The sequence below is a fragment of the Labrenzia sp. C1B70 genome (assembly GCF_000475395.1).
Classification (GTDB): Bacteria; Pseudomonadota; Alphaproteobacteria; order Rhizobiales; family Stappiaceae; genus Roseibium; species Roseibium algicola.
On record NZ_AXCE01000056.1, the window covers coordinates 1 to 57,671 of the forward strand.

A 57,671-nucleotide genomic window follows, 5' to 3' on the forward strand; every position below is an offset into this window, starting at 1 on the left:
CAAACAAATAACCCCGGCAGAAAAAACTGACCGGGGTTCTTTTGTGCCTAACGCAACTCGACCGGAACCGTTCCAGGGACACCCGAACGGCAAAGCCCAAAAGAAGCGCCGGAAACAAACCTAAACCGCTCCAAAAATCCAAAAGCCCCGCCAACATTACTGGTAGGGGCTCCGGGTATCTCTGATCCAAAAACCAAACCTAAGCCGTCGACAACAAAACACCGCCCAACGTCGACGCCATCTCCTCAATCATACCGTCCTCAACAATCAAAGGCGGGGAAAGCGCGATGATGTCCCCTGTAACGCGGATCGGCAAGCCTGCTGAAAAGGCAAAGAAGCCTTCATGTGTAATAGCGTGCCGCATCCAATTGAAAGAACGCGACACGCCTTTGAGTTACAGCATCCAGGTCGCGATGCCAGGGAAGAACAGCAAGATTGCGAGAACAAAGAGCTGCAGCACGATAAACGGAAGCAGAGCTCCGTAGATGTTGCCGAGCGTAATGTCCGGTGGTGCCACACTTTTCAAGTAGAAGGCCGCCGGTCCAAACGGTGGGGTCAGGTAGGAGACCTGCATGTTGACTGCAAACAGGATGCCGAACCAGATCGGATCATATCCCAGCTGAACGACAATCGGAACGAAGATGGGCAAGGTCAAAAGGGCGATCCCGATCCAGTCCAGGAACATGCCCAACACTAGCAGGATCAGCATCATGATTAGAATGACGGCCACGGGCGATGCGTCGAGACCAAGCATGACCGCGGAGACGAAGCGGTTGCCCCCCATGAGGTTGTAGACACCGACGAGCACGGCTGCGGCGATCCCGATCCAGATGATCATGCCGCAGGTTTCCAGCGTGTGGACCAGACTGTCCTGAAGCATACGGGCATTAAGTTCCCTGCGAAGCAGTGCGATGATGAGCACTGACGAAACCCCGAGTGCAGCTGCTTCGGTGATAGAGGCGATGCCTCCATATATGGAACCCAGGACCGCTACCACGATGAACACAGGGGCGATCAGGGACCGGATCGCACTTCCTATTGTTTCTTCGGCGCGTTCTTCCGCGGAAATTGGTGGCCCGAGGTCCGGGTCTCGGAAACAGCGTACTAGAACATAAGCGATATAGCAGCCGAGCAACATCAGGGCAGGTGTGACTGCCGCGACGAAAAGGTCGGCAATGGAAACACTTGCCACCAGCCCGTAAATGATCAGGACAATGGAGGGCGGCATCATTGTTCCTAGAGATCCGCCAGCACAGACGACCCCGATTGACAGGTCGCGGTCATACCCAAGTCGCAACATCTGGGGCAAGGCCAGAATTCCCAGTAGAACGATCTCACCACCGATGACGCCGGACATGGCGGCCATCAGGGTGGCGACGATCAGCGTTTGGACAGCGACACCACCTGGCAACCGTCCGGCAAGCACCCTCATTCCGTTGAAGAGGTCCTTCGCGATTCCTGATCTGTCGAGGAGCGCCGCCATCAGGATGAACATCGGAATGGCGACGAGGGAATATTCCGTAATGAAGCCGAAGATGCGAGCCGTAACCAGCGGCAGCGCATTTCCTCCAAACCAGCCGAACGTGAAAACCAGGGCTACGAGCCCCGTCACCCAGGCGAGAGGCTGACCTGTAAGCAACAAAACGAAGATGCTGCCAACGAGCAGAATTGTACCGTATTCAATACCCAGATCGTTGAGGCCCATGTCATTGGCCTCCGCGTTCGCTGTAGGCAGCGTCATCGCCGCGGATCGCCTTGATCAGGTGCATCAGGGTCTGAACGAACATCAGGCAAACGCAGATCAGAATTATGATTTTCAGCAGTGCCGGTGTTGGCGGGTTCCACGCCGTACCCGTGCCCTCCAGATGGATATCGCCGTTGGGTCGGTGGGTAGCCTTCCAGGCCATTGTCGCGCCTGCGTATCCCAGTCCTGCAAAGAAGATCATCGCGATCAAGGAATTGACGATATCCAGCCATCGACGCACCCGGGGCGAAACCGAGTCATAAATCATGCGCACGCGAATATGCTTGTCGCGAGCGAGCGCTACGGGGCCGCCGATCAGGAAGATGGCTGCTATGAGGAAGGTCGTGCTCTCGTGAGCCCAATACGTCGGGCTATCAAAAACGTAGCGGGCGATAACCTCATATACGCTGATGGCAAACGCCAGAAAGATAGCCCAGGCAAAGAGCTTCGCGGACCCGGCAATGAACCGGTCGAGGCCGGTTCGCAGGTTCGCCTGGCCATTGTCCTCCAGGTCACTCACATCCGGATTGTCCGGCATGGATTCTTCTCCCGTCGCGCAGTTGGCAAGCTGTTGTGGAAATAGGGGATGGCCAATCAGTCTTGGCTGACGGCCACGCACCGGCATCTCGTTTCACCCGTTATGGACAGATAGAAACAAGGTCAGGCCGCACCCGAACCTTTCGGTCCGGGTGCGGCTGCGTCAACGGGACGTTGGTCAGATCAAAGCTGGTTCCGGCCCTTCAGATAAGCGACCACCGCATCGTAGTAGCGTTGGGTGAGGTCGTTCTTGCCGGCCCAGTTTTCCCATTCTTGCTGCGCGATCCTGCGGAACTTCGCTCGCTCGTCGCCGGACCAGTTGACAATTTCGATCTCGGGGTTTGCCTTGGCTTCCTCGACTGCGGCCGCATCGAGTTTGCGTACGGAATAAACGTGATCGAAAATGAACTGGTCAACGGAGGCGTTCAGGACGGCCTTCAGGTCGTCCGGAAGTTCATCCCAGATTGATTTGGTCATCGAAATGTCGATCAGCGGCAGGGAATGAAAGCCCGGATACAACGGATAGTGGGCAACGTCGTTCATGCCCTGCGACTGGTTGGTTGCAAAAACCGTATAATCCGCCGCCTGGACAACGCCCTTGTCGAGAGCCGTGAAGACCTCTGAACCGGGAAGCGCAACCGGAGAGGCACCTGCCTTGGAGAAGATTTCGTAGACCATGCCTTCCGGTGCGCGCATCTTGACGCCCTTCAGGTCTTCAACGGAGCGGATCGGAACACTGGAGACGAAAGCTTCCGGCTCAGTTGCTGCCGCTCCGATGAAATGGACGCCATAGGGCTCGACCAATTCGGCGTAAAGCTCGTGACCACCACCGGATTGCATGAACCCGATCAATTCGAACGGGTCGCTCCAGGCACCGACCAGGTTGCCCATCATCGCGAAAGCGGGATCCTTGCCGGCGAAATAGCTCGGATCGGTCAGATGCCCCTGAAGAATGCCGGAACCAACGGCGTCAAGCGTATCGGTATGCGGGACAACGGCACCAATCGGCAAAATCTCGATCTCGATCCGCCCGCCGGACATTTTCTCGACGTTTTCAGCCCACTTCTGCTTGTTGATGAATCCGGGTTCACCGGCCGTTTCCGAGGTCTGGAAGGTCCAGTTGTAGTCGGCGGCCGTTGCGGCGGTCGGTGCTGAAAAGACCGACAGGGCAAACAAGCTTGTTAGAATTCCGGTCTTCAGCGACGACAGACGCGCAAAACATCCCTCTCTAGTCACAGTTTGTTTCATGCGTGCTGCAAGGTGCTGAAATTGCACACCGCCGCGCAGCGTTTTCCTGTCTTGGTGATAATTATTCGATTGCATGTTTTCCTCCCACATACATCGCCACAAGTTGGCTAGCCAACGCCAGGCACGTCACGTTACGCGGCCAGAAACCAAATATGACAGGTCAATTCACGCAATCCATTTGCGGGAACCCGCAATTTAGGTGTCGTTGCCGGCATTGCATCTCAGGGATGTGAGGGGTGTTCTGAGTGCGGCGACCTTGCGTGACGGGGGGCTCGAGGGAGGCGTTCAGATCTTACCTTGATTGCATGGAGCGTGCGTGCGGCCGACACCGATGCCAGCTGGTCGCACTCCCCACGCCGGTGAAAGGCTGCCCAAGTACAAAACGCCCTGGAAAGGAATGCTTCCAGGGCGTTTTTCTTGTCATTTGGTCCAGGTTCAAGCGGCCGTTTTCTGAGCTTGCGGCTGCTCTGCTGGTTCCTCGTGTTGTGCAAGCGGGCGATTGCCCGAGAGCTTGCGGACCAGCACGTAGAACACCGGCGTCATGAAGATCCCGAAGAAGGTCACGCCGATCATGCCGGAGAAGACCGCGATGCCCATCGCGGCTCGCATTTCCGCACCGGCGCCGGTGGAAAGCACCAGCGGAACCACACCCATGATGAAGGCCATCGAGGTCATCAGGATCGGGCGCAGACGTAAGCGGCTGGCTTCAACTGCCGCTTCAACCGGCGTTCGGCCTTCAAATTCCAGTTCCCTTGCGAATTCCACGATCAGGATTGCGTTTTTCGCCGAAAGCCCGACCAGCACCACCAACCCGATCTGGGTGAAGATGTTGTTGTCGCCATGGGTCAGCCAGACTCCCGTCAGGGCGGCAAGGACACCCATCGGTACGATCATGACGATCGCCACCGGAAGCATCAGGCTTTCATACTGGGCGGCAAGCACCAGGTAGACCAGGAGCAGGGCCAGAGGGAAGACCAGGAACCCGGAGCTGCCGGCAAGGATCTGCTGGTAGGTCAGGTCCGTCCACTCGAAGGCAATGCCTTTGGGCAAGGTTTCTTCCGCAATCCGCTCGACCGCTGCCTGGGCCTGGCCGGAGGAAAATCCGGGAGCCGGGCCACCATTGATGTCAGCCGCAAGGAAACCGTTGTAGCGGGTTGCCCGTTCCGGCCCGGTGGTGGCCTCCACCTTCAACAGGGCGGAGAGCGGGATCATCTGGCCGGTGGCAGAGCGAACCTTCAACTTGCCGATATCGTCGGCATGCGCCCGGTACTGGGCGTCCGCTTGCACCCGGACACTGTAAGTGCGACCGAAGGCATTGAAGTCGTTGACATAAAGTGAACCCAGATAGATCTGCAGCGTCTCGAATACGTCCGTTACCGATACGCCGAGCTGTTCCGCCTTGGTGCGATCAAGATCCGCATAAAGCTGGGGCACATTGATCTGGAAACTGGAGAACAATCCAGCCAGTTCCGGCGTCTGATAGGCTTTCGCCAGGAAGGCCTTGTTGGCCGCGTCGAGTGCCTGGTAGCCGAGACCTGCCCGGTCCTCGATCTGCAGTTTGAACCCGCCGGTGGTGCCAAGGCCCTGAACAGGCGGCGGCGAGAACATGGCGATAAACGCGTCCTGGATCGTGCCGAACTTCTGGTTCAGCTGCATCGCAATGGCGTCGCCGGACAATTCCGGAGACTTGCGTTCCTCGAAATCCGTCAGGGTGGCGAAGACGATGCCCGCGTTGGAAGAGTTGGTGAAGCCGTTGATCGACAGGCCCGGGAAGGCGATGGCGTGTTCGACACCTTCCTGTTCCATGGCGATCTCGCTCATCCGGCGGATGACGTCTTCGGTCCGGTCCAGCGTGGCAGCGTCGGGGAGCTGGGCAAAGCCGATCAGATACTGTTTGTCCTGTGCCGGCACGAAGCCACCGGGGACCGTTGTGAAGAGACTGTAGGTCGCCCCTGCAAGTACCATGTAGACCACCATGACGATGGTCTTGCGGGACAACAGGCCGCCGACGCTCTTGCCATAGGCGTTGGAACCGGCGCCGAAGGCCCGGTTGAAGCCCTTGAAGAACCAGCCGAACAGGAAGTCCATCGAACGTGTCAGCCAGTCCTTGGGCGCATGGTGATCCTTCAGGAGAAGGGCGGCCAGGGCCGGGGACAGAGTGAGCGAGTTGATGGCCGAGATGACGGTCGAGATTGCGATCGTCAGTGCGAACTGGCGATAGAACTGACCCGAAAGGCCGGTGATGAAGGCGAGCGGTACAAACACCGCCACAAGCACCAGTGCAATGGCGATGATCGGTCCGGAGACTTCCTTCATGGCCTTGTAGGTTGCCTGGCGCGGGTTCAGCCCGTTTTCGATGTTTCGTTCGACGTTTTCAACGACCACGATCGCGTCATCGACCACGATGCCGATGGCGAGAACCAGCCCGAAGAGGCTGAGAGCGTTGATGGAAAAGCCGAAGACATACATGACGCCGAAGGTGCCGATGATCGACACGGGAACGGCGATCAGCGGAATGATCGATGCGCGCCATGTCTGCAGGAACAGGATCACGACGAGGACTACAAGCACCACGGCTTCAAGCAGCGTGTCGACAACCTTCTCGATGGAGGACCGAACAAACTTTGTGGTGTCGTAGACGATCTCGTATTTGACGCCGTCAGGCATGGCGACCTGAAGGTCGTTCATGGTCTCGACCACTGCGTCGGAGATTGCAATCGCGTTGGAGCCGGGTGCCTGGAACACAGGAATGGCGACGGCCGGTTTGCCGTCGAGCAGGGAGCGCAGGGAATAATCGGCTGCACCGAGCTCGATCCGGGCAACGTCGCGCAACCGGGTGACCTCACCGTTTTCACCGGTACGGACAATGATGTTGCCGAACTCTTCCGGCGTCTGAAGACGACCTTGCGCATTGACGCTGAGCTGAACGTCGACACCCTTCAGGTTCGGCGAAGCGCCGATAATGCCGGCCGCGGCCTGCACGTTCTGTTGGCGGATGGCGTTGGTGATGTCGCTGGCTGCCAGGTTATGGCCGGCCGCCTTTTGAGGGTCGACCCACACACGCATGGAGTAATCGCCGGAGCCGAACACCTGCACCTGGCCGACACCCTGCAGGCGGGCCAGCCGGTCCTTGATGTTGAGGACGGCATAGTTGCGCAGGTAGGTGATGTCGTAGCGATTGTCCGGCGAGGTCAGGTTCACGACCATCATCAGATCGGGTGAACTTTTCACCGTGGTTATGCCAAGGCTTCGTACTTCCGCCGGGAGACGGGGTTCGGCTTGCGAGACGCGGTTCTGGACAAGCTGCTGAGCCTGATCGGGATCAGTGCCGAGCTCGAACGTGACCGTGAGGGTCATGACGCCGTCAGAGGTCGCCTGGCTGGACATGTAGAGCATGCCCTCGACACCGTTGATCTGTTCTTCCAGCGGCGTTGCCACCGTCTCGGCAATGACCTTCGGGTTCGCCCCCGGATAGGCGGCGCGCACGACGATCGATGGCGGTACCACCTCGGGGTATTCTGAGATCGGCAGCGCCCGCAGACCGATCAGGCCGGCGATGAGGATGAGGACAGACAGCACACCGGCAAAGACCGGGCGGTCGACGAAGAATCTCGAGATATTCATATCCAGGCCCTTTCCGGTCGGAAATCGGGACAACACGTCCCCGGCCGGTGGCGGCGCCACCGGCAATCATGACTTGAATTGTTGAAGAGGGGAGGTGGAGCGCCTTGCACTCCACCTGTTCACTCAGTTTGCAGCGGCAACGTCGTTTTCGAGCTGAGGATCGACGAGTGCACCAGAGCGGATCCGCTGCAGGCCGTTGACGACGATCCGTTCACCCGGTTCGAGGCCGCTGTCGACGATACGTGCACCTTCCGCGGTCCTGCCAAGGTCGATCGGCCTGTAGGCCACCTTGTTGTCGTCACCGACGACATAGACATATTTCTTGTCCTGGTCGGTGCCGATGGCGCGTTCGCTGATCAGGACCTTCTGTTCCGGCCTTGGCTCACCCATGCGGATACGCACGAACTGGCCCGGGATCAGCCTGCCGCCCGGATTGTCGAAGACTGCCCTGACACCAATGGTGCCGCTGACGGCGTCAACCTGGTTATCGACCAGCTGCAGCTTGCCCTTCACCGGGTGTCCGGCGGTTGACGAGGTTTCGATTTCGACGGGGATCATGTCCAGTGGCGGCACCGCAGCATCTGTTTGCGGCAACTCGGCCAGAACCCGCGAGACCAGGTCTTCACTTGCGTTGAAGCTTGCATAGATCGGATCGACAGAGACAAGGGTTGTCAATGCCGGCGATGCGGAGCCCGCGGCAACGAGATTGCCGACGGTGATCTCGATCTTGCCGACACGACCCGACACGGGTGCCAGCACCTTGGTGTAGCCAAGTTCCAGCTTGGCCGACCTGAGAGCTGCCTTGACGGTTCTGAGGTTGGCCTGTGCTTCGGCGTAGGTGTTGCGGCGCTGGTCGAGGACGCTTTGGGAGATGGTCCGGTTTTCGATCAGCTTGTTGCCACGGTCCAGTTCCAGCTTGGCGAGGTTGAGCTGCGTTTGCGCAAGTTCAACCTGACCTTCCCTTTGAGCGACGGCGGCCTCGTAGGGAGCCGGGTCAATGGTGAAGAGCAGGTCACCTGCTTCCACCAATGCGCCTTCACGGAAATCGACGGATTGAATGGAGCCGGCCACACGGGAGCGGATCTGCACCCGGTCAACGGCTTCGAGCCTGCCGGAGAAATCTTCCCACACGGTTATTTCGCGGGATTTGACCTCGGCAACGGTCACCGGCACTGCCGGGATGGCGACTGTACCGCCCGCGGCCGTTGCAGGGCTGCTTGCCGGTAGGTTCATGATGAGGACAGCGGCTGAAACAGAGACAGCAACTGCCAGACTGGCGCCCGTCAGGGCCCAGCGCTTGCTTCTTGATGTCATTGGTCTCTCCTTGGAACCCCTGCTGAAAACACAATCTTCAGAAGGGTTTGGATATCAAATCAGTGGACGCTGACGGACTGCACGAAACCGGAAAATTGCGTGCTTACGGTTTCTTGCCAGGATGGGGTCTCGTCCGTCTTTCCGCCGTAGAGTGATGGCCAGCCTGTCCCGGCGGGGAGAACGTGCTGGTGAACTTCAACGCCTGCATTTTTCAGGCAGGTCGCAAAGCCGAGTGTTTCGTCCTTGAGCGGGTCGTCCTGAGAAGACAGAACAAGCGCGGGGGCAACGCCGGTCAGGCGTGAGCACATGCATGGGGCCGCATAGGGGTGGCACATGCCGGTGCTGAGATAGTGGCTCCAGCCGTCGGCCCAGATGTCCTTCATGCCGAACTCGCCGGCCTTCTGAAACGATGCAGAGCCCATGAAAGGATCAAGCAAAGGTGACAGAAGGATCTGTCCGTCAAGTTCATCGGCGAAATGATCCCGCGCCTTCAGCGCGACCGCTGCGGCGATGTTGCCGCCAGCTTCGACGCCGCCGACAAGAAGCAGGGATTTCCGATTCCCAAGGCCGGCGCGCTTTTTCGCCAGATAGGAGAAGATCGAAAACCCCGTTTCCAGCGGCTTCGGAAAGACGCTGCCAAGCGGTACATTGTAATCCGGCATCACAACAATGGCGCCGGTTTCGGCAATGAGATGCGCAAACTCGCTTTCCTGCGGGACGGTGCCTTGAAAAGCGCCGCCATGAAAATAGATGAGGACTGGCGGCGACTTGCTGTATTCGGCGCCCTGGTAGACACGTGCCGCCACGGGGCCGATGGCCACCTTGTCGAGTGTCATATCCTTGATCTGCACCGTCATTTTCAGCGCCGTTTCGTGTCTGTTGGTTGAGGGGGAACTGGGTACACCAGCTCTCTTGCATGTCCGATAGGTATTGTTGTTCCAACTCTGGAATAAGGGGTGTATTATTGGTTTCACTATTCGAATTTTCGAATAATAAGCCTATTTTTTGATCAGGACGCCCAGAAATGGATCAACTCTCCGCCATGCGCGCCTTTGTGAGGGTGGTTGAAACAGGAAATTTCACCCGAGCCTCCGATTCCCTTCAGATGCCGAAGGCGACGGTTACCAACCTGATCCAGAATCTCGAGAAACATCTGCAGACCAAATTGCTCAACCGGACAACGCGGCGCGTCATCGTAACGACGGACGGCGCGCTTTATTATGAGCGGGCCGTTCAGATCGTTTCGGAGGTCGACGAACTTGATGCCAGCCTGTCCCAGGCCCAGAGCAATCCGGGTGGGCGGCTGCGCGTGGAAATGTCAGGGGCCTTTGCTGACTGGTTCGTGATACCGGAGCTTGGCGGTTTTTACGAAAAATACCCGGATATCCGTATCGACCTCGGGATCGGCGACAGGACAGTCGACTACCTGGCGGAGAATGTTGATTGTGCCTTGCGCGGTGGTGCACCGGCTGATCAGTCGCTGATTGCACGGCGGGTGGCGGAGGTCGGCCTGACCACTTGCGCGGCAGCGTCCTACCTGGAACGGGCAGGTACACCGGAAACCCCGGCAGACGTGAAGGCGAACCACTATTGCGTCAACTATTTCGTTGCCGCCACCGGACGCACACACCCGTTCACCTTCCGCAAGGACGGTGAGGAAATTCTGGTCGACGGACGCTATCATTGCTCGGTCAACGATGCCCGCAGCTATGTGGCGGCGGCCGTTGCCGGTCACGGCATCGCGCAGCTGCCTGACTTCATGGTGCGGGAAGAGCTGAAGCGCGGGGACCTCGTGCCGCTGCTGACGGAATGGTCCGCTGACACCATTCCGCTTTATATCGTCTACCCGCCCAACCGGCACCTTTCGAACAAGGTTCGCGTTTTTGTCGATTGGCTGGTGCGCCTGCTTGCCGATGTGCCAGCGCCCGCCCAGTCTTCGGTATGAAATGCTGGCAAGGGGGGCAGCGCAAGAAGGCTATCCTCCGAAAGGCTGACCCCAATCAGATGCCGAACCTGTCCCGCAGCCGGTAGACCAGCACTGATGGTGCCAGGAACCACGGATTGCCCTGGTACAGCGGCCGGGTCGGGAAGGGGATCTTCTCGAACGCGGAGAGTGATTTTTCTCGGCCGGCAGCTTTCTGGCCCATACGCATGCCGAGATAACTCGCCATACCCACCCCGGACCCGCAATAGCCGCCTGCGTGAAACAGGCCGTTGTCTTCGCCAGCATGGGCGAGTGTGTCGAAGGTGTAGCCGACAAACCCCATCCAGGCGTGGCTGATCCGCACGGAGCCAAGTTCCGGAAAGAGGGCTGTCATATCGCGGTGGAGCTTGAGCGCGCTGTTGCGCGGGTCCGTTTCGCTCAAGGAGACCCGGCCGCCAAACAGCACGCGCTTCCGGTCGGGGGACAGCCGGTAGTAATAGACCAGTTTTCTGGTGTCGGAGAGGACCCGGTCCGTCGGAAACAGCCGGTCGATCGTTTCACTCGGGATTTCTTCCGTAGCGATCACGTAAGAGCCGATCGGGATCAGCCGCCGCTGAAGCCAGGGCGACAGGGGCCCGGAGTAACCATTGGTCGCCAGAATGACCTTGCCTGCCTTGAGGGAGCCGTCGCTTGTCAGGACCTTGAAGCCTGACGTCTCGCGTTCAAGCGACACCACCCGGCACTTGCCGCGCACCATCGCGCCTTCCGCCAGCACCTTGTTCAAAAGTGAAGGATGGTACTTGCTGACATCGATGCTGCAATGATGCGGATTGACGATACCGCCATGATAGGCATCGGTCCCAAGCTCCTGTGCCATGTCGCTTTTCGGCACCATGAAGGCATCGGTCTTCCACACGGGGTGTCCGGCGGCACAGTCTCTGGCAAGGCTCTCGTAAAGATGGGGCTTGTGGGCGCCGTGGAAGCGGCCGGTTTCCCGTAAGCCCATCTCCAGTCCATCTTCCCTTGAAAGTGCGTGCATGTAGTCGAGGGACGCCTGGCCTTCCAGGCAAAGCTGGGTGGCCAGCTCCCTGCCGTAGCGGCCCGCCAGGTTGGAAAAGGACGGCTTGAGGCTGGTCGAAAGCTGGCCGCCATTGCGCATGCTGCAGCCCCAACCCGGATCTTCCGCGTCGAGAACCAGTGTGCCGAGGCCTTCACGGGCGGTCTGCAGTGCGGCGTTCAGGCCGGTGTACCCACCGCCAACCACCAGCACATCGACCTCTGGGGGCAAACCTGTATCCGGCAGTACGAGTTTGGGCGCGATATCCTGCCAGTATGGTGTCGTCTTGTAGTTGTCCGCAAAAAGAGCCTGAGTCATTACGTGCCTTACGCCGCTCGTGTGTCTTCCAGGATAAGGTCCGCGCCTTTTTCGCCGACCATGATCGCAGGTGCGTTGGTGTTGCCGGACGTGACCGTCGGGAAAATTGAGGCATCGACGACCCGAAGCCCTTCGACCCCGTAAACCCGTAGGCGCGTGTCGACGACGTTTTCGTTCGCGTCCGGTCCCATGCGGCAGGTGCTGACAGGGTGGAAGACTGTGGAACAGCGGCTGCGGACATCCGCCAGCATGTCCTCGTCGGTCTGGACACCCGGGCCGGGTGTGATCTCCTCGTCGATAACCGATTGCATGGCAGGGCTTTCGGCGATCTTGCGCATCAGCTTGCTGCCTTCGATCATCTCCGTGAGATCGCGGTTGGTGCTGAGCGAGTTCGGGTGGATCTCCGGCATGTCGAACGGATCGGAGGAGCGCAGGCAGATATGGCCGCGGCTGGTAGGCCGCGTCGGCTGGAAGCCGAGGAGGAAGCCGGGGAACGGGTCCGGGTTCATCAGCGGACGTTTCCCCTTCGGCGCCTTGGTGTAGCTGACTGGCGAGAAATACAGCTGGATGTTCGGCCGTTCACAATCCGGATTGCTTCTGACAAAGCCACCAGCCTGATTGACACTGAGCGACAGTGGACCACTGCGGGTCAGGACATAGCGGATGCCCTGGGCGAGCTTGCCCCACCAGGGATAAAGCTGCTGGTTCAGCGTCGGCACTTTGGACCGGTAGAGATAGTCGAGACCGAGATGGTCCTGAAGGTTCTTGCCGACAGCAGGGCTGTGCAAGGTGGAGGAAATGCCCTTGGCCTGCAGTTCCGCGCCATCACCAATGCCGGACAACATGAGGATTTGCGGCGAGTTGACGGCACCTGCACTGAGGATCACTTCCCGGCGGGCCATCACGGTCTGCTCGGTGCCGCCTCGGCTGTAGACGACACCGGTCGCCCGTCCGTTCTCAAGGATCAGCCGGGTCGTGTGTGCGTTGGTCAGGATGGAGACATTCTGACGTTTTTTCGCGCGTGAAAGATAGGCGCGGGCCGTCGACATGCGGAACCCGTTTTTCGCGGTTATCTGGTAGAGGCCGACACCTTCCTGGCTTTTGCCATTGAAATCCGGGTTACGGCTGAAGCCGGCTTCCTCGCTGGCTGCCAGGAAGTTTTGACACAGCGGGTGGACGTCCTTGTCCATGGAAGAGACATAAAGCGGGCCATCCCCGCCGCGATAGTCGTCGGCACCGTTGCAATTGGTTTCCGAGCGCTTGAAATAGGGTAGAACGTCCTGCCAGCCCCAGCCGGTGTTGCCGAGGGCCTTCCAGTCCTCGAAATCCGCATGCTGACCGCGGATATAGACCATGGCATTGATCGAACTGGACCCACCCAGCACCTTGCCGCGCGGCCAGTAGCCGGAGCGGTCGTTGAGCCCGGGGTCCGCTTCGGTGTGGTACATCCAGTTGATGTTCCGGTTATAGAAAGCCTTGCCGTAGCCGATCGGCATCCAGATCCAGAAATTGAGATCCGAGCCGCCTGCCTCCAGAAGGCAGACGGTGTATTTACCGTCTTCCGACAGCCGGTCGGCAAGCACCGAGCCTGCCGAGCCCGCGCCGACGATGACAAAGTCGAACTCCGCCATGAATGCTCCTATTGAGAGGTCTTGTCGCGCTGGATGGCAATCGATAGCAGCGCAAGCAGTCCGGACCCGACCATGAGCACGAAAGAGACGGCATTGAGGACCGGCGTCGAGCCGACCTTTGCCATCCGGTCATACATGGTGATCGTCAGAGGTGCTTCCGAGCCGACAAGAAATAGCGTGGTGTTGAAGTTCTCGAACGAAACCAGGAAGGCAACGATGCCGGCCGCGATCATCGCCGGACGCAGGAAGGGCAGCGTGACGGTGCGCAACACGCGGACCCGGCTTGCCCCCAGGTTGAAGGCGGCTTCTTCCATCGTGGCGTCGAATTTCTTCAGCCGGGCCGTGATCACCAGCGAGGTGATGGTGGTGATGAAGGAAAACTGCCCGAACACGACAAGCAGAAGGCCTGGCCTCAGGAACTCAAGCTCCAGATCGAACCTGTTTTCCATGTAGTTCGCGGTGTCGCTGGCCAGGACCAGGATGGAGATGCCGAGGATGACACCCGGGATCACCAGCGGCACCACCATCAGAATGTAGAAGAAGTTCTTGCCCGGAAACTCGCCACGCACGAACAGGAATGCATTGGTCGTGCCGACGAAGACGGAGAGTGCCGCCACGAAGATTGCGATGACGAAGGAATAATAAAGTCCCTGCAGCAAACGCCGGTCATGGAACATGCCGAGTTTTGGTTCGGTATCGCTGAAGAACCAGTCCAGTGTGAAACCTTGCCAGGGCAGTGCCGGGAACAGGCTGTCGTTGAAGGCGAAGGCTCCGGCTGAAATCAGCGGCGCTGCCAGGAAGATGAAGAAGGCAACGACATAGAGCCGGTAGCCCACCAGGAACGGAGAGGAGTTCTTTTGCGTAAGCATCGTCTGTCCTCCTCAGCTCTTGGCCACGGTGTTGGCGAGGGTCTGACCGGAGAGTTTCAGGCCGAGCCAGATCACGACGGAGGTAAAAATCAGGAGCAGCATGCCGAAGGCCGCGCCTCCCTCCCAGTTGAAGCGGGTGATGAACTGATTGTAGATCTGTTCGGTAAACCAGCTCGAATTCTTGCCGCCGAGCAGGATCGGCGTCAGGTAGGAACCTGCCGTCAGCATGAAGGTGACGATACAGCCGGCCACGATGCCCGGCATCGCGTAGGGAATGATGATCCGGCGCAGCACGGTGAAGCCGCTGCCGCCCAGATTGTACCCGGCCTCGATCATTGAATTGTCCATGCCGTCCAGCGTCGAAACCAGTGGCACGATCATGAACAGGATCACGGTGTAGACGAGGCCGATGATGACCGCGATGTCGTTGTAGAGAAACTCGACAGGCTGGCCGACCAGTCCGGTCCAGAGCAGGAAATTCGAAATCACACCGGTTTCGCGCAACAGCAGGATCCAGCCGAAGGAACGGATCAGGTCGCTGACCCAGAGCGGGATCAGGCAGAGCAGGAACAGACCACCGCGCGCCCTGGGGCCGGCGATCTTGGCGATGTAGTAGGCAATGGGAAAGCCGATCAGTAGCGCCAGTGCTGTGACCAGCAGGGACATGGATCCGGTTCGAAGAAGCGTGTTCCAGTAGATCGGTTCGTTGATGAAATCCAGATAGTTGGCGAAGCTGTACTCATAGACGCGCGGTGCCACTTTCTCGCGGAAGGAGAGGAGCACCATGCCGATGTGCGGCAGAATGATCAGCAGCAGGATCCAGAGCGCGAAAGGCGAAAACAGCAGGATCAGCGACAGCCGTTTGATATCCTTGTTCTGCATCATGCGCTCTCCGCGCGGGCAAAACACATGGCCTGACGAGACGACCAGATCAGGCGCACGTCTTCTCCGGGTTTCAGGTCGTTGTTGCCGGTTACCGTCACATCGGACTCGATAAGCTCGCCGCTGCCGGTCCGTACGAGCACACGGCTGTTGGCACCGTTGAAGAGCAGGCTGTCGATGACACCGCTCATCTGGTTGTCGCCTTCTGTCACGGCCTGGTCCGCTTCGGATGCGCGCACCGTTCGGATGAATTCCGGCCGCACGAAAATCTCCACCTTGTCGCCATCACGAATGGTCTGATCCGCGCCGGCACTGAAACTCATCGAAAGGCCCTGGTCCGTTTCCACCTTGCCACCCGTGCCATCTGCGGATTTCACCGTGCCGGACCAGCGGTTGCTGTCGCCGACAAAGCCGGCGACGAAAGCGGTCTTGGGGTGATGATAGAGATCCTGCGGCGTGCCGATCTGTTCGAAAATGCCCTGGTTCATGATGGCGACGTTATCGGACATCACCAGTGCTTCCGACTGATCGTGGGTGATGTAGATAAAGGTCGTGTTGAACTGGTGCTGCAAAAGTTTCAACTCGATCTTCATCGCTTCGCGCAGCTTCAGATCGAGCGCGCCGAGCGGTTCATCGAGCAAGAGCACATCCGGATCGAGCACCATGCAGCGAGCAATGGCGATGCGCTGTTTCTGGCCGCCGGACAACTGGTGGATTTCCCGCTCGCCAACGTCGGGCAGGGCAATCCGCTCCAGCACGTCCTTGACCTTGCGCTTTATTTCCGCATTGCCCACGCCCGCGCACCTGAGGCCATAGGCAATGTTCTCGTAGACGTTCATCATCGGGAACAGCGCCAGATGCTGGAACACCATCTTGACGTTGCGCCGGTTGGGCGGCACGCCGAGCACCGACTTGCCCTTGATCTTGATATCGCCGGAGGTCGGGTCCTCGAAACCCGCGATCATGCGCATCAGGGTTGTCTTGCCACAGCCCGATGGACCGAGAATGGAGAAGAACGAACCGCTCGGGATCTCGAAGGAGACGCCTTTGACGGCGCGAAATCCTCCAAAACTCTTGGCAAGGTCGAGGCATTCAAGATCGTAGGCGGGTGAGGTGTGTTTCATCAATGCGGGCCAACTGGAAGGGATCGGGGTTTGGAGCGCCGGGTGTTCCCGGTTGCTTCTCTCCGGTGTTTTGATTTTTTCAAAAAAGGAAAGGGCTGCCGGAATGGTTCCGGCAGCCCTGAACCTGATCAGCCGCCTGTGGCTGCCTTGATCTTCTCGAGGGTCTTGCCTTCCATGTCTTCCACGCCGGGAGGAATGTTGGCAAAGAACTTGAGATTGTCGATGTCGGCTGCGGTGAAGGCCGCATTGACGGCTGCCTTCTTGTCTTCCGGCAGCAGGTCGGTACCACCCTTGACCGCGGCAATCGCGCCGGTGCTGCCGGACATGATGGTCACGTTTTCCGGCCGCAGCACGAAGTTGATCCACTTGTAGGCGGCATCATCCGCCTTGCCCTTGCGCGGCAGGGCGAAGGTGTCGATCCAGGCTAGCGCACCTTCTTTCGGCGGAACGAAGACGATGTTCTGGTTCTGGTCGTAGAGCTTGTAGGCGGTGGAATCCCAGGTTTCGGATGCCACGATTTCGCCTGACAGCATCATGGCGGACAGGTCGTCGCCGCCTTTCCAGTAGGCCTTGATGTTGTCCTTGCACTCGATCAGCTTGTCGGCGACCTTGTCCAGGATGCCCTGGTATTTCTCAAGGTCCGCGTAGGCCGCGAACGGGTCTTCGCCCATCGAGAAGGCCGTGCCGAGCAGGATCGTGCGCTTCAGGCGCATCGAGGTCTTGCCCTTGTAGGCCGGGTCGCAAAGGTCGGCCCAGCTCGAAAGGTCCGGAGCCTTTGTCTTGTCGGCCATCAGGCCGGATGTGCCCCACTGGTGGGGAACCGCGTAGACTTCACCCTCGATCGTCGTGTTTGCCTTCACGCCGTCAAGCAGCTTGGCTTCCATCGCGCCGGTGTCGATCTTTGAAAGATCCAGCGGCTTGTAGATGTCATATTCCAGCTGGGCCGCGTAGATGCGGTCGTGGCTTGGCTGGGCAAGGTCGAAGCCGGCACCACCAGTGGCGCGCAGCTTGGCAATCATTTCCTCGTTGTTGGAGAAGGTGACTTCAACATCAATGTCCGGATATTCTTCTTCAAATTTTTGGACCAGTTCGTCGGGAGCGTAAGACCCCCAGGTCAACAGGCGCAGGGTCTCTGCCTGGGCAGAGCCGGCACCGGCAAGCATGGTTGCGGCCAACAGGCCGGTTAGTGTTGTTTTCAAATGCATGACGTCCTCCTGAATGCACTCAGCGTACTAACCGGAAAAAAGCCTAGGTTGGAATTGGCCTGCCAAATATATCCATTGCAGATAATTTAGCAGTCCAATTGACCGAGGGTGCACCTTAGCTGGTGCAGCAAACAGGCAGGATTTTCTTGAGAACCTTCATGCCTTTGCGGATGTCATCCTGCACGGAGCTGCCGAAGCCGAGGACAATGCCGCGCTGCGGTATCCGGCCAAGAGCGTAGCGAGACAGAGGGGCAGTAGTGATGCCGTGTTTGGCCGCTTCAGCGACGATCCTGTCTTCGTCGTATCGGTTCGACAAAAGGCCGACAGCATGAAAGCCGCTGCTGGTTGGCTGCAGGTCGATGTCTCCTGCAAGACTGGCGCTTTCTGCCATCAAGGTATCGTGACGGTGCTTGTAGAGTTGGCGCATGGTGCGGATGTGTGTTGCGAACATGCCTTCATCCATGAATTCGGCAACGATCGCCTGGGTGACGGTCGGAACACCGGCAAGCCAGGTCAGGCAGACCCGCTCGAAGCTTTCCACCAGGCCTTCCGGCACCAGAACGAAGCCGAGCCTGAGTGCTGGAAACAGGGACTTGGAGAAGGTGCCGACATAGATTACCCGGCCGTGGGTGTCGATGCTCTTGAGTGTTGGTGGTGGCTGGTCGCCGAAATAGAACTCGCCGTCGTAGTCGTCCTCCACGATCATGGCGTCGGCTTCATTGGCGGCTGTCAGAAGCGCCAGGCGGCGGGAAAGGCTCATGACGTGGCCAAGCGGTTGCTGGTGGGATGGCGTTACGAAGGCGAGCCGAAAGTAGGGCGCCTTGGCAAGGCCGTCCTCGATGCAAAGGCCTTCCTCGTCAACGGCGACGGGAATTGGCCTTGCGCCAATGGCAACAAACGCGTTGCGCGCACCAATTGCGCCAGGATTTTCAAACCAGATTGGCTCGCCTGGATTGACCAGCATGCCGCCAACCAGGGAAAACGCGCGCTGGGCGCCGTTGGTGATGAATATCTGTTCGGGGTCGCACTTGATTCCGCGGGAGGCATTGAGCTGACGGGCAATCGCCCGGCGCAGCGGCATGTAGCCGAAGGGTTCGCCGTAGCCGGCAATGTGGTCGCGGTCCTTGCGCCAGTGCCGCGCGGAGAGTTTTGCCCATTGCGCCATCGGGAAGGCGTCGAGTGCCGGCAGGGCTGTGACGAAGGCCTGCGATTTGTGCGGCAGGCGCGAGCGCAAGGTGAAGTCCGGGATGGCATGCCGGGTCGCGTGGGAAAGGCGCGGCACGACGGGGGTGATGTCGCTGGCCTCCTGTGACGGCTTCGGTGCAAGGCGGGCGTTCAGCGCTTCACTCACGAACGTGCCAGCGCCTACCCTTGCCTCCAGAAGACCCTCGGAAATCAGGCGGTCGGTCGCATCGATTACCGTCGTGCGGGAGACGCCGATCTCCTGCGCCAGGGTGCGTGTGGCCGGCATCCGGTCACCCGGGGTCAATGCCCCCGTCAGCAGCAGGTCGCGCAGGGCCATGTAGAGCTGGATCGAAATTTTCTTTTCGGCCGTCTTGTCGATCTTAATCGACGAGAGCACAGCGCCGGCATGCCGTTTCATCGCGTTCTCCCAAATTGGTATGAGAGTTTGCGCAAAACGGACCTTCTATCAAGTCCAATTCTGGATAAGGGTCGGTTCACGAGCCAACCCCAATCCATCGGGACCGTCCGTCCGAGGACCGGATAAGACAATGAAAATACAATCAATAGAAACATTTACCAATGAGTTTGTCTGTTTCGTTCGTGCAACCGCCGAAAACGGTGCGACCGGATGGGGGCAGGTAGCGCCTTACTACGCGGATATCACGGCGGAGGTCGTCCACCGTCAGGTTGCACCTTATGCGCTGGGCGAAGACGCTTTCGACATTGAACACCTGATGGAGATCATCCCGGAACGGGAGCACAAGTTTCCCGGCTCCTATCTGCGCCGGGCGATGGGGGGACTGGACACTGCCCTGTTCGACCTTCGCGGCAAGCTGGAAGGCAAGCCGGTGTGCGAACTGCTCGGTGGAACGCCGGGCAAGGTGCGGGCCTACGGGTCGTCGATGAAGCGTGACATCACGGCGAAAGACGAAGCGGATCGCCTCAAGAAGCAGCAGGACCTTTACGGCTTCGACGCCTTCAAGTTCCGGATCGGTGCCGAATGCGGCCGCGATAAGGACGAATGGCCGGGCCGGACGGAAGAAATCGTGCCGACCATGCGCAAGGCCTTTGGTGACGACACCGCACTGCTGGTCGATGCCAACTCCTGCTATTCGCCAGCCAAGGCCATCGAGATCGGCCGGTTCCTGGAAGCCAACGGCATTTCCCATTACGAGGAACCTTGCCCCTACTGGCACTATGACCAGACCAGGCAAGTGACAGACGCTCTCGACATTGATGTGACAGGGGGGGAGCAGGATTGCTCTCTGGTGGACTGGCAGCGGATGATCGATGAACGGGTTGTCGATATCATTCAGCCGGACGTCTGTTATCTCGGTGGTATGGTCCGCACCATGAAGGTGGCACAAATGGCGCATGAGGCAGGCATTCCCTGCACACCGCATGCGGCCAACCTGTCGCTGGTGACGCTGTTCACCATGCATCTGCTGCGGGCGATCCCGAATGCGGGCAAATATCTCGAATTCTCCATCGAGGAAGCCGACTATTATCCCTGGCAATACGGCCTCTTCACCGCGTCGCCGTACGAGATTGTCGACGGGCACGCCACGGTGACCGATGCGCCGGGGTGGGGTGTCGAGATCAGTCCGGAGTGGCTGGCGAAATCCACATACAAGATCAGTTCCCTGGAAGGCTAACGATGTCCGGAGCAAGCGAACTCATCGCGGAATATCAGGCTACGGGCACGCTGAAGGCGTTGCCCCTCGGCCATTTCATTGACGGCAGCTTCACGCAGCCGTCCCATAACCGCACCCTGGAAAGTTTTGATCCGGGTCGGGGCGAAGCCTTCGCCCGCTTCACGGCGGGAACTGCCGAGGATGTCGATCAGGCGGTAAAGTCGTCAAAGGTTGCTTTTGAGACGGTCTGGCGAGACATGGCGCCGGTGGAGCGGTCCCGGATCCTTCTGCAAGCGTCCAGGCTTATCCTGGAAAATCTCGATCTTCTGGCCGTTGCCGAAACGCTGGACAGCGGGAAGGCACTGCAGGAAGCTCAAGGCGATGTGCGCGGTGCTGCACGTACGTTCGAGTATTACGCGGGCGCTTGCGACAAGCTGCAGGGAGACAGCTTTCCCCTTGGGCCGAATTATGTCGGTTACGCCATTCACGAGCCGGTCGGGGTCACGGCCCACATCATTCCGTGGAACTTTCCGATCTCCACCGCTGCGCGCGGATTTGCGCCGGCGCTTGCAGCCGGCTGCACGGTTGTGGCCAAGCCTGCCGAACAGACGCCGTTCACCGCGCTGCTGCTCGCGAAGATCCTGCATGATGCCGGATTGCCGGCAGGCGTGTGCAATGTCGTGACCGGCACCGGCGCTGAAACCGGTGCTCCGCTGACAGCCCATCCGGATGTCGACCACATCACGTTCACCGGTTCGGTCCAGACGGGCAAGGCGGTGATGAAGGCGGCAGCCGATGAGATCACCCGCGTGGTGCTGGAGCTTGGTGGCAAATCGCCCGTGGTGGTGCTTGGCGATTGTGACCGGGAACAGGCGCTATCCGGTGTTCTCGGTGCGATCTACGAGAATGCCGGCCAGATCTGTTCCGCCGGATCTCGTCTCGTGATCGAGAAGAACATTCACGCGGACTTCGTTGCGGAACTGGTGAAACGCACAAAATCGCTGACACTCGGGCACGGTCTTGGAAATCCGGATGTCGGGCCGGTCAATTCTGCGGGACATCTTGCGAAGGTTGCCGGTTTTGTCGACCGCGCAAGGGCGCGGGGCGCTGATATCGTGACGGGTGGTGCTGTTGCCGCCGACCCGAAAACCGGCAAGGGCTGGTTCTACGAGCCGACAATCGTCGACAGCGTTTCTGCGAGTGACGAGTTGGCGCAGGAGGAAATCTTCGGGCCGGTGCTGACGGTGCAGGTGGCTGATGATGCCGATCATGCCCTGGCACTTGCCAACGATTGCCAGTACGGCCTGGTCGCAGGCATCTACACGTCGAATTTCGCAAAAGCCCATCAGCTCGCGCGCAAGATCGATGCCGGCCAGATCTACATCAACGAGTATTTCGCCGGCGGGATCGAGGTGCCGTTCGGTGGCAACAAGAAATCCGGTTTCGGCCGCGAAAAAGGTCTCGAAGGTCTCAAGAGCTACTGCAAGACCAAAAGCATTGCCGCCAGGATCGGCTAGAACTTGTCGCGTTTCGTCGGATACGCTTTTCACCGCCTGAAATCGAGGATTTCGGCGCAAAAAGCGATGCAAGATCTTTCCAGTTAGACGCGGCACGCTCCAGGGCAGAGTTCAGTCAGCCGGATCAGAGCGATCCGAACCTGCTCAAACATCCTGTTACCTCCCCTGAAAGGCCGGTTCGGTTTACCGATCCGGCCTCTTTTTTGTTGAGGCTGCGTGTAGCGCGGGAGGATCTCACACCGGAAACTTGCGCTGCTTGAAGAACTCCCAGAGCGACTTGTTCAGCGTCTGTGTCTTCTGGATCGTTTCCCTGACGAGCGTGATTTCCCGGGCATTGATCGGGCTGGACTTGCCGTATTCGATCTTGTGTTTCTGGTCGCTGATGCGCATCAGGATGGTTGAGGCATTGCGCCCCTCGTTGTCGAACGAATAGATGCAGTGATTATATTTGTTTTTCAATTTCAATGTCTTGTGCATGTCCCGCGTTAGGCTCAGCACCTCTTCCCTCAAGTCCGGTTTCTGCGCGTCGAGCTTGGCCAGCCGTTCGACCAGATCAATTCGGGCACGCGACGTGTTGAGGGTCAGGAAGATCACCGTCGCGACTTCCTTGGTGACGCCGGCGAGGCCCGCGATCATGTGGATCAGCAGGCTCTCCGTGTTGGTCCACGTATAATTCAGCCGGCCCATGAGGGCGAGAAACGTCTGGAATTCGTCCGCCATTGTGGGCGCATCTGCCGCGCTCATCTTCAGGCCTCTAGGTTGGGTGGTCGTTGTTCCGTCTGAATGTAGATCGCGGCTGCTTCCGTTCTGTTTGAAACGCCGAGCTTTGAAATGATGTGATGAATATGGAGCTTGATGGTGTGCTCCGACAGGGACAATTTTTCGGCGATGTTCTTGTTCTGATATCCCTCTGAGATGAGGCATAGAACTTCGGTTTCCCGTTTCGTCAGCTTGCCGAAGCGGTTCCTGGTACGGCTGCGGTGCCTGCGCTGATGCATGGCCGGGGCTGCGCCGTAAGGCCTTTCCATTCCCATGTACTTGATGGCATCAGCCGGCAGATAATGGCCGCCGTTGAGCATGAGACGGATAGCGCCTAGCCAGAGATCGATCCGAAGGTTCATCGGCAGCACGCTCTTGATCAGGCCTTCCTGGAAATAATCGCTGATGATCGAGGGGAACGACAGATCGTCATTGATCAGCATGCAGAGGTTTGCTTCGGGGAAGTTTTTCCGCAGGCAGGCAATAGCTTCCTTGCGCTCCGCGCTGAAGCCTTCGTCAATCAGGAAAAGGCGTTTTGAAAATTCCCCACGGCGCTCCGAGCGATAAAGATCGATTTTCTGAGTGATACGGATAAAACGTCCATCTTCTATTTCCCGGTCGATTACTCCCTCCAGTTCCTTCGGAAACTTTTCGGACGCTCCAATATAATAGATTGAACCTTTATTCTCGTAATTTACGCTAGTCATTACTGTCACCCCTACAAACTAAGATAAAATTTAATTTGGACTCTCTTTCACTTGCAATTGCCAGAAACAGGGCCTGGGAGAAGCGTTTTTGTAAATATTCATCCGGCTTATTCTGCCGTCGGCATTAGCCATGCGGTTTTTAAAATAATAAAATTTCTTATCTTGTTTGTTCAGACCAAGGATAGGTGCGGGAAATGGGTGGCTGTCGGAAAATGAACATGCCGTCCAAATCGCAGTATTAACAGGGATTTGTGCAGTGACCCCCTAGTCTGAATTTCTCCTCACCCATAACTTGTATATAACAAACTTACCTTAGGTTATATTAATAATTCGATTTAGTCGCGGATCAGATTTTGCTTCAAGATATTGCAATTAAATACTTTTTTTGACCTCGCGTGATTTACCTATGTCGCTAGATATCCGCGAAACTTGAATGGTAAATGTTTAGTTAAGATTTCCGGCTTATTGCAATCTCCCTGTTCTGTCATTGTTTTCATCGGCTGGGAGATTCTCGTATTTGTGTAAATCCTCGGTTTGTGGATCCCAATCCTCAAATTTGACTTCCAGTCGAAGAGTAAATGGAACAGCTAAATCTATTTTGATTAGCTGATGTGGTTGTTTTTGCCATTTTCCATTTGATCTGGGGCGGTAACGCTCCTCTTAACCACGACAGCCCTATGCAAATCGATAGAAGACGATCTGCCGAGCTGTCCGATCTGAGGACAGAACCATGAGCGAATACGTTTGGCATAAAAACGAGCTGAACATCGATAAGTCGTTCAATCCGACTTATTCTAGCGAGTACAACACCAACTATAATCACGAAATAAACATCGACAATTCGAAGAGCTACGAGTGGGAATACTCGGACGACGACAACACCCAGGATGTGAACAACCAGGTGTTCAAGTATGTCGACAGTGACTTCGATCCCGTGATCAATGTGGATTTCGAGAACGGTCCTTCGGACGTCGACAACATTGACCTGGACATCGGCGACCATGCGAGTGTCGAGGACATTCTGATTGCGAAAGGCAATATCGACTTCGACCCGGGCGACGATATCAAGGTCGAAGACGTCCTCAATGATGCGCTGAACGGCCTTGGGAACGATACCGGCATTGCAATCAACAACAGCAACCAGCTGGAAGACAACGACTGGGCAAAAGACACCTTTGTCGCCAATGAAGGGTCCTTCACGCAGAAGCTGACTGCCAACGGCGGTTCGGCGGAAGCTGATGACGGTCTGGCTTTCGGTGGGTCGTCCATGACCGTGGATGCCCTTGATGATGCGACGGTGATTGGTGAAGTGATGGCTGCTGCCAATGCCGCCAACGCAACCGAAGCGTTCGTCAACGAGCTGGTGCAGGGTGCGAACATTCTCAACAACTCGGTCGACACGACGATTGTCGGCGGTGATCTCTACACCGACAGCGTTGGTGAGGACGAGCTCTAAGATGTTCGATCGGCGCTGCGGTTTTCTGTTTCGAACCTGTTTCCGAAACGCCAGCTGCGCCCGTTTCCAAGTCAGAATGCGGTGTGAACGCCGGTCTTGCGAGACCAGGCTCGCCGCGATGAACAAGGACTATTATCATGTCTGGTAAGCGTGGAACTCAATTCAATTACTCTGATTTCGATGCAGTCGATGACTCGAAGATCATCAACAAGGCCGAAGTCGTGATGAACTTCGAAGAAGGTTTTGTTTATGACGACGACGATGTCGTGGACATTGACCTGGAAGAATGCGCTGAAGTCGACGAGATGCTCGTGAGCGTCAACGGCGGCATCGACTACAGCCCGGGCGACGACATCACCGTTGAAGACATTTTGAACGAAGCCCTCAATGGTGGCGGCAATGATGCCGGTGTCGTGCTCAACAACAGCAACCAGCTGGAAGACAACGACTGGGCCAACGGTACGACGGCAACCAACAACGCCGGCTTCAACCAGACCCTGAGTGCCAAGGGTGGCGATGCCGAAACCGATGACGGTATTTCGGCAGGCGGCTCCAGCGGGTCGGCATACGTCGATGCTGACATGCAGGCATTCGGTGGCCATGTCGGCACCTGGTTCGGTCATGCCGGTTTCCATGGCATGTCGGTCGACCTGGAAGGCAATCTGGAAATCGATGACCTCGGTTCCGGCAGCGTCAGCGTCATTGCTGATGACGATGCGCTCGTCCAGGGCATGAATGCGGCTGAAGCATCCGCTTCCAACGATGCATCGGCATTCACCAACACGCTTGTGCAGGGCGAAAACATCCTGAACAACTCTGTCGACATGACCATTGTCGGCGGCAACATGGACAGCCTGATGACCGGTGAAGATCTCGGCTCCCTGAGCTGATCCGGTTTGTTCCTGAATTGATTTTCAATTCCGGAAAACAGCAGCAGGCGCGGAGCTCACTTGCTCCGCGCCTGCTGAACGCGGCCTCTCGTTATTAGATTCGCGCGAGTTTGACCGCGAAAACGACCCTTCATTCAGATTAGGGGGCTGACATGTTTTTTTATGATGACCTTACGCGTGAAGCGATTTCGCATTTTGTAGGAAGCTTTTCCATGTCACTCGAGGAGGCTCGCGCCCGCCTTGAGTATCTTGAATTCCGCGCGGCACAGCTTGCTGCCGAACAGGCAGAGCAAGGTGAGACGATGGAGGCGCTGCCGACAGTCTGGCCGGACTATCAGCTGCTCGACCTCAATCCGAATATCCATTACGAATTTGATGGTTACAGCTACTACGACGACATTCCCGCCGCCCTGAACTTTTATGAGTGGGATGGCATTGGCATGCGGGCACATCTGATGCCGCCGCCGGTTGAGGGGACTTTCAATCCCTACACCATCGCGCTGACAGGCGGTGTCCGCTTCATAACGTTCCAGCACGAAGTGCTGCCCAACAGCTTCGCCGTTGTGTCCCGGTCCGAAAACGTGCTGGCGGACAACGACTATCTGTCCAACACGGGTCTCCACTATCATTTCGATTACGAAGCACCATCACTCATCTCCTTCCTCGATGCGCTGGAGGCTGCCGGGATCACCGGCAGGTTCAGCTTTACGGAAGCAGACAATCCGGCTGGCAATCTGAGCGCGACCGTCGCCGCCTGGACGGAAACAGCCCAAACCATGCAAACCGGCGCTCCCGGTGTCGGGCAACAGGTTCTGGCAACCGGAGATGACACCGGGCAGCTCTATCAGAACGGTATCGTTGTCGAGGAAGCCGCCCGTCTTGACGAAGTCATCAAGCATTTGAAGGGCCGTGCTCCGGACGATGACGCCGAAGCGAACTCCGATGACGTGGTGCTCGAGGGACCGCAAAGCGCCTCAGGCGAGTTGGCTTCGCTGGTGGACACCGCCGGAACCTCCGCTTCGCTGCAAATCAGTGCCGGCAACAACACACTGATCAATCAGGCCATTCTGGTGGACGTCTGGGGCAAGGCCGCGACCATAGCTGTGGCCGGCGACTATTACGATCTCGACATTATCAGCCAGACAAATGTTCTGGCAGCGCCGCATCTGGCGGGTCTTGGCCAGTGGGCGACGGATCCGAGTACCGGCAGCTACAACATCGCATCGATCATGAACACCGGTTCGGATCTGCCCATGGATGTTGCTCCGGTCGGCAATCATTCACTCTGGAATATCACCTTCCACGACGGTGACATGACCTTCGTGAACTGGCTGACTCAGAAGAACTACCTCGTCGACAACGATACCATCGTCTACCAGGAAGACGGCTCGGGCACGACGATCATGTCCGGTGGCAATATTCTGACAAATGCTCTCAACCTCACGGAATTGAGCACCTTTTTCGATCTGATCCTGATCGGAGGCGACTATTACTCGGCTAATGTGATCAGCCAGACCAACGTCATGGTCAATTTCGATCAGGTCATTGCCGAAGGTACACAAGACGCTTCCATGCCGATGCCTGACGGGCAGATCGACAATCTGCTCTGGAACGAGGCCTATATCGTTTCCAACTACAACAGTTCCGTCGTCGACCTGGATCCGGCAAGCGCGAACCGGCTCGCAACGGCAGGTGAAGAGGATCTCGGCGACGACTTCCTGTCCGGGCTCTTCAGCGGGGAAGCTTCGCCTTTCAACCAGCTGAACGTTCTTTATATCTCCGGCGATGTCTACGACATCAATTACCTCGAACAGGTCAATATCCTGGGCGACAGCGACAGCATCGCCACGCTTGGGGTCGATGTCTCAAGCGAAGGCACCAGCATCAACGGCGATTCAAACCTTCTCTACAATGCCGCGGTGATCCAGGAAGCCAGCGTGGACAATGTTGTTCGCGTCGGTGGCGACACCTATTCGGAAGCTTTGCTTTACCAGGCGGAGATCCTGACCGCAGATGTCGAGCAACCTGATCACGGCGGGGCGGGTCTTGCGTCGGAGGCCGTTGTCTTCCTGGCCGACGGCATGCTGACCAATGGTGACAACGATCTTGAATCCGTCAACCTGAACCAGGTGCCGGACGAGGTCTGTGTCGATCCGATGGCGACAATGGTCGCTTAGGGGAGGCAGCTCATGACCATTTCATATGATGTTGCCGATGGGCAGCGGACGAACCGGGCGGGTGAGCCGCAGGTGCTGGGCCCCGATGCGAAAAAGGGTGATGCACGACTTGTCGGCGCAGAGGCAGCAGCCGCTGCGGGCGGACCAACCCTGAAGTCGGGAGACGCAAGAGCGAAACCGGCGGACGGCGGCAAGTCCGCCCGGACAGGCACAGGCACTGGCACTGGCAAAGCCAAGGCTGAAAAGCCCGAGTTCCACCGACGGACGACACCGCCCGATCTTTCCAAGGCACTCGAAAACGGCGTCGCCGCCGTTCGGCGCAATCTTCTCATCGTGCTGATGTTTTCCTGCGTCATCAATGTGCTTGTGCTGTCAATTCCGGTCTATCTGTTCCAGATCTCGGACCGGGTCCTGACCAGCCGCTCGCTGGACACGCTGGTCATGCTGACAGGCGTGATCGTCGGGGCGGTCCTGCTGCAGGCAGCCTTCGATGCCATCCGCCGCTTCATTCTTATGCGCACGGCGGTCGAACTCGCATCGCAACTGGGTTCACCCATCCTCGCAGCCGCCGCACGAGCTTCGCTCAACAGCAACGGCAAGGAGTACCAGATCCTGAACGACCTACAGCAATTGCGGGGTTTTCTGGTGTCCGGCACCATGATGGCATTTCTGGACGGTCCCTTCGCGCCGCTTTTCCTGGTCGCGATCTACCTCATTCATCCGCACCTCGGGATGATTGTCGGTGGCACCTGTGTGATCCTGCTCGTGATCGCGGTGATCAACCAGAAGATCACATCCCGGCATTTCAGCGATGCCAACCAGAACCAGAGCAAGGCGAACCTGCATCTGGATGCCATGTCCAGGAATTCGCAGATCATCAACGCCCTGGCCATGATCCCGGAAGCGGTTCACCTGTGGGGGCGCGATACGGCTGCTTCGCTGCGCGCTCAGGTCAGTGCGCAGGACAGAAACATTGTTTCGGCCTCCATCACCAAGGCGGTCCGGCTTCTGACGCAGGTGGCGATGCTCGGGTGGGGATCCTTCCTTGCCATCCAGGGTGAACTGACCGGGGGCATGGTGATTGCCGCCTCCATTATCGGTGGCCGGGCTCTGTCGCCCATCGAGGGCGCGATCGAAGGCTGGAACCAGTATCTGCTGTCGCGCAATTCCTATGGCCGGATCTCGACACTGCTGAAATCCTCGCCGCTCAATTCCGAACGTCTCGTTCTGCCCAAGCCGCAAGGCCGGCTTGATGTCGAACGCCTGCTCTACGTGCCCCAGGGGACCAAGCGGGTCGTGCTCAACAGCATCACCTTCTCGCTGAAAGCCGGAGACTCTCTTGCGATCATCGGCAACTCGGGAGCCGGAAAAACCACACTCGGCAAGATGCTGGTGGGATCCATCCTGCCGACATCGGGCGCGGTGCGTCTGGACCTGATGGACCTGCGCAACTGGAACCAGCGGCAGCTGGGTGAGAACATAGGTTATCTGCCGCAGGACGTTCAGCTCTTCCCGGGCACGATCAAGCAAAACATCGGCCGTATGCGCGAAGATGCTTCGGACGAGCAGATCTACGAAGCTGCCTGTCTGGCCGACGTGCACGCCATGATTTCCGAATTGGCCCACGGCTATGAAACGGTCGTCGCGGCCGACGGTGCACCGCTGTCAGGCGGTCAGAAGCAGCGTATCGCGCTTGCCAGGGCGTTCTTCGGCAATCCACGTTTCGTCGTTCTGGACGAACCCAACTCAAATCTGGACACCAATGGCGACGAAGCGCTTGCACGGGCAATGGCACATGCCAAGGCCGAAGGCATCACCGTCGTCGCGATCACGCAAAAGCCGTCCCTGCTGAAATGTGTCGACCGGATCCTCGTTCTGGCCGACGGCTCCATCAGCATGTTCGGTTTCCGCAACGAGGTGCTGGAACTCCTTGCCGACCGGAAGAAACAAAGAGTGGTTCAGCAACAAGGATAAGCGTTGGCAGCCGCCAGGGACGGCTCAAGCCAGGGGGAAAAGATGAGCAACGCTCTGACACATCACGAACCGATGGACTGGTATTCGGCAGTGCCGAGATCGATTTTCTGGCACACGCTGATCGGCGTTTTCATGCTGGTCTTCTTCATAGGAGGCTTTGCCGCCTGGTCCTTTACCGCGCCGTTGGCAGCCGCCGTGATTTCAAGCGGAACCTTTGTCGCAACCGGACAGAACAAGCAGATTCAGCACTACGAAGGCGGGATCGTGAAGGAGATCCTGGTGCAGGAAGGCGAGCGCGTTCAAAAAGGCGATCCGATTGTTCGTCTCGACGAAACCGTCGCATCCGCAAACGAACGACAGCTGGGACTCAAGCTGGCGCGGCTGGAGGCGATCAACGCCCGTCTGCGCGCCGAATATCTCTGGCTGAAGGAGGTGGAATTCCCGCAAACATTGCTGGACCTGAAGGACGATGAGGAAATTGCCACCATCATCGCCGGCCAGAAGCTGAGTTTCATCGGATCCCAGGCCAAGCTGACGAGCGATATCAGGATTCTGGAGAGCACGATCGAATCCCTTCAGCACCGACGCGACGGCTACCGTGAACAGCATGATGCCATGATCAGGCAGCTTGCGATCCTGCAGGAAGAACACACGGGCAAGAAACTTCTCTTCGAAAAAGGCCTTCTTCTGAAGCCGACCCTGAATGCACTGGAAAGGGCGATCGCAGAAGCGGAAGGGCAGATCGGGAGGCTGGCATCGTCCATGCAGGAGGCCAATGCCCAGGTCCTGCAACACCAGGAACAGGTCAAGCAGACACGGGCTGCCTATAACGAGAAGGTGCTTGATGACCTGCAATCGATCGAGGCCGAACTGGATGCGGCAAGAGAGCAGTCCCGCAAGGCGCGCAACGTTCTTGAACGTGCCGTCATTCAGGCACCGGTTTCGGGCACCATCGTACGCATGCACTACCACACAGCCGGTGGGGTTATCGAAAGCGGCAAGACGATTGTCGAGATTCTGCCGTCCGACGCACCACTGATCATCGAGGCACTGATTTCGCGAACCGATATCGACAGCGTCCATATCGGCCAGCAGGCCACTGTTCGCCTGTCCGCCCTCAATCAACGCACCACTCCGGTGCTGGAAGGCGAAGTGCAATATGTGTCTGCAGATGCAATCACCGACAACAGTACGGGCATCATGCGTGAAGTTTACGTCACTCGCATCGATATCTCACCGGGCGAACTGACAAGGGTGCTGAACTTCGTTCCGACCCCGGGCATGCCTGCGGAAATCATGATCCAGACGGCCGAGCGAACCTTCATGCAGTATCTGACCAAGCCGATCGTCGACAGCATGTCACGTGCCTTCCGGGAGGAGTAGGCAACTGGACGCATTTTACGGTCCGCGGCGGCTTTTCAGTGCAAGATTGCGCGGAATTGCATGCGGTGGCTGATCAACCCGGATTGTCTGATGTGGTCTTCAGGCAATGTCCGCCTTGGCCGGTTCGTTAGTCGCGGACCGGCCGCTTTTTTGGGATTGTACCGGTCGGAGGGGCACAGCAGCAGTCAGGTGACGCTGCGAAAAGAGGGGTTGTTTTCGCAAGGTAATCCGCCAATTATGAAAGCGGTGTTTCCAGGACTTGTACCAAGCCGGAAACAGGGTTTTCATGTGATTGCGCCAATGCGAAACCGGGTCGAACTGCTGTTGAAGACTTTTAAAATCAACGGATTGGCTGTCTGGTCTGTTGTGGTGTTTCTGGTGCTGACGGGCCTGTCAGCTCACGCGGCGACGGACCCGTTCGCGGAACGGCGCATGGCGCTTGTGGTCGGCATTGCGGGCTATGAGAACGCTCCCGATCTGAGCAACACCACCAATGACGGCAAGCTGATTTCGGACACCTTGAACGAGCTGAATTTCGAAGTGTCCGAGCATTTCAACATCGGGCTTGCGGAGTTCCGGGAACTTCTGGACCGTTTCGCCTTCGAGGCGGAAACGGCGGATGTGGCTCTCGTCTATTTTGCCGGACACGGGATCGAAGTCGGCGGACGCAATTTCCTGGTTCCCTCCGACGCCAAGGCCGGCAGCCGGCAGCAGGTTGCCGATACCTCGATTTCTCTCGATGACATTCTGGAAGCGGTCGACAAGGCCCGGCAGCTCAGGATCGTGATCCTGGATTCCTGCCGGAACGACCCGTTTGCCGATGTGGGCGGGCAGGAAACGCTCACCGTAAATCAGGGGGCTTACGGCCGCGGGCTGGCAGCACCTTCTCCCGAACGCGGCACGCTGGTGGCCTACGCCGCCGAGGCAGGAGCCGTTGCACTGGATGGGGCAGGTGAAAACAGTCCGTTTGCATCGGCACTGGCCCAGACCTTGAAGATCAGGGATCTGGAAATAGGCCTTGCCTTCCGGCAGGTGCGCGATTCCGTGCTGAAAGCCACTGCCAACGCGCAGGAGCCGCACACCTACGGCTCACTGTCCGGCAAACCCTACTTCCTTGCGGGCGGCAGCCAGGAGGTCAACGTGCTTGCGGCGGCAGACCGTCTTAACGCCTGGGGGCGCCTTGAAGTCAGCCAGGAAGAGCAGTTGCAGGTGGCGGCAAGGGAGGGCGACAGCAGGGCGCTGAAAGGCCTTGCCTACATGCGCCTCAACCCGAGCGAGGACCGCTACGATCCCTCCCGTGCGGCAGCATTCCTGGAAACCGCATCGGAAGCGGGTGATCCTGAAGCCATGTTCGAGCTTGCCCGCATGTATGAGCGCGGCATTGGCGTCGAACAGGATGTCGAAAAGGCATTGGAACTGTTTCGCAAGTCCGCAGACGAGGGCTTTGCGGATGCCATCAACGATCTCGGGTTCCTTTATTATCAGGGTGGCCTGGGGATCGCGCGTGATCCGAAAAAGGCAATCGAGCTGTTCGGAAAGGCTGCCGATCAGCGGCACCCGGAAGCAATGTTCAATTACGCAGCTCTGATCGATGACGGCGTGGTCGATGGCAAGGAACCGGACGATGCGGCAGAATATCTTTATCGCGCCTTGAGATCCGGCAACGAGGAAGTTCTGAGCCAGCTCTCGGAAAACCCGAAGATGTTCAAGGCCACGACACGGCGCTCCCTTCAACGGAAACTTTCAGAACGCTCTTTCTATACCGGGACCATTGACGGCCAGTTCGGCCCGCAGACCCAGAGAGGTCTGCGCAAAGCTTACGGGCTTTCCGAATAGGGGCCAAAGCGTTTTCCGGCTGAGATCGATTTCCACCTTCCAAAGCCTTTGTTGCGTGTTGCGTGACGCAGGGTAATTTTTGACTTGTTCTTTTATTCCAAGGGGTTAAAATTGAAAAAGAACAATCAAAAGAAACATTTCGGGAAATATCAATCCCTGATTTCAATGTAGACAGTGCAGACGTTTTTCTAAGTCATATTGCAGATTTTTGCTGCTTTTCCGATAGCAGGTGTCGCGCCAATCGTGATTGCTGCCCGGTTCGATCAGTTGTCTCTGGTGATTTGTTCGATGTGTTTGAATAGTTGATTGGAGGAAGTCATGTTTGGAAACAGGTTTTGCGCAGGTGTGGCCGTTGCCGTGCTCGCCGGACAAGTTGTGACGGCTGCCAGTGTGCCTGCTTATGCGGTCGCCGTGCCGGGTGGCCAGTCGCTTGCGCCGGCAGATCCATTGGGTTCGGTTCTGGAGGAGCTTCTGCTTGCCCAGTACAGCTCTTCCATGAGCAGCGAGCCGTCTGGCCCTTCCTATGATGTCGATCGGCAGGAACGCGACCCGAAGCTGAGCGCATCCTATGATCTCGACGAAAGGGTCACCCGCGGTGTCATCTGGATAATCCAGAACGGCAGCAACGAGTGCCGCAATTCCATCCGGCCCGAATACCGCTTCGACTGTTTGAGGAATGTTCTGGGGCGCGCCGCCTCGACAATTGAAAACCGGCCAAACTATCGCGACGCGGCGCGGGAATTGCGGAGCCTTTCCCGAAAGCTCGATGGCATTGTCTCAAAATACCAGGACCGGAGCGCTCCGCGCGCCGCAGTGGGTCAGCGTACCTACCGGGCCGTTTCCACGGCCAATCTCGAGCAGGCTCGCCGTGAAGCATCGGAAGCCATCGACGAGAGCGTCACCAAGCTGCTGCGTTCGGCCGGAAACTCGGAAAAGCGCAAAACGCATTATTCCCAGATCGCAACCGCTGTCGGGTCCACCAAGCGTTTGCTGCGGTCTTAAGTATCATCGATCTGGCTGGCGGTCGCCTCAGTCCGCCGGCTGCTGATCCGGGATCTCCTCCGGTGCGATGACCGGCGTTTCACCGACATCGGGGGCAGGTTCGACAAGCTCGCGGTCTCCGACCGGGGCTGGCGTCAAAACACCGTCGCAGTCAGAGAGGCTGGCAGTTTCTTCAGTGTCGGTGGGAACCCTGTCTTGCGACTTTGCGCCGGGTTCAACCTTGCAGTCGCCGCTCTTGTCGTCTGCAAGAGCGGTGCCGCACACAAGGGTCAGTGCGGTGGCTAGGGCTGCTATCGTCCGGACATTTTCGTGCGGGCGCATACTATCCTCCAATGGATGTCTCTCCATTGGAAACGCCCGAACCGTCATCGGGTTCAATTCGAGTGGATTGACCGGCTCCGCCCATGGGTGGAACCGGCAAGTTGCCTGTGCGTACTCTTCAGTCGATCAGGCGATGGTCTGGCCGGTCTTTGCCCAGTCCGCAAGGAACTGCTCCAGTCCCTTGTCGGTCAACGGGTGCTTGACCAGCGCCTTGATCGTTGCCGGCGGCACGGTTGCCACATCGACGCCGATCAACGCGGCTTCCTTGACGTGATTGACCGTTCGGATCGAGGCGGCAAGAATTTCGGTCTCAAAGCCGTAATTGTCGTAGATCTGCCGGATCTCGCGGATCAGCTCCATTCCGTCCATGACCATATCGTCCAGTCGGCCAATGAACGGGGAAATGAAGGTTGCTCCGGCCTTGGCCGCCAGCAACGCCTGATTGGCGGAAAAGCACAAGGTGACGTTGGTCTTGAACCCTTCGGCAGTCAGTGCACGGCAGGCTCTTAGACCATCCAGCGTCAGCGGCAGCTTGATGCAGATGTTGGGGGCGATCCTTGCAAGGGTCTTGCCTTCCCGCACCATTGCCTCGAACTCGGTCGCCGTGACTTCGGCCGAAACCGGACCTTCGACAATGGAGCAGATCTCGCGGGTCACTTCGGTGATGTCCCTGCCGGACTTGAGGATCAGGGACGGGTTGGTGGTAACACCATCGATAAGGCCGAGTTCTGTGAGGTCGCGGATGTCGCTGACATCCGCCGTGTCGACAAAAAACTTCATGTCTCTCTTTCCGTTTGGAATGGCGGGCAGCGTTATCCGCGGATCTTGCGGGCGGCCTGCTGCAGCAGCTCGAAAGCCTCGTACCGCTTGTTGTGGTAGGATGTGGCCTCGGCGCCGCCGGGTGCATAGGTTTCGCCGGCTGCCGACATGGCGGCCATGGCGGCCGGAATGTCCTTTTGCAGGCCACCAGCGACAGCGCCGAGCATGGCCGAGCCGAGAAGGACCGGTTCCACGGTTTTGGGAGCGGCGATCACGAGGCCCGTGGCATCGGCCAGAAGCTGACGCACCAAAGGGCTCTGGCCCGCACCGCCACTGACGACGATGGTGTCCGTCCGGATGCCCTTTGCGGACTGCGCCTCGACAATCTGTCTGAGGCCGTATCCGAGACCGCAGATGCCCGCGACATAGAGCCTGACGAGAGCGGCGATAGATGTGTCCATATCGAGGCCTGCAATGACGGCCTTTGCTTCCGGATCGGCAAACGGTGCGCGGTTGCCGAGAAATTCAGGCACCACATGCAGCCCGTCTGCCAGCCTTGAAATGTCTGTCCCCTCCGGTGCAAGCCGCTCGGCTTCCGCAGCAAGCCACTGGTTGAGGCCGAGACCTGCTTCCTTTGCCTGCTTGAGGGCATCAGTGGAGGCCGGGTGGAAACGGACCAGATGGTCGATGGCGGCACCTGCCGCCGACTGGCCCGCCTCGTTCAGCCAGAGGCCTGGAACCATCGCGGAGAAATAAGGTCCCCAGACGCCTGGCACGAAGGCAGGTTCTGTTGTCGAGGTCATGGTGCAGGCGGAGGTGCCGAAGACATAGGCCATCCGGCTTGTCGCCGATCCCGCCTCTGTCTGGTCCTGCCACCCGACCGTGCCGACACCGCCCGCATGAGCATCGATCAGCCCGGCAGCAACGGGTGTCCCTTCACGCAGACCCAGGTCTGCCGCCGCTTCTGCCGTCAGTCCGTTGCCCAGAGCCGTTCCCGCATCGACAATGGTGGTGCCGATGCGGTCAAAATCATTCGCGCAGAGTTCGGCAAGACCGATGGACTGGAAATAATCGGCGTCCCAGCGGCGTTCATGACCAAGGTAGGTCCATTTGCAGGTAACCGTGCAGATGGACCGGGCAAGGCTACCGGTTGCCCGCCATGTCAGGAAATCGGTCAGGTCGAAAAAATGCTCGGCTTTGCCGAAGATCTCTGGCCGGTTCTCTTTCAGCCAGAGCAGCTTCGGAGTTTCCATTTCCGGTGAAATCTGGCTACCGACATAGCGCAGCACGTCGTGGCCACCGGCGTTGATGCGTTCGGCCTGGTCAAGGGCGCGGTGATCCATCCAGACGATTATGTTGCGCTCCGGATGGTCCGTATCACCCACCGGCAGCGGGCTGCCTTGCGGGCCGATGACCACCAGCGAACAGGTGGCGTCCATGCCGATCCCGGCCACATCGCCCGGATCGATCCCGGCCGTGCCAACCGCTTCGCGTACGGTGGCGGCCACGGCTTGCCAGATGTCGTTGGAAGATTGTTCGTAAAGGTTTGGCCCCCGGTTGAAGAGGGCGATGTCACGTTTTGCCGATGCAACCAGATCGCCGGACTGGTCGAACAGACCAGCCCTGGCACTGCCTGTGCCGACATCAATACCAATCAGAAATTTGCTCATGCCTCAAAGGTCCACACTTTGCGGCAGAATGACAAGGTCCCTGATGGTGACGCCGCGCGGGCGGCTGAGCATGAACAGGACGGCATCAGCGACTTCCCGGGGCTGCATCAGGCTGCCGTTGGCAAGGGCTTCGTCCATCTTTGCCTTGGGCCAGTCATCGAGAAGGGCTGTAACCACAGGTCCCGGCGCGACTGCTCCAACGCGCACCCCGTGTTCGGCGACCTGGCGCCGTACCGTGTGAACGAAGGCCTGCACGGCAAATTTCGAGGCGGTATAGATCGGCTCCCAGACGACCGGCACAAGGCCGGCGATGGAACTGGTGACGATGATGTCGCCGGTCTTGCGTTCCACCATATGCGGCAACACGGCGCGAATGGAGCGGAACGCGGCATTGATGTTGAGATTGAGCACCTTGTCCCACTGGTCCGGGTCGCCGTCGACGACGCTGCCGCCGACATAGGCTCCCGCGTTGGCGTGAAAGATGTCGAGGTGTCCGGTCTTTTCCACGATCCGGTCCAGCATGCCATCAACTGCGGGCCCGTCCATCAGGTCGACCACCAGTGGAATGGCGTCCGGCCCGAGCTCCTGGCAGATCGCGTTCAGTCTGTCTTCGGCTCGGTCGATCAGGACCACCCGGCAGCCGGCTGCAAGCAGGCTCCTGGCGCATTCCAGGCCGATCCCGGACGCGGCACCGGTAATGGCCGCGACCTTGCCTTTGAGTTCATCGGTCATGTTCGAAATCCTTGAATTGAAATCCGGTCAGGCGCGGCCGTGAGAGACGCGGCTCTGGCGGGCGAGACTGTCGACGATGACGGCGATGGCGAGCACGCAGCCGGTGATCATGTAGCGGAGCGAGGACGACATGTTCAAAAGCGTCAGCCCGTTGGAGATCGACTGGATGACGATGATGCCGAGCAGCGCCGACCATGCCGACCCGCGTCCGCCGAACAGGCTGGTTCCACCGATAACGGCGGCTGCGATAGCATTGAGGTTGACGTCACCGGTGCCTGCCTGCTGACTGGCGGAGGCGAGCCGTGCGGAAGACAGGACACCGCCGAGGGCCGCCAGCAGCGAGCATAGCGCAAAGGACGTGAGGTAGGTGAAGGTGACATTGATGCCGGCTCTGCGCGCAGCCTCCGCGTTGCCGCCGACTGCCTTCACGGACCGCCCCCACTGGGTGCGTGTGAAGACATAGTTCATGACAACGACGAGCAGGGCGAAGAGGCCGAACATCCAGGGCACGCCGCGACCGAGGTTCAGATAGAAGACGGCGGCTTCGAAGGCGATGGTGGTGAGCAACGCCTTGAACACAAGCCCGCCAACAGAGCCAACGGAGAGATTGGCTGCCTGGCGCTGGCGCCGGTTGCGAATTCCCATCACGAGTATGGCGACACCAGGCAACAGTGCGACTGCGTGAGAGGCCCAGGCCGGCATCATCAGAAGCTGGCCGAAGTTCACCATCCAGGAACCGTAGGGCAGGTTGATGGAGCCGGTGGAGCCGAGCATGTAGAGCTGCAGGCCGAGAAGCGCCAGCAGACCGGCGAGGGTCGAGACGAAGCTGGGCATGCCAAGCTGAGTGCGCAGCAATGCATAGACCGAGCCGATGACCGCGCCGGTGCTGAGCGCCGCCAGGATCGCCAGTGGCAGGGGAACACCCTGATTGACCCAGAGCACGCCGATCAGGGCCGAGCCGACGCCGCTCATGGAGCCGACCGAGAGGTCGATCTCGCCGAGCATCAGTACGCAGACGATGCCGAGCGCGATGACGCCGACTGTCGAGCAGTCGAACAAGAGGTTCACAAGGTTGTTCGGCGTAACGAACAGCGGATTGAGAATGGTGAAGACCGTCCAGATGACGATGAGGCCGACAATGACGGGCAGGGAGCCAAGGTCGCCTGCCTTCACACGATCGATGAAGGCGCTGATGACGTCGGTCAGGCTGCTGGCATGCTTGACGCGCGTATCGCTGCGGTCGAGCAGCCGGGGTTCGGGAGCGGAGCCGTTCATGGTGGTTTCCTTGTTTATGCCATGGCGCTTGCGGCCGCCCGTTTGCTGGCGCGGCGGGTGACGGCATTGTCGGTTGCGCCGGTAATGGCTCCGACCAGTTCCTCGTTGGACGATTGCGGCGAGAACACACCGTTGTTGCGGCCGAGCCGCAGCACCACGATGCGGTCTGCGACCGCGCGCACGTCTTCCATGTTGTGGGAGATCATGATGACGCCAAGGCCCTTGTCGCGGACCCGCTCCACCAGGTTGAGCACTTCCGCCGTCTGGGCAACGCCAAGGGCGGCGGTCGGCTCGTCCAGCATGATGATCTTCGGGTTGAGCAGCAGGGACCGGGCAATGGCGACGGTCTGGCGCTGGCCGCCGGACAGCGAGGCGATCGGTTCGCGCACGCTTGGAATTCGGGCCGCCAGCTCGTTGAGCAGCTCCCAGGAGCGGACTTCCATGGCCACTTCATCCAGATGCCAGGGACTGCGTTCCTGGCCCAGGAAGATGTTGGCAACGACGTCGAGGTTCTCGCACAGGGCGAGATCCTGAAACACGGTTGCGATGCCAAGGTGCAGGGCGTCGCTCGGCCCGTGCATCGTCACCGGCTTGCCTTCGAAGTGAATGGTGCCGGAAGTCGGCGCGTGAACGCCGGAGAGCACCTTGATGAGGGTCGATTTTCCGGCGCCGTTGTCACCGACAAGGGCAACGACTTCACCTGGATGGACGTCCAGCTCGATATCGGTCAATGCCGACACCGCGCCGAAGTTCTTCGAAATGCCCTTGAGGCTCAGGATCGGCTGCCGATCCGTGGCGGATTGGGGAGAAGTGGCGGTCATCTTGTCCGGCTCATGGTTTTCTGGGTCCTCTGGATGGCCGCCCGGCCTTCCGGGTGTCGACCCTTGGGGTCGGGCGGCCTGCTTGGGAGGAGGAGTTATTGGATGCCGAGTTCCTTGCAGCCTTCGGCATAGCGGCCCGTGCACAGTTCCTCAGCCGTCTGGATGCCCATGTCGATGATCTCTTCCTTCAGGTTCTCGCGCGTGACCACGGCCGGAACGAACAGCTCGGAAGGTGTTTCGTAGAGCGTCGTCTTGGCTTCCGGCGTTTCCCCGTTCAGGAACTGCACGGCAACCTTGGCAGCCGCCGCGGCAACGATTTCAGAAGGCTTGGAGATCGTGTTGTACTGGTCGCCGGCAATGATCAGCTGCAGGGCCGCGATGGTGGCATCGTTGCCGGTTACAGGCGGAAGCGGGTCGACGCCGGCAGCCTTCAGGGCGGCAATGGCGCCGCCGCCGGTGCCGTCATTTGCCGCTACGATGCCGACGATCTGATCGCCGAAGCGGGTGATCTGGCCGCTGGCCCATTCCTGGGCTTTGGGCGGTGCCCAGTCCGGCGTGTCGAATTCGGCCAGGGTCTCGTACTTGCCGGTGGCGATACCTGCATGAATACCGTCCTTGATCAGGCCGGCAGCGGCATCGGTGGGCGAGCCGTTGATCTGCAACAGGCCGCCTGCCTCCGGTGAGATGCCCTGTTCTTCCAGATGGCGCACCAGGGACTCGGCGATTGCCTTGCCGATGCCTTCATTGTCGAAGGAGACATAGTAGTCGGCGGTCTTGTCCGGGATAGGGCGATCGTAGGCGATCACTTTCACGCCCTGGCTCTGGGCAAGGGCGACGAGCGAGGCGGCCGCGCTGGAATCCACCGGATCAAGCACGATCACCTTGGCGCCTTGTGTCAGAACGGAGTTGAACTGCTGCTGCTGGCGCGCCACGTCTGCATCCGCATTCTGGTAGATGACGGTGCAATCCGGGCAAAGCTTCTCCATTTCCGCCTTGAAGCCCGGGAAATCATGTTCCTCGTAGCGGGTTGATGCCTGGTCTGGCATCAGGAATGCGACGGTGCCGGATGCAGCCTGGACAGCGGTTCCCTGCAGCAGGGTGGCGGCAACGATGGCCGCGCCGGCAAGTTTCTTGTTCATCGGGTTCATTTCAGTTTCCTCCATCAATAAAACGGTCCGTCGGCCCCGTCCTCGGGTGCGCTCAAGACCGGTTGGTTTCCTGAAAGACCACTGCTAATCTTGGCCGAGCATGATCGAGTCCGCGCAGAAACCCTGACGCTTTAGCCGGTGCAACGGCACGGGGCGTCTTTACGGGTTCCGGCGGATGAGAGGATCTACCTGCCGCTTCGGTTAGTGGGTATTTCAGGACGATCTTGCCGACGCGCGGGGTTGCTCACCGCACTCCGCGCGTTTCTCGTCCGGATCAACGGGACTGATAGCGTTTAAGTGTCCGTTGATCCTGAAGTCCGATTTTCCTCCTCTTCCTCCCATGTGTCCGTGCGGTCTTTGCCGCCTGTTTGCCGTCGTGCCCAGTTGTGGCGGATGGCATCAGTGGATCTTCTTTTCCTGCCCTTCCGCCGAGGCGCTGTCCCTCGGTGCCGGGGTGTGTGTTTGCGAATGCATGTCTTCGCCTGCTTCGAGATCGCGCACCGAGGCACGGACGATCAGGCTCGCGTTCAGCACTGCCGGTGTAACGGGTGCCTTGCTGTCACCCTCGATCCGCTGCAGCAGCCGGCGCCAGGCGGTTTCCGCGATTTTGTCGACCGGCTGTCGGATGGCCGTCAGTCCGGTGTTGCGGGCGGACATCCAGGCATAGTCGTCAAACGCGACGACAGACGCGCGGCTCGGGATGTCGATCCGGTGTTCGGCGAGGGCCGACAACACGCTGAGTGTCGTGACGTTGGTAAGCGCGATGATTGCTTCCGGCAGGGGATTGCGTTCCATCCAGTCCAGGAGCGTTCTGGTGCCTGCGGTGATATCGGAACCCAGATTGAGAATGGTCGGCCGTTTGCCGGTTTGCGCCTCGATGATGGCGGCAGCCCCTTCCGTTCTTTCCAGGATCGGAGGGTGATCCAGGTCGGAAACGCCGATTGCAATGTTCTGGTGGCCACGCTCCAGCAGATGCCTTGCGGCAATCTCGCCTGCCTCGCGGTTGTCGATGGTCACCGTATCGGCAATTGCCCCTTCTGCAGCAACACGGTCGACCAGAACCATCGGCAAGGTGGATCTTGCTTCCTTCAGTTCCGGCGGCATGGTGCTTGAGCAGGGCACGGCAATCAGCCCTTCCGGCCGCCATGCGAGCAACGCCTTCAGACGTGAGGATTCCACCGCGCGGTCGTTATGGGAGCTGGCGACGATGACGTCGTAACCTTCCGCTGATGCGGCGGTTTCCAGTCTGGAGACGATGGTGGCAAAAAAGGTGTCGGTGAGGTCGGGGACGATTACCGCGATGATACGGGTACGGCCCGAGCGCAGCTGGGAAGCGGCCCGGTCGAGCTGGTAACCGAGTTCGCGCGCAGCCTTGTGCACGCTCTCCTTCAGCTCGTCGTTGACCGGTTTGCGCCCGGAAAAGACGTTCGATACCGTCGCGATCGACACGCCCGCAAGAGCGGCGACTTCCTTGATGGACGGTTTTTTTCGGGACATCTGCCAGCGCCTCCCAACGCTGTTAAACGTTTTACAGTTAAACGTTTAACAGTGCGGTTTGAGGTTGGCAAGCGGAAAAATGGGAAAGGTAGGCTCAGCGCGTTTCGGAAAGGCGTTGCATCCCCCCCCTCTCGCGCCCTGGGAGGCATGGGCGCGGAGGGGGCTTGGCAAAAGGGGAAAGCGCGGTGTTAGCGCTTCCAACCCTCGGTTTTCATCAGGGTCGCGGCTTCCGGGGTCTGGAGGAAGTCCAGAAAAGCCTTGGCTTGCGGGTCGGCGTCGGGGGAGAGCACGACGTTGACATCGCGCCAGATGCGGCGGTTTTCGTCCAGTTCGACAAGGGACAGAACGTCCGGGTTGTTGATAGGCCAGTTCGGCCAGGTGATCCAGGCATCGGCCTCAAGGTCCTTGAAGGCCCGGAAACTGGCACCGGAGCCTTTTTCAAACGCGACGATGTTCGATCTGAACGCCGACACGTCACCGAGATTTCCGGTCCTTCCGGCGATGTCTTCCCAGACACCTGTGCCGGATGTGTTGGCGACACCGGCACCCTCGGTCACGACGATCTTGATCCCGTCCTTGAGCAGGTCTTCAAAGCTCTCGATCTTTTTCGGATTGTCTGCGCGCACGGCGATGATGGCAGGCCGGATGTAGATCGGCTGAACCTGGGAAGAGTCAAAATTGCCATAGGTTTCCAGAAACGCCGTCATCGATTGTTCGGATGTGCCCCAGAGGATATCGGCATCCGCCTGGGCTTTTGCGGACCAGGTGGTTTCCGGGCCGGCCGTGATTTCGACCTTGTTGCCGGTTTTTTCTTCAAAGGCTTTTGCAACTTTCTGGAACGCCGTGTGCGGGCCGCCCGCACCATAAAGCCTGACAACTCCGTCGGCAGGGCGGTGTTTGATGGATGGATCGGCGAGTGTGCTTTCCTGGGCGAGTGCAGGGCCGGCGTAAACCAGCAGCGCGAGAGCACAAAGGGAGGTTTTCATATCGGAATTCCTGAATTCTGTTGGCTTGTGACGCATGCGCGCCGGAGGCGGTCTTGCACCGCCCCCGCACCTGACTACGCTGGCCGGCTGCCTGGTCTTCCCAAGAGCTGGGTCACGAAAGCGCGAGGACTTTGTCAGAATGATCTGGCGACTTTCAGTTCGATTGTTGCGCCGGGTCGAGCTGGGTCTGGATCAGGTGGGCAAGGTTCAAAAGCTGTGAGCGCGGCATGTCGCCTGTCACCGCGTAGGTGAACCCGGTGTCGCTCCAGAAGAACGCCTGTTCAGTGCCGGATTCCGCGAACTGGAATTTCGGTTCACCGTCGACCCCACGGCGCAGATAGACGGTCACCCGGTTGCCGTCCGCATCGTCATACATGAGCTGTGCTGCCGGATCCGCCCCGCTGGGCAGCAGGCGTCCGCCCATCAGCGTCAGTCCGGCAACCCGCAGATCGGGAATGCGGAACGGATGGTTCAGCCGATTGCCGAGCCAGGTTGCCAGATGCCGCTGGTCGCTGGCTGCCACCTCGACCGGATGAGCAACCTCAACGGTGAATGTTCGGTGAGCCGTCAGGGCATCGGTCAGGAAGGGCTGATGCGCTGGCAGGCTTGCATCCGGTTTCAGGGACCAACCGGCAAAGACGCCAACCAGCAGGGCCGCAGCGATGGAGGCGGCCATGCCGGCGCGCGGCAGCCATCTGCCCCCTGAAGGCGCGGTCAGGCCGGGAGGTTCTGCAGTGACGCGGGAATAGGCTGTCTTCAGGTTTGCCGAGATCCGGCGGTCCGCCTCAACCCGGGCGGCAGCTTCCGGATTGTCCCTGAGATAGGTTTCGACCTCGCGTCTGCGGTCCGCAGGCAGCTCGTCGTCGACGTATCGAACGAGGTCTTCCTCCCGGATGGGGGGCACCGTCTGGGAATTCATGTCACGCTCCTTAGATGGGGACGCTCGGAGGCGCGGGGGTCTTCTCTCAGTCTGGCACGGGCGCGGCTGATGCGCGACATGATGGTTCCTTCGGCAACGTTCAGGATTGCGGCGGCTTCTGCATAGGTAAAGCCTTCCACGCCGACCAGGAACAGTGCTTCGCGCTGGTCTTCGGGCAAGGCCAGCATGCGGTTCAGCAGATGTTTGAGCTCGGCGCTGTCCTGCTGCGAGGCGGGCGCCTGAAGCTGGTTTTCCAGATCGTCCAGGTCGATATGGTTCGAATGGCGCCGCAAGCGCCGCCAGCGACTGACGTGAAGATTGCGCATCATACGGAAGAGCCACGGCCGCAGTGGTACAGACGACCGACGAAGGCTCCATTTGCGCAAGGCCCGTTCCAGGCAGTCCTGCACAAGGTCTTCCGCTTCCGCCTGGTCGCAGGTCAGCGTTACCGCGTATCGATGCAGCGCCGGCGTCTCCCTGAGCAGGTTTTGGGTTTTGTCGGGCAAGAGCTCTTCCTCGTGGACACTACTGACACCAACGCCTGTTCTGCGCGAATTATTCCGTCGCCGGTGAAAAAGATATTTCGGCTCCTTCGGGAAGGAAAACACCACCACCTGCGTGGACAGCACCGGATGCGGCCGATCGCATCTGGAACAGTGAACGAATGGAGATCTGAAATGAAGCCGATAAGTCAATTTGCCGCTACTGCCTTCGCAGGTACGGTTCTGTTTGCATCCGCAGCCCTGGCCGGGCCGGGTGAAGACCTGGCACGTACCCATTTCGACAACATCGCAACCGGCAAGGTCGATGCCCTCAAGGCGTCCTATTCCGACAAGGCCGTGCTGGAATGGGTCGGTGGTCCGCTGGATGGTGTCTATACCGGTGCTGCAGACATAGGCACGGTCTGGACCAAGTTCACAGGGGCGCAGGGCAAGCTGAAGGTCGATGTCTCGAATGTTCAGGAAAACGCAAATCCAGCTGGCGTGACGGTGACCGCCAATGTGCGCTTTTCCGGCAAGAACACGATCCCGGTCCGCTACGTCCTGACCTATCGGAGCGGCAAGCTGGCAAGCGAAGTCTGGCAGATCGACCCCAAGCTCGCGAAGTAAGCCGGCATTTCCCTGCCTGCTGTTCCCGCCTGCATGGCAGGGGAAACCGGCGCGCAAGCATCCTGCGTTTGCAAGAACGCAGGATGTCTTTTTGCGCAGGGCAAGGTCCCGTTCTCGAAAAATTCGGACCGGGTAGAAACTCTCCTCTCACCACGGTGACAGGAGGCCTGTGGTTGATAGGCGTTCTCTTGTTTTGGAAGATCGAAAGGACGCCCCATGAACAGAACTCCCGTCAATCCCTGGCCCTGGTCGCTCAGGCTCGGCTACAATCAGGCCGAAATTGTTGAAGGCATGGGCAGGCAGCTGATCTGCGCCGGACAGACCGCTGTCGACGGGGAGGGAAATCCTCGGCATGCCGCGGATATGCGCGGTCAGATCGAGCTTTCGCTGAACAACCTGGAAGCCGTACTGGCCGAAGCGCGGATGACCCTGGCCAACGTCATTCAGGTCAAGGTCTACACAACGGATGTGGACGAGGCCCTGAAGAACTTCGACGTCCTGGGAGCGCGGTTCGGCCGTCTTGACGCTGCGCCGCCAATGACACTACTTGGCGTGAGCCGGCTTGCGCTTCCTCCTCTCATGTTCGAGATCGAAGCGATCGCTGCCGACTGAGGCCCGACACCTGAACGCAGCTTCGAAGCGGCTGCATCCGGTTTTCTGGAGCGTGAGGAAACGGAATGCGACGCGCGGAAAGACTGTTTCGGATCATCAACGAGATGCGGACCCGCGACGTAATCCGGGGCGCAGAACTTGCCGAACGGTTCGAAGTCAGCCTCAGCACGATTTACCGGGACATCGCCCACCTTCAGGCGTCCGGCCTTCCCATCGAAGGGGAGGCCGGCATCGGCTATCTGCTGCGTCCGGGCTTCGATCTGCCCAACATGACGTTTACCCATGATCAGGTCGATGCGCTGGCGATCGGCCTTTCCTTTGTTGAGCGCACGGGCGACCCGGCGCTGGCATCGGCGGCACATGAAGTGCGTGCCATGATCCAGGCCGGCATGCCGGATCCCGATAAACGCAAGCTGGCCGACGCACCGTATTTCAGCCTGCAGATCAAGAACAGCGCCCCACCGACCGTCAGTCTGATCCGCGAGGCCATCCGGATGCAGCTCGTTGTCGATATTTGTTACGAGGATGCCGATGGAAAGCCCACGGAGCGCAGCGTCCGCCCGCTTGTCATCTGGAACATGACAGACGGGTGGATGTTCAGTGCGTGGTGCGAAATACGGCAGGCCTTCCGCACCTTCCGTTTCGATCGTGTCGTAAAACTGAGTGTCACAAGCACGGTTTTCGAGGACGACGAGACAAGAGGACTGCGTGCTTTCCTGGCAACCGAGCCTTGCGAGGAAGAGGGATAGCCGGAGCCCCCTACAGGTCCAGCGACCACCGGTCACCGGACCTGCCCTTTCAGGTTCAGGCAGCCTGGCGGTTCATCTCTTCCTCTGCCCAAGAACCGCCCGGCTGGTAGCGCGCGGCCATACGTCCGTTCCGAAGCGTGAACAGATGCAGCCAGCCGTGTTCGAAAAGGTTCCGAACATCCGGGTGCGCATCCAGAATGGCAGATATTGCCTCTTCGGGGGCTTCGATCAGAACCGACAACCGGAGAGGGGTATGCATCCCTTTCTCGCCATCATGCAGTGCCTGTGCAGGTAGGCCGGGCCGCAGGCGCCCGCCGTTGCCTTCCACAACGCCAATGCCGCCAACCACGTTGTGGATGAGTTTGTTGCCGCCACCGAAGACATCCGGCGCGACTGAAGAGCCATAGTATTGAAGGCTGATCCAGCTCGCCACGACCACCGGGGCGGTGAGGATGAGTTCAAGCGTCTTGAAGTCCTCGTCCGTTTGCCAGTCGTAGCTGTGAAGGAAGGCTCGGCCTTCCAGATTGGCCTTCGATGTCAGATGCCTGGGGGCTGCGATGAACGCGGCGCAGTCTGCAAGTCCCCACTCCGGCCTGATTTCGGCCCAGTTGAATGCTCTGGCCGCAATGGAGGCAGCATTCGTGCCCGGCAAGCGCAAGGCGCGCTCGGCCCGTGCCTCGGCTCCCGCCCGTTTCAACCATTTTTGCAGAAGATCGAATTCATTCATCGGGCCGGATTGGTCCTTGTCGAACAGGGTGATCTCGTCCGTTGTCGTGTCGTGGAGCGCCGCGACAAACCGGGTGTCGTCAGGAAGGTCGATACCGTGAGCAGCAAGGCCGGAGCGGGTTTCGGCATCGTTCAGCAAGCTTGCAAGCAACCGCGCTGAAACCTCACCTGAATGACCACCGCATGCGCCGCAATGATAAGCGCTTTCATGCGGATTGTTTTTCACATTGGCTCCGTGGCCAACAAGCAGAACCACCTGCGCATGATTGTTCGTGAGGCTCATGGCCTTCAGGATCGCAGCGGCGGTCGCTGATTTCGTCTCGGCATCAAGCGCCGGGTCGAGCCTGGGGGCGGCACTCGTTGAGACCTTTCTTGTGGGGCGGCCGAGGGAATCCTTCACCAGCTTGGTCACATACAGAGGGCCGGCAGCTTCCACATAGGCGAAGGACGAGACAGCGGCCTGGCGGAACCTGTCCAGTGCCCGTATGGCCCGCGCACCGATGCGTGCCGTCTTTTCCTCACCGGGAGAACCGTGGCAAGTTGAGGTCATGGACGGTTTCAGCAAGACCGGCAGGTGATTTTCTTCAACATCGGAGCCGTGGTCTCTGTGAGCAGCAGGAAGACCGAAGAAACCGGCAAACCCGAGTGTTTCGATCGATGGGCTCTGGTTTTCCAGCGCCCGCCGGAAGACTTCCGAGCGCACGTCGATGCAGAACGCCGCCTGAAGGGCAGGGCGCTCCCCGGTGTTCTTTGTCGGCGCCTTCAGCTGTTGGCCGAGAGACCGCTGGTATGCCCGCTCTGCCGCGTCCTGCAAAATGGCATCGATAACCTGGTCCCGGTCCGGAACAAGAGGCGCAGCATGAAGCTGAAGCTTGGCCTGCCATTGGTCGGCGACAGCCGGGAAGCGGTTGAAAAGCGCCTCTTCCCAGATCAACCGGATGGCCAGCAGGTCGCCGAGCGTGCCCTCCGTCATGCCGTCCTGCTCTGCACGCCACAGCAGCCAGCGTGCATGTTGCGCCCAGCCTCCAAGGTCCATCAGCAGCCGGTGAAACAGGGTTTCGGCAGCCGGAACGCTGATGCCCAGCCGGTCGGTTACCCGCAGGATTGCCTGTTCGGAAGTGTCCGGAGACGTGGTTATATGGGAGCAGAACCCCGTCAGTCCGGCAATTTCGGGTGTCAGGTCACGGCTCGCCCAGGACCGCCAGGCAGCATAAGCGCCCTCACCCGGGGCTGGAGACCAAAGCGCCTGGCCGCGGTCGAAGTAACCGGCGGCCCACAGACCAACGGTTTTTTCGATAACCGACGGCCAGTCGATGCCGGATACAGAAGCTGCGAGTTCGGCAATGGTTGGTACGGCTGCCGGTGCCGGTCCATCCATTTGGGCGAATGCCTTGAGCTGCGCGACATCTGCCGGCTTGTTGCCGGCGTTGCTTGCCTCAAGGGCGGCCGTCAGGTCTTCATCCGAGATGCGGCCACAGGCGATCTCGGTGCCGTAGCTGCTTCTGGGCCGGGTCAGACTGATGCCGCTCGTTCTGGCAAGGCGTGCGGATGCTTCTGCGAGGCCTTCTCCAACCTGGCCGAGGAAGGGATTGACGGCAACGGTTGCGTCCAGCGGAAAGGCGGGCGGGATGGCCCGTATGGCTGACGTGCCTGCCTCGAGGATGCCCGAAACCCGTAGCGAGCTGAATTGGGTGTGCTTGATAAACATCTGAAATGCCTCGTCTTACTTGGAGTTCGCAACCCGGTATCCGCCGATGAAACGGTCGAGGAGGGCGTTGAGGTAAAGGCCGTTGGCGATGTGAACGCGCAAGCCGGCGGTCGACGGGTGGTGTGACCAGAGCGGAAAAAGTGTCTGCGCAACGGCAACGATGCCGAAGGAAAGCACCGCCAGGACGATCAGTGCCCATTCGAGGGGGCCGGCGACAGGTGCCTGCGGCAGAGCTGCGCCCCACAGAAGGTTGGCAACCTGCTGGAAGCCGAAATAGGCAAAGGCAACGATGACTGCGGCCAGCGAGGTGCGATACGTCAGTTCAGCGGGGGCCGCATCTGCAAGACCTTGCGCCACCAGATAGGCCACGCCGAAGATGAGCATTGCTCCGATGGCAAGCGCCTGAGGGGTCTTCGGGCCTGCGATCATCGAGAAGGCGAAGGAGACTATCGCGTAGAGAAACAAGGCGATCGCGAAGGACCGGAGCACGTTGGCAACGCTGGGAATTGCGATCGGGCCGGGGCGCCGCAGCTTGGCCACGGCCAGCACGGCTCCACCCGAGGACAGGAAGGCATGGGCCTTGTAGAGGGAGTGCGCGACCACATGGAGCAGCGCGAGTGGCCAAAGACCGAGACCACACTGCAGCAGCATGAAACCCATCTGGGAAATCGTTGACCAGGCAAGGGCTGTCTTCACCGCGCTTTGGGTCAGCATGACCACTGCCCCGAAGAGAGCGGTCAGGCCACCGAGAGCCACGAGCGTGCCCATGGCGCCAGGACTGGCCTGAACCAGGTCTGCCGTCCTGATCAGAAGAAACCCGCCGGCGTTGATGATGCCTGCATGAAGCAGGGCGGAAACCGGGGTCGGCGCCTCCATGACTTCCGTCAGCCAGCCGTGCAGCGGGAAGGCGGCCGTTTTCAGCACGGCTGCCAACACCAGGAACACCACAGCCAGATGTTCGACGAAGGAGAGATCAGGCCCGACTGTTTCAGAAAGCTGTCCAAGCTGTGCGGTACCGGCGCTTGCCATGAACAGCCCGGCGGCCAGCAGCAGCGAGATGTCACCTGCATGCCAGACAAGCGCGAATTTGGTGGCGGCCCGTTGGGCGGCGGCACGCTGCGGGTAAAACAGCAAAAGCCTGCGCAGGCAGAGGCCGATCCCGGCAAAGCCGAGGACAAGCAGGAACAGGCTGCCCGACTGGACGACCACCAGTACGGCCGCAAGTGCCGTGAGCATCAAGCCGTGGAAGGCCCCTTCTCGCGCTTCACCGTCGAGGTAGGTCCGGGAGTAACGCATCACCACCCAGCCGATGAAGGCAACCAACAGGGTCATCGTCACGCTGATGGGGTCGAGCCGCACAACAAGCGTAAACGGACCTTCGAACAAGGTTGCTTCCGTTGCTCCCAAGACCAGAAGCTGCACCAGGCCGGCAAGGGCAAGCACAAGGGCGATAAATGCACTTGCTTCCGAAGCCTTGGGATAGAGCCCTGGGCGGCGGCCCGGACACATTGTTGAAACGGCCGCAGAAGCCAGCAACAGCACCGGCGCAAGAAGGGGAAGGGGGAACAGGTAGGGCATGGGAACCTCACGAACGCTGAAAGACGCCGTGGATATACCGTCTCGTTTTCTTGCAAAAAATTACATATTATAATCGAAATCGTTCTATAATTTGGAAGTGTTTTCGTGCTGAACCTTCATCATCTGCGGCTTTTCCGGGCAGTTGCGCGGGATGGAACACTGACGGGGGCTGCCAGGGTGCTGAACCTGTCGCAGTCGGCGCTATCCTCGCAGATCAAGACGCTGGAAGCCTCCCTTGGACACGATCTGTTTGAACGACGCGGACGTGGTCTGGTGCTGACGGAGGCCGGGCGGATCGCCCTTGATCACGCGGAAGCGATCTTTCGGACCGCCGAGGACCTGACGGCGACCCTGCGCAACACGGGCACCGAGCGCAAGGCTTTGCGGGTGGGAGCACTCGCAACGCTTTCGCGAAATTTCCAGATCGGCTTCCTGGAACCCCTGATCGGACGATCAGATGTCGAAGTGGTGCTGCGCTCCGGAGCGCAGGCAGACCTTCTGAGGGCCCTGGAAGCATTGGCGATCGATGTGGTCCTGACGAACCTTGTGCCCGCCCGGGATGCCTCCAGTCCCTATCTCGTACATGGACTTTCCGAACAGCCGGTCAGCCTGATCGGACCCGCAACCGCAGCCGATCTGGCGGGGCTGCCCTTGCCGGAGCTTCTGTCTTCGCAGCCGCTGATCCTGCCAACGCCGGAATCGGCCCTGAGGGCATCTTTCGACGCGATGGTCGAGCAACTGGGTGTCGTCACCAAAGTTGCCGCGGAAGCCGACGACATGGCGATGATCCGTCTGCTTGCGCGTGCGCACGCAGGGCTTGCCGTCATTCCGCCGATCGTCGTGAGAGACGAGCTTGCTTCGGGACGGCTGATCGAGCTGGGCAGGCTGGAAGGGCTTAAGGAGGAGTTCTTCGCCGTCACGCTGCACCGGCGCTTCCCGAACCCGCTGGTCGCCGACTTGCTTCAGGCTTTCAAAAACAAGACGGACTGAGCAAGGGTTTCAAGCCTTTGCCCAGTCCGAAACGTGGTGCCGAGGTCGCGTCAGTACGCAACCGACAAATGCGGGCCGGTGTTCTTGTCGACCACTTCCGGCTTGTCGGTTTCAACCTTGCCGGTCCAGCCCCCGCCAAGCGCCTTTTGCAGGGCGATGTAATAGGTGGTCAGGCGGACACGGCTCTGGATGAGCGTGTCTTCGGCGGAGTAGGTCGAGCGTTCAGCATCGAGGGCATCGAGGAAGCTGGCGGCGCCGGTCTGGTAGAGCGATCTGGAAAGCTCGGCGGCCGACTTGTAGCTTTCCGCCGAACGCCGCTGACTGGCGACACGCTTGCGTTCCTGGGTGAAGCCGACAAGAGCGTTCTCGACATCTTCCAGTGCCGTCAGCACCGACGCCTGGTAGGCGAGGAAATACTGATCGCGCTGGGCTTCGGCAATCTCGACGCCTGCCGCCAGTTTACCTGCATTGAAGATCGGCACGGACAGCGACGGGCCAAAGGCCCAGCTGATCGAGGAATTCTTGCCGAGATCGCCAATGTCGGCTGCGGCGGTGCCGATGGAACCTGTCAGGCTGACGGAGGGATAACGCGCTGCCGTTGCCTGACCGATTTTCGCGGTTGCCTCCGCAAGCTGGCGTTCAGCCAGGCGAACGTCCGGGCGGGTCAGCAGGATGCTTGCCGGTATGCCGACAGGGATCGGCAGTTTTGGTGTCGGAATACGGCTGCTTGCCAGCAACCGGTCGGTAAGGGCAGTCGGCTGTTGACCGGTCAAAACGCTCAGCCGGTGCATGGAAGCGGCAAGAGCTGTCTTCAGGGCCGGAATATTGGCCTCTGTCGACGCCGCCTGACCTTCCGCGTTGGCAACGTCGAGACCGGAGGACGAACCTGCCTGGAAACGCTTGCGAATGAGATCGGCCGAGGACTGCTGCGATTTCGCGGTGTCCTGCGCCAGTTTCAGCCGCTGCTGAAAGCCGCGCGCTTCGACATAGTTGGTGGCAAGGTCGCCAATCAGGGTCAGCAAGCTTGCCCGCAGCTCTTCCTCGGCAGCATCAAGACCGTATTTGGCCGCTTCCTTTGCTCGGCGGTTGGCGCCGAAGATGTCGATCTCCCAGGCGGCATCGAAACCACCGTTCCAGAGCGTGCCGACGCTGTCGGACCCACTCGATTTGGAGCGGGTCACGCCGGCCGCACCGTCAAGGCTCGGAAAGAGCGATGAGGAGGCCTGTTTGTAACTGGCCCGGGCTTCACGCACCTTGGCCTTGGCGGTGCGGACATCCAGGTTGTTCTGAACCGCGAGCGAGATCAGGCTGTTGAGCTGGACATCGCCCAGCTGCGTCCACCAGTTGGCAAGTTGCGGCACGGAGGCAGGCGTTTCGCCTGTCGTGTTGCGCCACTTGCCGGGCACGGAGACATCCGGGCGCTGGTAGTCGGGGCCGACGGAACAGGCACCCATCAGGGTCGCTGCCATCAGGCCCGCACCCAGCCGCAACCAGGTCTTGCGGCGTAGAGAGGGGACGGCGCAGGCAGAGCCGGTCTCAGGTTTGAAAAGGGTCATCGAAACTCTCTCAATGGGCTTTGCTGCCTGAAGTGTCGGGGGCTGCTTCGTTCGTCTGCTTGCGGCTGAAGATGCGCCGCACAGTGACGAACAGAAGCGGCACGAAGAAGATGCCGAGCACGGTGGAGGCGATCATGCCGCCCATGACGCCGATGCCGATGGAGTTCTGCGCACCCGAACCTGCCCCGGTGGCAATCGCCAGTGGCGTCACACCCAGGATGAAGGCGAACGACGTCATCAGGATCGGCCGGAGCCGCTGGCGAGCAGCGTCCAGTGTCGCCTGCAGCAGGTCCTTGCCCTGTCGTTGTTGTTCGATGGCGAACTCCACGATCAGGATGGCATTCTTCGCCGCCAGGCCGATGGTCGTCAGCAGACCGACCTTGAAGTAGACGTCGTTGGTTTGCCCGAAAATCAGAGCCGCCGCCAGGGCGCCGAAGACGCCGATCGGGACCGACAGCATCACCGCGAAGGGGATCGACCAGCTTTCATAAAGGGCGGCAAGGCACAGGAACACGATCAGGATCGAGATCGCATAAAGCGATGCGGCCTGATCGCCCGAAAGCCGTTCCTGATAGGAAAGGCCGGTCCATTCATGAACGAAGCCTGCCGGAAGCTTGGCCACGAGCGCATCGATTTCCGCCATCGCGTCACCCGAGCTGATGCCGGGAGCCGCCTGGCCCTGCAGTTCCACAGCCGACGCGCCGTTGAAGCGCTCGAGCCGCGGGGAACCATAGGTCCAGCGCGATGAAGCGAAAGCGCTGAAGGGCACCATGTCGCCATTGGAATTGCGCACGTGCCACAGGTCCAGATCGGACGGCTGCATGCGGAACGGGGCATCGGCCTGCACATAGACCGGCTTGATGCGGCCACGGTCCATGAAGTCGTTGACGTAGTCGGACCCCCAGGCAATCGACAGGGTGTCGTTGATGTCCGGGATGCCGAGGTCGAGCAGGCGCGCTTTCTGCGTGTCGATGTCGACCTTGAACTGCGGCTGGTCTTCCTGGCCGTTGGGCCGTGTCGCCGCCAGTTTGCCGGATTGTGCCGCCATGCCCAGCAACTGGTTGCGAACCTCCATCAGTCGGTCATGACCGGCGCCATTGATGTCCTGCAGATAGAACGAAAAGCCGTTGGTGTTGCCCATGCCCTGAATGGCAGGCGGGGCAAGGGCGAACACACGGGCGTCCTTGAACTGCGAGAAGGCTCCCATGGCACGGCCGGCGACTGCCTGGGCGGCAAGCCGCGGGTCTTCGCGCTCGGTGAAGTCCTTCATGCGGATGAAGGCGAGGCCGACATTCTGTCCCTGGCCGCCGAAACCGAAGCCGGCGACGGTGAAGACGCTGTCGACCGCATCCGGCTCGTTCTCCATGAAGTGGGTGCGTACCTTGTCGAGCACGGTCAGTGTCCGGCCCTGGGTCGCGCCAACGGGCAGGTTGACCATGGCAATCAGAATGCCCTGGTCTTCCTGCGGCAGGAAGGAGCTTGGCAGGCGATTGAACATCCAGCCCATGGCAACGCCGATTGCGATGAAAAGCACAAGGAAGCGCTTGCCGCGCTTCAGGATGCCGCCATTTGCCGCCCTGTAGCCGTTTGCGCTTGCGTCGAAACCCTTGTTGAACCAGGCGAAGGGACCACGCTTGTGGCCGTGGTCACCCTGCTTCAGCATGGTGGCGCACAGCGCAGGCGTCAGGATGAGTGCAACGAATACCGACAGCACCATGGCCGAAACGATGGTGATCGAGAACTGGCGGTAAATGATCCCGACGGAGCCGCCGAAAAACGCCATCGGCACAAAGACCGCGGACAGCACCACCGCAATGCCGATCAAGGCGCCGGTGATCTCGTTCATGGATTTGCGGGTCGCCTCACGCGGCGGCAAACCTTCCTCCGCCATCACGCGTTCGACGTTTTCCACCACGACGATGGCGTCATCCACCAATAGCCCAATGGCGAGCACCATGGCGAACATGGTCAAGGTGTTGATCGAATAGCCGAACAGCGCAAGCACCCCGAAGGTGCCGAGCAGAACCACGGGCACGGCAAGTGTCGGAATGATGGTCGCGCGCAGGTTCTGCAGGAAGAGATACATCACCAGGAACACCAGCACGACTGCTTCCAGCAGTGTGTGGACCACCTTCTCGATGGAGAGCTTCACGAAGGGGGTGGTGTCATAGGGATAGACCACGTCGACCCCGGCAGGCAGCGTCGAGGAGAGCCGGTCGATGGTGTCGCGTACCCGCTGGGCGGTGTCGATGGCGTTTGCGCCGGTCGCAAGCGAGACCGCAAGGCCGGACGCCGGCATGCCGTTGTAGAAGGCAGAGGTGCTGTAGCTTTCGTTGGCAACTTCCACCCGGGCGACATCGTTGAGGCGAACGACAGAGCCGTCTTCGGAGCTTTTCAGAATGATGTCGCGGAACTGCTGTGCAGTCTGCAGGCGGCTGGAGGCGGTGATGGTTGCGTTGAGCTGCTGACCTTCGGCCTGTGGCAGACCGCCAAGCTGGCCGGCGGAAACCTGGGTGTTCTGGGCCTGGATTGCAGAACTGACATCGCTCGGCATCAGGTTGTATTTCAGCAATTTCGTCGGGTCGAGCCAGATGCGCATGGCATAGCCGGAGCCGAACAGCCGGGTTTCACCGACGCCCTCGACGCGTTTCAGCGTGTCGTTGAGCGTGTTGTCGACATAGTCGGCAATGTCGGTGGAAGTCAGGCGTCCGTCCGTCGAAACGAAGCCGAGCACCATCAGAAAGCCGGAAGTCGACTTGGTGACGGTGATGCCCGTGTTCTGGACGATCTGCGGCAGCTGGCTGGAGACGAGCTGCAGCTTGTTCTGCACCTGCATCTGGGCAACGTCCGGATCCGCCTTGGAGGAGAATGTCAGCGAAATCTGGGCTGAACCGGAGTTCGAAGACGTCGCGGTCATGTAGTCCAGGTAATCGATCCCGGACATGCCCTGTTCGATCACCTTGGTAATCGAGTTTTCGACCGTCGCCGCATCGGCGCCCGGATAATTGGCGCTGATGTTGACGGTGGTCGGTGCAATTTGCGGATATTGCGAAACGGAAAGCGTCGTGATGGCCAGTGCGCCTGCCAGCATCGTGACAATGGCAATGACCCAGGCAAAGATCGGCCTGTCGATGAAGAAAGCTGACATCAGTCGGAAGTCTCACTTGTGTTCGACACCGCCTCACCGCGGCTTTCCACCTCCCCCGTCGCTTCGTCAATGGTCACCAGAGTGCCTGTTGCCTCCTGGCCGGCCCGCACGAACAGCGAGCCTTCAACGATGACCCGGTCTCCCTCCGAGATGCCTTCGTTGACCAGCCAGTTGTTGCCGATGTCGCCTTCGACCCTCAGGACGCGCTCTTCCACCTTGCCGTCCTGGTCGAGGAACAATGCCGTCGGTTCGCCTCTGGCGTTGCGCGATACGGCGCGCTGCGGCACGAGGAACGAGTTCTGCGCAATGCCTTCCTCGACGATCGCCTGAACGTACATGCCCGGCAGGAGCAAACGATCGGGGTTCGGGAATTCGGCGCGCAGCGTGTAGGTGCCGGTTGTCGGGTCAACGTGGGCTTCCGAAAATTCCAGCTTGCCGGTTTCGGAGTATTCTTCCCCTGTTTCCAGCAGCAGGCGCACCTGCACGTTATCGCCGGACAACTTGATCCTGCCTTCGCGCACGGCCTTTCGCAGCTTCAGCAGGTTGGTGCTCGACTGGGTGACGTCGACATTGATCGGGTCAAGCTGACGAATGATGGTCAGCGGGGCCGACTGGCTGGCGGTCACCAATGCGCCGACGTTCAGCGTCGAGGCTTCGATGCGGCCCGAAATCGGTGCCTTGATGACGGTGTTGTCGAGATTGATCCTTGCAGTCTGCACGCTGGCCTTTGCGGAGGCGATGTCCGCCTTTGCCTGGGCGAGCGCCGCCTTGGCGTCGTCCAGCTCCTGCTTGGCCACGGCGTTCTGCGTGATCAGTTCCTCGTAGCGCTCAACCTTGGTCTGGGCGCTCGGCAGGGCGGCTTCCGCTTTCTGGAGAGCTGCCTGGGCGCTGTCGTGTGCTGCCTTGTAGAGATCGTCCTCGATCCGGTAGAGCACGTCTCCGGCGGTGACCTCCGTGCCTTCCTTGAACAGGCGTTCCTTGATGATGCCGCCGACCTCGGGCCGGACTTCCGCATCCAGGGACGCTGCGATCCTGCCCGAAAGCTTGGCCGTGATCGCGACCGACTCGGGCTCAAGTTCGACAACGCCGACTTCCGGTTTGGGCGCGGCGCCTCGCATCTGCTGGGCCTGAGCAATGCCGGACCCAAGGCTGGTGGAAATCAGGAAAGCGATGAGAAAAGCACGGAACGGCTTCTTCGTAGAGCACAGGTACGCAGTGCTCGAACCGAGAGGGGTACACGTCATTTCCGGGAGGAACCTCTTTGGAAGCGAATGCTGTGGAGTATTAGAAAACTCTCGGGTACCATTATTCGCTTCAAGGTTCCCTCGTCAATCGAATTTCGGTATCAGTTCGTAACGGGGAGGAGACAA

At 59.5% G+C, this 57,671-nt stretch carries 45 protein-coding genes; 14 read left to right on the forward strand and 31 right to left on the reverse strand.

What is annotated here, in order from left to right; all coding sequences use genetic code 11:
• Positions 1-394 precede the first annotated feature (394 nt).
• From Q666_RS59290 to Q666_RS59315, 6 genes are all read right to left on the reverse strand, one after another.
• The gene (locus Q666_RS59290) at positions 395-1,741 is read right to left on the reverse strand and encodes a TRAP transporter large permease subunit (RefSeq protein WP_023000083.1); all 1,347 of its coding nucleotides are present in this window, start codon (positions 1,739-1,741) and stop codon (positions 395-397) included.
• Complete coding sequence (locus tag Q666_RS59295; RefSeq protein ID WP_031268996.1) at positions 1,707-2,282, reverse strand: TRAP transporter small permease; 576 nt, start codon at positions 2,280-2,282, stop codon at positions 1,707-1,709. Before Q666_RS59295 ends, Q666_RS59290 begins: the two co-directional genes overlap by 35 nt.
• Positions 2,283-2,464: 182 nt before the next feature.
• The gene (locus tag Q666_RS59300; protein WP_208993871.1) at positions 2,465-3,604 is read right to left on the reverse strand and encodes a TRAP transporter substrate-binding protein; all 1,140 of its coding nucleotides are present in this window, start codon (positions 3,602-3,604) and stop codon (positions 2,465-2,467) included.
• Between the two features lie 360 nt (positions 3,605-3,964).
• Positions 3,965-7,153 carry a multidrug efflux RND transporter permease subunit gene (locus tag Q666_RS59305; RefSeq protein ID WP_031268998.1) on the reverse strand — a complete coding sequence of 1,063 codons (3,189 nt, stop codon included), beginning with the start codon at positions 7,151-7,153 and terminating at the stop codon, positions 3,965-3,967.
• A gap of 123 nt (positions 7,154-7,276) precedes the next feature.
• A complete protein-coding gene (locus Q666_RS59310) occupies positions 7,277-8,467 on the reverse strand; it encodes an efflux RND transporter periplasmic adaptor subunit (RefSeq protein WP_023000087.1) in 1,191 nt (396 codons plus the stop codon).
• Between the two features lie 59 nt (positions 8,468-8,526).
• On the reverse strand, positions 8,527-9,324 hold the full coding sequence (locus Q666_RS59315; RefSeq protein ID WP_023000088.1) for an alpha/beta hydrolase: 798 nt from the start codon (positions 9,322-9,324) through the stop codon (positions 8,527-8,529).
• Between the two features lie 167 nt (positions 9,325-9,491).
• On the opposite strand from Q666_RS59315, the gene Q666_RS59320 reads away from it, so the two are divergent.
• A complete protein-coding gene (locus Q666_RS59320) occupies positions 9,492-10,412 on the forward strand; it encodes a LysR family transcriptional regulator (RefSeq protein ID WP_023000089.1) in 921 nt (306 codons plus the stop codon).
• Positions 10,413-10,467: 55 nt separating this feature from the next.
• Here the strand turns inward: Q666_RS59320 and Q666_RS59325 are convergent, their stop codons facing one another.
• The 7 genes from Q666_RS59325 to Q666_RS59355 form a co-directional block, all read right to left on the reverse strand.
• Positions 10,468-11,766: an FAD-binding oxidoreductase gene (locus Q666_RS59325; RefSeq protein WP_023000090.1), complete on the reverse strand. Its 1,299-nt coding sequence runs from the start codon at positions 11,764-11,766 to the stop codon at positions 10,468-10,470.
• Positions 11,767-11,774: 8 nt separating this feature from the next.
• Positions 11,775-13,397 (reverse strand): choline dehydrogenase, encoded by a 1,623-nt coding sequence (locus Q666_RS59330; protein ID WP_023000091.1) that lies wholly within the window; start codon positions 13,395-13,397, stop codon positions 11,775-11,777.
• Positions 13,398-13,405: 8 nt separating this feature from the next.
• The gene (locus Q666_RS59335) at positions 13,406-14,266 is read right to left on the reverse strand and encodes an ABC transporter permease (protein ID WP_023000092.1); all 861 of its coding nucleotides are present in this window, start codon (positions 14,264-14,266) and stop codon (positions 13,406-13,408) included.
• Positions 14,267-14,278: 12 nt separating this feature from the next.
• Positions 14,279-15,151, reverse strand: a complete 873-nt coding sequence (locus tag Q666_RS59340) for an ABC transporter permease (RefSeq protein ID WP_023000093.1) — start codon at positions 15,149-15,151, stop codon at positions 14,279-14,281.
• A complete protein-coding gene (locus Q666_RS59345) occupies positions 15,148-16,272 on the reverse strand; it encodes an ABC transporter ATP-binding protein (protein WP_023000094.1) in 1,125 nt (374 codons plus the stop codon). Before Q666_RS59345 ends, Q666_RS59340 begins: the two co-directional genes overlap by 4 nt.
• Positions 16,273-16,400: 128 nt before the next feature.
• Positions 16,401-17,477, reverse strand: coding sequence for an extracellular solute-binding protein (locus tag Q666_RS59350; RefSeq protein WP_023000096.1), 1,077 nt, complete (start codon positions 17,475-17,477; stop codon positions 16,401-16,403).
• A gap of 115 nt (positions 17,478-17,592) precedes the next feature.
• Positions 17,593-19,080, reverse strand: a complete 1,488-nt coding sequence (locus Q666_RS59355) for a PLP-dependent aminotransferase family protein (protein WP_023000097.1) — start codon at positions 19,078-19,080, stop codon at positions 17,593-17,595.
• Between the two features lie 130 nt (positions 19,081-19,210).
• Here Q666_RS59355 and Q666_RS59360 point away from each other — a divergent pair, with 130 nt between their 5' ends.
• A complete protein-coding gene (locus tag Q666_RS59360; RefSeq protein WP_023000098.1) occupies positions 19,211-20,317 on the forward strand; it encodes a mandelate racemase/muconate lactonizing enzyme family protein in 1,107 nt (368 codons plus the stop codon).
• 2 nt (positions 20,318-20,319) lie between these two features.
• The gene (locus Q666_RS59365) at positions 20,320-21,813 is read left to right on the forward strand and encodes an aldehyde dehydrogenase family protein (protein ID WP_023000099.1); all 1,494 of its coding nucleotides are present in this window, start codon (positions 20,320-20,322) and stop codon (positions 21,811-21,813) included.
• 234 nt (positions 21,814-22,047) lie between these two features.
• Here the strand turns inward: Q666_RS59365 and Q666_RS59370 are convergent, their stop codons facing one another.
• Positions 22,048-22,557, reverse strand: a complete 510-nt coding sequence (locus tag Q666_RS59370; protein WP_228866363.1) for a hypothetical protein — start codon at positions 22,555-22,557, stop codon at positions 22,048-22,050.
• Positions 22,558-22,559: 2 nt separating this feature from the next.
• Complete coding sequence (locus Q666_RS66615) at positions 22,560-23,279, reverse strand: response regulator transcription factor (protein ID WP_023000101.1); 720 nt, start codon at positions 23,277-23,279, stop codon at positions 22,560-22,562.
• Between the two features lie 730 nt (positions 23,280-24,009).
• Here Q666_RS66615 and Q666_RS65230 point away from each other — a divergent pair.
• From Q666_RS65230 to Q666_RS59400, 7 genes are all read left to right on the forward strand, one after another.
• A complete protein-coding gene (locus tag Q666_RS65230; protein WP_023000102.1) occupies positions 24,010-24,735 on the forward strand; it encodes a hypothetical protein in 726 nt (241 codons plus the stop codon).
• 137 nt (positions 24,736-24,872) lie between these two features.
• Positions 24,873-25,625 (forward strand): hypothetical protein, encoded by a 753-nt coding sequence (locus Q666_RS59375; protein WP_023000103.1) that lies wholly within the window; start codon positions 24,873-24,875, stop codon positions 25,623-25,625.
• A gap of 212 nt (positions 25,626-25,837) precedes the next feature.
• Positions 25,838-27,802, forward strand: a complete 1,965-nt coding sequence (locus tag Q666_RS59380) for a hypothetical protein (RefSeq protein WP_152533449.1) — start codon at positions 25,838-25,840, stop codon at positions 27,800-27,802.
• A 12-nt stretch (positions 27,803-27,814) separates the two neighbouring features.
• Entirely contained in the window at positions 27,815-29,776 is a 1,962-nt protein-coding gene (locus Q666_RS59385) for a type I secretion system permease/ATPase (protein ID WP_023000105.1), read from the forward strand.
• A gap of 42 nt (positions 29,777-29,818) precedes the next feature.
• Positions 29,819-31,159 (forward strand): HlyD family type I secretion periplasmic adaptor subunit, encoded by a 1,341-nt coding sequence (locus tag Q666_RS59390; protein WP_031269001.1) that lies wholly within the window; start codon positions 29,819-29,821, stop codon positions 31,157-31,159.
• 324 nt (positions 31,160-31,483) lie between these two features.
• On the forward strand, positions 31,484-32,995 hold the full coding sequence (locus Q666_RS59395; RefSeq protein WP_208993872.1) for a caspase family protein: 1,512 nt from the start codon (positions 31,484-31,486) through the stop codon (positions 32,993-32,995).
• Between the two features lie 318 nt (positions 32,996-33,313).
• On the forward strand, positions 33,314-33,997 hold the full coding sequence (locus Q666_RS59400; RefSeq protein ID WP_023000108.1) for a hypothetical protein: 684 nt from the start codon (positions 33,314-33,316) through the stop codon (positions 33,995-33,997).
• A 27-nt stretch (positions 33,998-34,024) separates the two neighbouring features.
• On the opposite strand, the gene Q666_RS59405 is transcribed toward Q666_RS59400, so the two are convergent.
• The 11 genes from Q666_RS59405 to Q666_RS66100 form a co-directional block, all read right to left on the reverse strand.
• A complete protein-coding gene (locus Q666_RS59405; RefSeq protein WP_023000109.1) occupies positions 34,025-34,318 on the reverse strand; it encodes a hypothetical protein in 294 nt (97 codons plus the stop codon).
• A gap of 126 nt (positions 34,319-34,444) precedes the next feature.
• Positions 34,445-35,098, reverse strand: coding sequence for a fructose-6-phosphate aldolase (fsa, locus tag Q666_RS59410; protein ID WP_023000110.1), 654 nt, complete (start codon positions 35,096-35,098; stop codon positions 34,445-34,447).
• A gap of 32 nt (positions 35,099-35,130) precedes the next feature.
• Positions 35,131-36,747: an FGGY-family carbohydrate kinase gene (locus Q666_RS59415; protein WP_023000111.1), complete on the reverse strand. Its 1,617-nt coding sequence runs from the start codon at positions 36,745-36,747 to the stop codon at positions 35,131-35,133.
• A gap of 3 nt (positions 36,748-36,750) precedes the next feature.
• On the reverse strand, positions 36,751-37,479 hold the full coding sequence (locus Q666_RS59420) for an SDR family oxidoreductase (protein WP_023000112.1): 729 nt from the start codon (positions 37,477-37,479) through the stop codon (positions 36,751-36,753).
• A 27-nt stretch (positions 37,480-37,506) separates the two neighbouring features.
• A complete protein-coding gene (locus Q666_RS59425; RefSeq protein WP_023000113.1) occupies positions 37,507-38,754 on the reverse strand; it encodes a hypothetical protein in 1,248 nt (415 codons plus the stop codon).
• A gap of 14 nt (positions 38,755-38,768) precedes the next feature.
• Positions 38,769-39,575 (reverse strand): ATP-binding cassette domain-containing protein, encoded by an 807-nt coding sequence (locus Q666_RS59430; protein ID WP_023000114.1) that lies wholly within the window; start codon positions 39,573-39,575, stop codon positions 38,769-38,771.
• Between the two features lie 95 nt (positions 39,576-39,670).
• Complete coding sequence (locus tag Q666_RS59435) at positions 39,671-40,723, reverse strand: sugar ABC transporter substrate-binding protein (protein ID WP_031269002.1); 1,053 nt, start codon at positions 40,721-40,723, stop codon at positions 39,671-39,673.
• 399 nt (positions 40,724-41,122) lie between these two features.
• A complete protein-coding gene (locus tag Q666_RS59440; protein WP_023000116.1) occupies positions 41,123-42,220 on the reverse strand; it encodes a LacI family DNA-binding transcriptional regulator in 1,098 nt (365 codons plus the stop codon).
• Between the two features lie 188 nt (positions 42,221-42,408).
• Positions 42,409-43,206: an extracellular solute-binding protein gene (locus Q666_RS59445; RefSeq protein WP_023000117.1), complete on the reverse strand. Its 798-nt coding sequence runs from the start codon at positions 43,204-43,206 to the stop codon at positions 42,409-42,411.
• Between the two features lie 154 nt (positions 43,207-43,360).
• Positions 43,361-44,125, reverse strand: coding sequence for an anti-sigma factor (locus Q666_RS59450; RefSeq protein WP_023000118.1), 765 nt, complete (start codon positions 44,123-44,125; stop codon positions 43,361-43,363).
• Positions 44,122-44,631, reverse strand: coding sequence for a sigma-70 family RNA polymerase sigma factor (locus Q666_RS66100; RefSeq protein WP_051990203.1), 510 nt, complete (start codon positions 44,629-44,631; stop codon positions 44,122-44,124). The genes Q666_RS59450 and Q666_RS66100 overlap by 4 nt, the downstream gene beginning before the upstream one ends.
• 171 nt (positions 44,632-44,802) lie before the next feature.
• On the opposite strand from Q666_RS66100, the gene Q666_RS59455 reads away from it, so the two are divergent.
• From Q666_RS59455 to Q666_RS59465, 3 genes are all read left to right on the forward strand, one after another.
• Entirely contained in the window at positions 44,803-45,234 is a 432-nt protein-coding gene (locus tag Q666_RS59455; protein ID WP_023000120.1) for a nuclear transport factor 2 family protein, read from the forward strand.
• A 216-nt stretch (positions 45,235-45,450) separates the two neighbouring features.
• Positions 45,451-45,846: a RidA family protein gene (locus Q666_RS59460; RefSeq protein WP_023000121.1), complete on the forward strand. Its 396-nt coding sequence runs from the start codon at positions 45,451-45,453 to the stop codon at positions 45,844-45,846.
• Positions 45,847-45,911: 65 nt separating this feature from the next.
• A complete protein-coding gene (locus Q666_RS59465) occupies positions 45,912-46,595 on the forward strand; it encodes a YafY family protein (protein ID WP_023000122.1) in 684 nt (227 codons plus the stop codon).
• A gap of 55 nt (positions 46,596-46,650) precedes the next feature.
• Here Q666_RS59465 and Q666_RS59470 read toward each other — a convergent pair whose 3' ends face one another.
• The gene (locus Q666_RS59470; protein WP_023000123.1) at positions 46,651-49,029 is read right to left on the reverse strand and encodes a DUF2309 domain-containing protein; all 2,379 of its coding nucleotides are present in this window, start codon (positions 49,027-49,029) and stop codon (positions 46,651-46,653) included.
• Between the two features lie 15 nt (positions 49,030-49,044).
• The gene (locus Q666_RS59475) at positions 49,045-50,607 is read right to left on the reverse strand and encodes a proton-conducting transporter membrane subunit (protein ID WP_023000124.1); all 1,563 of its coding nucleotides are present in this window, start codon (positions 50,605-50,607) and stop codon (positions 49,045-49,047) included.
• Between the two features lie 105 nt (positions 50,608-50,712).
• Here Q666_RS59475 and Q666_RS59480 point away from each other — a divergent pair, with 105 nt between their 5' ends.
• Complete coding sequence (locus Q666_RS59480; RefSeq protein ID WP_023000125.1) at positions 50,713-51,597, forward strand: LysR family transcriptional regulator; 885 nt, start codon at positions 50,713-50,715, stop codon at positions 51,595-51,597.
• A gap of 50 nt (positions 51,598-51,647) precedes the next feature.
• On the opposite strand, the gene Q666_RS59485 is transcribed toward Q666_RS59480, so the two are convergent.
• The 3 genes from Q666_RS59485 to Q666_RS59495 are packed head-to-tail and all read right to left on the reverse strand — an operon-like array spanning position 51,648 to position 57,419.
• Positions 51,648-53,153 carry an efflux transporter outer membrane subunit gene (locus tag Q666_RS59485; RefSeq protein ID WP_023000126.1) on the reverse strand — a complete coding sequence of 502 codons (1,506 nt, stop codon included), beginning with the start codon at positions 53,151-53,153 and terminating at the stop codon, positions 51,648-51,650.
• Between the two features lie 10 nt (positions 53,154-53,163).
• A complete protein-coding gene (locus tag Q666_RS59490) occupies positions 53,164-56,301 on the reverse strand; it encodes an efflux RND transporter permease subunit (protein WP_023000127.1) in 3,138 nt (1,045 codons plus the stop codon).
• On the reverse strand, positions 56,301-57,419 hold the full coding sequence (locus Q666_RS59495) for an efflux RND transporter periplasmic adaptor subunit (protein WP_205838739.1): 1,119 nt from the start codon (positions 57,417-57,419) through the stop codon (positions 56,301-56,303). The genes Q666_RS59490 and Q666_RS59495 overlap by 1 nt, the downstream gene beginning before the upstream one ends.
• Positions 57,420-57,671: the final 252 nt, after the last annotated feature.

Excerpts from the sequence above, each read along its gene's own strand:
- Q666_RS59290 (WP_023000083.1), bottom strand. The coding sequence starts at position 1,741 with ATGACGCTGCCTACAGCGAACGCGGAGGCCAATGACATGGGCCTCAAC.
- Q666_RS59295 (WP_031268996.1), bottom strand. The coding sequence starts at position 2,282 with ATGCCGGACAATCCGGATGTGAGTGACCTGGAGGACAATGGCCAGGCG.
- Q666_RS59300 (WP_208993871.1), bottom strand. The coding sequence starts at position 3,604 with ATGCAATCGAATAATTATCACCAAGACAGGAAAACGCTGCGCGGCGGT.
- Q666_RS59305 (WP_031268998.1), bottom strand. The coding sequence starts at position 7,153 with ATGAATATCTCGAGATTCTTCGTCGACCGCCCGGTCTTTGCCGGTGTG.
- Q666_RS59310 (WP_023000087.1), bottom strand. The coding sequence starts at position 8,467 with ATGACATCAAGAAGCAAGCGCTGGGCCCTGACGGGCGCCAGTCTGGCA.
- Q666_RS59315 (WP_023000088.1), bottom strand. The coding sequence starts at position 9,324 with ATGACGGTGCAGATCAAGGATATGACACTCGACAAGGTGGCCATCGGC.
- Q666_RS59320 (WP_023000089.1), top strand. The coding sequence starts at position 9,492 with ATGGATCAACTCTCCGCCATGCGCGCCTTTGTGAGGGTGGTTGAAACA.
- Q666_RS59325 (WP_023000090.1), bottom strand. The coding sequence starts at position 11,766 with ATGACTCAGGCTCTTTTTGCGGACAACTACAAGACGACACCATACTGG.
- Q666_RS59330 (WP_023000091.1), bottom strand. The coding sequence starts at position 13,397 with ATGGCGGAGTTCGACTTTGTCATCGTCGGCGCGGGCTCGGCAGGCTCG.
- Q666_RS59335 (WP_023000092.1), bottom strand. The coding sequence starts at position 14,266 with ATGCTTACGCAAAAGAACTCCTCTCCGTTCCTGGTGGGCTACCGGCTC.
- Q666_RS59340 (WP_023000093.1), bottom strand. The coding sequence starts at position 15,151 with ATGATGCAGAACAAGGATATCAAACGGCTGTCGCTGATCCTGCTGTTT.
- Q666_RS59345 (WP_023000094.1), bottom strand. The coding sequence starts at position 16,272 with ATGAAACACACCTCACCCGCCTACGATCTTGAATGCCTCGACCTTGCC.
- Q666_RS59350 (WP_023000096.1), bottom strand. The coding sequence starts at position 17,477 with ATGCATTTGAAAACAACACTAACCGGCCTGTTGGCCGCAACCATGCTT.
- Q666_RS59355 (WP_023000097.1), bottom strand. The coding sequence starts at position 19,080 with ATGAAACGGCATGCCGGCGCTGTGCTCTCGTCGATTAAGATCGACAAG.
- Q666_RS59360 (WP_023000098.1), top strand. The coding sequence starts at position 19,211 with ATGAAAATACAATCAATAGAAACATTTACCAATGAGTTTGTCTGTTTC.
- Q666_RS59365 (WP_023000099.1), top strand. The coding sequence starts at position 20,320 with ATGTCCGGAGCAAGCGAACTCATCGCGGAATATCAGGCTACGGGCACG.
- Q666_RS59370 (WP_228866363.1), bottom strand. The coding sequence starts at position 22,557 with ATGAGCGCGGCAGATGCGCCCACAATGGCGGACGAATTCCAGACGTTT.
- Q666_RS66615 (WP_023000101.1), bottom strand. The coding sequence starts at position 23,279 with ATGACTAGCGTAAATTACGAGAATAAAGGTTCAATCTATTATATTGGA.
- Q666_RS65230 (WP_023000102.1), top strand. The coding sequence starts at position 24,010 with ATGAGCGAATACGTTTGGCATAAAAACGAGCTGAACATCGATAAGTCG.
- Q666_RS59375 (WP_023000103.1), top strand. The coding sequence starts at position 24,873 with ATGTCTGGTAAGCGTGGAACTCAATTCAATTACTCTGATTTCGATGCA.
- Q666_RS59380 (WP_152533449.1), top strand. The coding sequence starts at position 25,838 with ATGTCACTCGAGGAGGCTCGCGCCCGCCTTGAGTATCTTGAATTCCGC.
- Q666_RS59385 (WP_023000105.1), top strand. The coding sequence starts at position 27,815 with ATGACCATTTCATATGATGTTGCCGATGGGCAGCGGACGAACCGGGCG.
- Q666_RS59390 (WP_031269001.1), top strand. The coding sequence starts at position 29,819 with ATGAGCAACGCTCTGACACATCACGAACCGATGGACTGGTATTCGGCA.
- Q666_RS59400 (WP_023000108.1), top strand. The coding sequence starts at position 33,314 with ATGTTTGGAAACAGGTTTTGCGCAGGTGTGGCCGTTGCCGTGCTCGCC.
- Q666_RS59405 (WP_023000109.1), bottom strand. The coding sequence starts at position 34,318 with ATGCGCCCGCACGAAAATGTCCGGACGATAGCAGCCCTAGCCACCGCA.
- fsa (WP_023000110.1), bottom strand. The coding sequence starts at position 35,098 with ATGAAGTTTTTTGTCGACACGGCGGATGTCAGCGACATCCGCGACCTC.
- Q666_RS59415 (WP_023000111.1), bottom strand. The coding sequence starts at position 36,747 with ATGAGCAAATTTCTGATTGGTATTGATGTCGGCACAGGCAGTGCCAGG.
- Q666_RS59420 (WP_023000112.1), bottom strand. The coding sequence starts at position 37,479 with ATGACCGATGAACTCAAAGGCAAGGTCGCGGCCATTACCGGTGCCGCG.
- Q666_RS59425 (WP_023000113.1), bottom strand. The coding sequence starts at position 38,754 with ATGAACGGCTCCGCTCCCGAACCCCGGCTGCTCGACCGCAGCGATACG.
- Q666_RS59430 (WP_023000114.1), bottom strand. The coding sequence starts at position 39,575 with ATGACCGCCACTTCTCCCCAATCCGCCACGGATCGGCAGCCGATCCTG.
- Q666_RS59435 (WP_031269002.1), bottom strand. The coding sequence starts at position 40,723 with ATGAACCCGATGAACAAGAAACTTGCCGGCGCGGCCATCGTTGCCGCC.
- Q666_RS59440 (WP_023000116.1), bottom strand. The coding sequence starts at position 42,220 with ATGTCCCGAAAAAAACCGTCCATCAAGGAAGTCGCCGCTCTTGCGGGC.
- Q666_RS59445 (WP_023000117.1), bottom strand. The coding sequence starts at position 43,206 with ATGAAAACCTCCCTTTGTGCTCTCGCGCTGCTGGTTTACGCCGGCCCT.
- Q666_RS59450 (WP_023000118.1), bottom strand. The coding sequence starts at position 44,125 with ATGAATTCCCAGACGGTGCCCCCCATCCGGGAGGAAGACCTCGTTCGA.
- Q666_RS59455 (WP_023000120.1), top strand. The coding sequence starts at position 44,803 with ATGAAGCCGATAAGTCAATTTGCCGCTACTGCCTTCGCAGGTACGGTT.
- Q666_RS59460 (WP_023000121.1), top strand. The coding sequence starts at position 45,451 with ATGAACAGAACTCCCGTCAATCCCTGGCCCTGGTCGCTCAGGCTCGGC.
- Q666_RS59465 (WP_023000122.1), top strand. The coding sequence starts at position 45,912 with ATGCGACGCGCGGAAAGACTGTTTCGGATCATCAACGAGATGCGGACC.
- Q666_RS59470 (WP_023000123.1), bottom strand. The coding sequence starts at position 49,029 with ATGTTTATCAAGCACACCCAATTCAGCTCGCTACGGGTTTCGGGCATC.
- Q666_RS59475 (WP_023000124.1), bottom strand. The coding sequence starts at position 50,607 with ATGCCCTACCTGTTCCCCCTTCCCCTTCTTGCGCCGGTGCTGTTGCTG.
- Q666_RS59485 (WP_023000126.1), bottom strand. The coding sequence starts at position 53,153 with ATGACCCTTTTCAAACCTGAGACCGGCTCTGCCTGCGCCGTCCCCTCT.
- Q666_RS59490 (WP_023000127.1), bottom strand. The coding sequence starts at position 56,301 with ATGTCAGCTTTCTTCATCGACAGGCCGATCTTTGCCTGGGTCATTGCC.
- Q666_RS59495 (WP_205838739.1), bottom strand. The coding sequence starts at position 57,419 with ATGCGAGGCGCCGCGCCCAAACCGGAAGTCGGCGTTGTCGAACTTGAG.